This is a genomic window from Serratia sp. BW106 (assembly GCF_002607755.1).
GTDB lineage: Bacteria > Pseudomonadota > Gammaproteobacteria > Enterobacterales > Enterobacteriaceae > Serratia > Serratia proteamaculans.
Map to the genome: position 1 here is coordinate 115,343 of NZ_MCGS01000012.1, position 56,704 is coordinate 172,046.

Below are 56,704 nucleotides of genomic sequence, written 5' to 3' on the forward strand. Positions count from 1 at the left end.
GGCCTGGAGCATCAGTTGACGGCCATAGCCGCTTTTACGATGTTGGTCGCTGACCCAAAGATACTGCACCTCAAGCCCACCCCACCAGGTTCTGGCCACCAGGCCGGCAACAATTTTACCTTCATCGTCGGTCACGGTCAGGAACAGAGGGTGGATATCAACGTGTTCGGTTTTTTCGTTGTGACCCCAAAGGCTGTCAATAACGAACTCTTCGTCTTGCGGATTTGGCTGGTCGGTAATATTTATTTTCATGGATGTAATATAATTCCCTGTGATAATAATTAGTTCGCACAATCAAATTGATGCATGCCAACGGGTTTAACTATCACTTTTCGTAATGTATTACAAGGGTGGTTTTCACCCGTTCCCGTCAGGGGGCCAAGCGTTTATATTAACTGTGACGAGGCTGGAAAATAGCGTAATACGCGGTAATAAATAGCGGTCAGCCTTGCTCAGTCAATATCTTCCTATTGTGCCTCACCAGGGCCTCATCCAGGAAATACTTTAGTCCTTCAGGCTCCACCGGTAGAGCAAGCTAACTTGCCAAAGGGGAGCCGCCACGTTCAGCCTTCTGATGGATCCGTGCACAAATCTGCCCATGGGCATCGTCGGCCGTCGGCCGAAAAAGTGCTGGGTTTTACCGGCAGCTTGTCAGAGGGGAGCAGGGGAGACAGGTGTTATTCATTTGCTTTAATGCGGGGTGAAGACCAACGGCTAAATGCTACTCACCGTATTTCAAAATAACCTGCACGGTTTTATCCATCAGGGCCTGAACGGTCTGTGATTTAATCCTTTGATTTTCCCGCCACGCCCTCCAGCTTAAAATTCATATCTGTAGTCATGATACGCAACCTATTATTAATAATGGAAGGGTTTGGGGCTTATTAGTAATAGAACCTGCTTTGGATTAATGCAAAAAAATAGCAGTGCACTATCGTGAATTAAGACTAATCTTAATTCCAGGCCTTCAGCCGGTCTCATTTGAGACCAGGGGGGAATGCCAGAAAACGCTAGCCCCGCCAGCGCTTGGCCTGGGAAGGGGAAGTATCACCAACCCTGCGTGACTTGCTGCAATAGATATCCTTTATTCTCTGGCTTAGGGGAATAATCATTAAGAGCCCCATCTTGCACTCATTCGGTTAATGCGATAGAACCCTAGTCAGATGCATTATCCCACTTTTTAACCGCGTTCATTAACTGGCTGCCTAAAGGCGCATTATATGAAGATTATTAAGCCTCTGCGTCTGAGCGTATTAAATCGACCTTTCCGCTTACAGGGTAAAAATTATCTTGGCGTTTCCGTGATGGCATTGCTGGATATGGGCGCAACGCCCCAGTTGCGCCCGGAAGTCGAGCTATGGCAACTGGCGGCGGCTGAATTGCAAACCAGCGGCGGCGTCATCGATGTGGCGATACCGAAAGTCCGGGCCGAATTTCTGGCGACGGGTAATGCTTATACTCATCACCAGAAGGAAAAGAACAGCTGCGCAGTACGTATCAACGTGGGAAACCTCAGTAAGACCCTGCTGGCTTTTGGCGATCGCATCTGGTCTGGTTCACATCCTACCCCGCCGCGCAATTTTGAATCGATGCGCCTCGACTGGAGCCGTGCTTTTGGTGGCACAGGATACGAAGAGAACCCTCATGGTATCGGTGCAGCGGAGGAGCAGCATAAGGAGGGGGGTTACCGTCGCCTGCCGAATATCGAATCGCAGCATCTGCGCATGACTTCACCGCGTCAGCAGCCCGAACCGGCAAGTTTTGGGCCGCTGGACATGACCTGGCCACGTCGTTTTAAGCGCATGGGCAAAGCCTATGATGCCAACTGGTTGAAGAATGACTTTCCTGGTCTTGCCCGCGATGCCGACTGGCGTGTATTTAACGCGGCCAGCCCGGATCAGTGGTGGCCGGAACAGGATGAGTTGCCGCCCGAAGCCGAGTGGCATATCTGGAATATGCATCCGGAGAAACCATTACAGTCGGGCAGGCTACCGCCGTGGCGGGCGCGCTGCTTTATCAATCGTCAGCGTGGTGATGAAACGTTGTTTGAAGAAATTGCGCTGTGTGCCACCACGGTCTGGTTCTTCCCGCATCTGGAACAGATGATATTGATCTGGCAGGGAAGTTGCCGCATCAACGAGGATGATGCGGCGGACGTGCTGCAGCTTATGCCGGCGCTGGAAAAAAACGCTGCCACTCGTTCGGTCAATCACTATCGCAAGGTGCTGGCCCAGCGTCTGGATAAAGGCAAGGGTGCGCTGTTTTCCTTCCGGGAAAAAGATTTGTTGCCGGAAGAGATTATCGGTCCCTGGATTGACAGCGAAATGCAGCAAACAGCTAGCCCGATGCAAAACAATATGCAAAACCGGGTAAGTCAAATGCGGGAACAGCACCGCGCCAGGCTGGAAGCCGAGGGGACGGACGTTGACGAGTTACTGGCGAATACTGCGCCGCCAGAGATGCCCCGGCTTGATGAACTGCCGGAGTTTGTCGAGCGGTTGGAGCGTCAGGCTGAAGAGATGAAAGCGCAGGCTGAGGCTCGCCAGGCCGAGGTAGAAGCCCGGCAGGGGGCCAAACAAGACCATCGCCCACGTGGTCCGGAATCGATGCACCGTATGCAGGAGATGCTGCAACAGCACGCGGACAGCATGACGGAGAAGAAACTGGCGCAGAGCCGCGAATCGCTGCACCAGATGTATCTGATGGCAGTTCAGCATCAACCGCCGGCGAAACGCATGACGGGGGATATCGCCAGGATTATTCGTCAGCGCGCCTCGAACACTATGGCGTGCGGAGGGGATTTCAGCGAGTTGGATTTCACCGGCGCGGACCTTTCCGGCATGGATTTACGCGGTGCTAATTTCCGTAAGGCGTTGCTGGAAAGCGTCGATCTCAGCGGTTGTCAGTTGGACGGCGCTGATTTCACTGAGGCGATGCTGGCGCGGTCCGATTTGAGCAATAGCTCGCTGCGTGAATGCAATCTGACCCAGGCTAGCCTGGCGCTGGCACAGTGCCGGCAGACCGATTTCAGCGGTGCCAATCTGACGGAAACCCAGCTGGAAGATGCCCTGTTTGAAGGGTGCGATTTCAGCCATGCCACACTAAAAACGCTGTTGCTACGACAGGTGGGGATCAGCCGCTGCCGTTTCCACCGTGCCGCGCTGGAGGAGTGCATCGTGATGAACTTAACGCTGCCGCAGCTCGATTTCAGCCACGCCAGGCTGCATAAAACCGTGTTCCAACAGTGTGAGTTGCAGGCCGTTATCTTCAACGGCGCGTGGCTTGAAAGCTGTAACTGGGTGGAGAGCAAACTGCCGCAAGCCCAGTTTAAAGCGGCTACGCTGTTGACCTGCGCCGCCGTAATGGCAAGCGATTTAAGCGGCGCGGACTTTAGCGAGGCGACGCTGAAGGAGAGCAACCTGCGCCAGGTTTTACTGACGCAGGCCAACTTTAGGCTGGCAAAGCTGGAGAACAGCGATCTCAGCGAGGCGGATTGCCAGAGGGCGGATTTCACCCGCGCCAACCTGATGGGAAGCCTGTTGATCCGCACCGATTTCCGTCAGGTCAATTTCACCGGTGCTAACCTTATGGGGGCACTGTTGCAGAAAGCCCAACTGGGCGGCGCGGACTTTACCGGCGCCAACCTGTTCCGCGCCGATTTGTCACAATCTTTTATCAATATGGAGACGCGGCTGGACAATGCCTATACCAGTCGGGTGAAAACGCTGCCGAAACGTGATGAGGAACTGTCATGACGACGCTGAGCGCGACAGAGCTACAGCAGAAAATTAAAAATGGCGAGATGATTAACGCGTGCAACCTGGATGGCCTGGATCTGCAAGGGTGCGACCTGTCCGGCGGTATCTTTCAGGATGTCTCACTGAATGGGGCGAACCTCCAGGCGGCTAATTTACATGAGACGGTGTTCAATGAGTGTCCGTTGAATGGGGCAAGGCTGAGCGGTGCAAGCATGCAGCAGAGCGTGTTTAACGACTGTGAGATGAAGGCCATCAGTGCCAGCGACACGTTAATGACGCAGTGCATCTTTAATCATTGTGATCTTGGCAACAGCGATTTTTCCCGCAGCAGATTTGACGCTACCCAATTTATGCGCAGCCCGCTTTCCGGCAGCAGCTTCAACCAGTCCACACTGGAACGTACCACCTTCTTCGAAAGCTCGTTGGATGAAGCGCAACTGGAGCAGTGCCAGTGCCTGCTGACGACCTTTTTCAATCTCGATTTGCGTACTACCCGTCTGGGCAACAGCCAATTCGACCGGGCGGTGTTTTTCAACTGCGATCAACGCGGAAAAAACTATGCCCGGCAGCGCTTTAGTGGCTGTCAGTTTACTGATAATCAGCTCGATGCGGTGGATTTTAGCGGGGCGCAGCTGACGCAATGCAATTTCAAAGGCGCTTCGCTAAAAAATGCCCAACTCACGAAGGTGAACGCCAGTCAGGCGCTGTTTATGAGTGCGGATCTCACCGGTGCCGCTTGCCAGGGCAGTTTGTTTGATCAGGCGCTGTTCATCGGCGCCACGTTACACCAGGCCGACTTTAGTCACAGTCGCCTGTTCCAGAGCATTCTGCAGCAGGTGAAGGCTGAAGGTAGCCGTTTTGCCATGAGCGACCTGACTTACAGCGATTTCACCGGTGCCGATCTGAGCGGGGCCGATTTCCGAAGTGCCACATTTTCCCGTACCCGGTTTCACCGGGCGCGGCAGGAGGGGGCCCATTTTTCCGATCGTCGGGGCATCCTTGAATATGATGAAGAGTTACTGGCCGCTGAGGCCTGGAGCCTCCAGCATCAGAGCCGTCGTTAAGGAGAGAAGATGAACAATATCAATCACAGGCTGGCACAGGCAGTGGTACCGCCGTTACAGAGCGCGGGGATTGTCACCCACTGTTTTTCCAACGGGAGCCTGAGCGTGGAGAGTGAAGGGCGCGGTTGGCACTGTCAGCGTGCCGCCAGCTGTGTTATTGCCCCGCAGACCGGGGATCTGGTGCTCATCACCAGCGTGGATAATCAGGTGTGGCTACTGGCGGTGCTGGAACGTGCCAACCCGGAAATGGCCGAACTGAGCGTACCGGGCGATTTGCATATCCGCAGCCGCGGCGAAATCAGCCTCAGCAGTGAGGCATTGCGCGTCAGCGCCAGACAAGGCGACTGCCATATCAGCGAAATGCAGTACAGCGGCGACAAACTTTCCGCCTGGGTAAGCCTTTCGCGCATGGTGGGCAAGCATGCGGAGTCAGTCTGGCAAACCGTGACTCAGGTGAGCCATAACCTGCTGCGTACTACGCGTCAGACAGAGCAAGTGCGTGCCGGGCAACTGGACATGCAGGCCGAAGATTATGCGCGTCTGCATGCGCAAAATACCGTTATTACCTCGAAGGCAATCACCAAAGTGGATGCCGAACAGATCCATATGGGCTGAGGAGGCCGCGATGTTTGCCAACTGTCAACTGATGGGCACCGATTTGGCCTTTCCCGATGTCTGCATGACGCCGATGCCGACGCCAACCCCGATACCTTATCCGGATATCGCTCTTGGGCCAACGGCGGTCCCCAATGCGCTGAATATTCTGTTTATGGGCATGCCTGCCCATAACATGGCAACGGTGACGCCGCTGACCAACGGGGATAACCCCGGCGTCGCTACCGGCGTGGCGTCAGGTACCGTGATGGGGCCGTCGCGTCATCTCACCGGTTCCTTTACCGTACTGCTGAAAGGCACGCCGGCGACTCGCCTGACCAGCGTCAGCCTGCAGAATTCAACCAATGCCGTGGGGATACGCGCGGTACCCAGTCAATTCAAAGTCCTGATGCTGGCGCCATGAGTGGCAGAGCGGCATAACGCTGTCTTAGTTATAGGGGTAAGAAGCTATGTTTGACCGTATCACGGCAACAACGCCTGCGGGCGAGGGAACGCTGAAGTTCTGGAAACTTAACGGTGAGGAAGTCGTTTCTCGTTCATTTGAATTGAACGTGACGTTACTCAGCACCCATGCCCGCCTCGACCGCAGGGCCATGCTGGGTCAGTCGATTACCCTGACTATCCCTACTCAGGGGCTGCTCGCCGCACCACGCTATCTCAACGGTAAAATCACCCGGGTCAACGTGCATAGCGCGGATATAAATGGTGAACGTTACGTGGTTTACACGCTGACCATGGAGTCGGACCTGTGGCCGCTGAAGCGGGATCGCAACCAGCGAATATTCCAGAACCAGCGCGTGCCGGATATCATCAAAACGGTACTTGATGAGTACGGCGTGCAGATGGAGAACCAGCTCACCGGTAATTACCGCAATTGGGAATATTGCGTGCAGTACCAGGAGAGCAGCTACGACTTTATTTCGCGCCTGATGGAGCTTGAGGGGATCTATTTCTTTTTCCGCCATGAGGCGGATAAACATACGATGGTACTGTACGACGCCCCTCAGCAGCATCAGCCGTTTAGCGGCTATGAAGCCATTCCTTACCACGCCACACCTTCCGGTGGCAGCACCGGCGAAGAGGGGATCGGCCAGTGGGCGATATCCGAGCGGGTGACGCCGGGGATCTACAGCATCGACGACTACGACTTCCGCAAGCCCAACGCATGGCTGTTCCAGGCACGACAGAACCCAACCTCACCTTCACCGGGCCAGATTGACTACTACGACTGGCCGGGGCACTTCGTGGAACACAGCCACGGCGAAACCTACGCCCGCGTGCGTCAGGAAGAGTGGCAGGCGGAGCATCAGCGCATCGACGCAACGGCTACCGCGCTGGGTATTGTGCCGGGTTGTACCTTTGCCCTGCTCAATCCGCCATTTGCCAGCGACGGCGGAGAGTATCTGGTACTGAGCGCGCGTTACGATCTTGAAGAGAACAGCTACGCCAGCGGGGGGGAAGAGGCGGTACATCGCACTGATTTTGTGGTGATCCCGGTTAGCACGCCATTCCGCTCCGCACAGCGTACCCCGTGGCCGCGTACCCATGGCCCGCAAACAGCACGGGTAGTGGGGCCACAAGGGGAGTCGATCTGGACCGATAAATACGGCCGGGTGAAGGTGAAGTTCCACTGGGATCGTCTGGCGAAAGGGGATGAAAGCAGTTCCTGCTGGGTACGAGTTTCCAGCGCCTGGGCGGGACAGGGCTTCGGCGGTGTGCAAATCCCACGAGTGGGGGATGAGGTGGTGATTGATTTTATCAATGGCGATCCGGACCGCCCAATGGTCACCGGCCGAGTGTATAACGAAGCCTGTATGCCTCCGTGGACGCTGCCCGCCGGCGCTACCATGATGGGCTTTATGACGCGCTCTAAAGACGGCCACAGTGATAATTCCAGCCATCTGTTCTTTGAAGATAAAGCGGGCTCGGAGATGGTGCAGCTGCATGCCGAAAAAGATATGAATATTTCGGTAGAGAACGATAAAACGGTGGCCGTAGACGGTAACCGCACCACGACCATCCAAAAAGACCAGAAGGATGAGGTGTTCGGCAACGCTATCTTCCAATTCCACGGCACACGTACCACGACGGTCGACAAACCGGAAACCAAAACCTTTAAAGACGGCGAAAAGGTCACGATCACCAATGGCCGGACGTCGGATATTACCAGCGGCGGGGAAACGCTAACCATTAAAGGAAAGCGGAGCGTCGACACCGATGGCATAGAAGATCAACATGTTACCGGTAAGGTGACCCGCACCTATGACGACGGCATGGACTCCTTCCTCAAGGGGGATCGCTATGACAAAGTCACGGGGAAACGCCATAATATCGTCACCCAGGACGTCACGGACGAGATCTTGGGGGGACGGGTACAGACCATCACCAAGGATGCCAAGACGGACATCCTGGGAAGCTGGACGCAGACGGTACAAGGGGGGGTATCCATCACCTCACCGAAAATGATCACCATCGACAGTGCGGAAAAGGTGAGCATCAAGACGCCACATGCTTTTGAATACAAAGATCATAAAGAGTCTGCCTCCATGTTTTCCTTTGATTTCACGGCGGTGAAAGTGGTAACTGAAGGCTCTTCTTTCAGCGTCACCGGGGCCACTAAGGTTGGGATGACCAATATGAAATTTGATAAGACGCTTTTTGATCTTGCGACCAGCGAGGGGCGAGCATCCTTTGCTGGTGCGTTGGCGCAGTATGGCCAAATGATGGCCTCGGTTTACGGTATGACAATGTTTATGTGAGGGACGCGTCAATGAAGTTTGCGATTATTATTTCCGTAATTATCATTGTGGGCAGCATTGCCTATATTGCCTATCTTTTTAACCGCGACCATAAAATTCGGGAGCAGGGGCGAGATATTCAGGCTCTGGTAGAAGAAGTCCATTACATCAGTTCAAATGAGAACGGGACCACCAACATAAAATACCGCCTTTCATGGCATGAAGGTGATGTGACCAAACAGGTTGAAGGCAAGGAGACTATTCCTGCCTTCTATTCATCGAAGGTCCAGCAAGGCTGTGAGGTTGAGATCAAGTATCTGGACGATGACCATATTATGTTTGTTTTCGACAAAAGCAGATAACAGGGCTCTGCCGTAAACAGCAACCCGGGTTTAGGGTCAGATTAACGGCATCCAGTTATTCAGTTGTCTGTTGCGATCTCATTCAATGCCGGCTCGATGGCGGCACTGAACATACCCCCGTGATCCAGACCCGGCCATTCACGAAAATCCACGGCAAGCCCGTTTAGCGTCGCCAGCCGTTCGGCCAGGCGCTGAGCCGCGTCGGTGGGTAGCGGTTGCTGCTTGATATTGGGCGGTGCACTGCGCATTTTCTCGGCACCGCCGGTCCACAGCCACAGATGGGCGGAGATGGCCGGATGCTGAGCCATAACCCGTTGAGCTTCCTGCAGGATAAAGCCATTGCCCCACCACAGGGAAGGTTCGACGGCGACATAATTTTGGAATGCGGCGGGTTGGGTTAACAGGGTGTGCAGAACGAACAGGCCACCATAAGAGTGCCCCCACAGTGTTTGCTGTTGCGGATCGACAGTAACCCTGGCCGCCACTGCCGGTTTAACCTGGCCTTCGATCAGTTTCAGGAAGGCATCAGCCCCGCCATTGGCCCGCATCTCGCCGGTCTGCAGGGGAGCCGGCGTGTAATCGTAGCTGCGACCGTTGGCATCAATACGTAAATCGTTGTCGTAGCTGAGCAGCACCAATATCGGCGGCTTTTTTTGCGCCGCAAGCTGAGCCAATAATTTGGCATTCAACTCCATCAGCACCGCATTGCCATCCAGAAAGTAGACCACCGGATAGCCGGTTGGCGGCGGGGCAATACGTGGTTGCGCTATACGAATGCGGTAATGGCGTTGGCTATCGGCTGAATTGAACCGCAAATCGCTGAACTGGTAATCAGGTGATTGGCTATCGGCGACGGTTACGCCAATTTTACGCTCCAGATCGGGCCTGGCCTGCGCCAGCATAGGCGAGCCCACGCCAAGAACCAGCGTAAGAACAAGGGTAAGACAGCGACGATAAGAAGATGGCATGCAGAGCCTATTCACCTGAAAAACGTCGATATTAACATCTCATCGGCAATTAGGTGGCATGACTATCGGGATCGGAAGGCGAGTTTTTGTTCCTGGGGCAGGGGGCACTCGTTGAATGCCACCCTGTAAATATCCCCCGTGGTTAAAAGCTTAAAAGTAGTCGACCAACATCGTGGCACCACTGGTAAAGTCGCCGTCTTTCAAGGCAAGCGCGGAGCTTTTAACCGGCACGGCGTCCAGGGTTGGGGGATTGGTGTAATCAATGCTCAACGGCGTATTGATATTGAATACCTTGCCATTCGCCAGCAGTTTTATGCCCAATCCGTTAATGTTGCTGTTTAACACATTGGCATCAAAAGCCGCCCCACTGCCCATAATTTTCATCTTGAGTTGTCTGGTGTTGTCCAGAAACTCGCAGTTGATGCTGTAGTCCACTCGTTGCATATAGCGAGTGCCGTCAATTCTGTTCACCCCGACCTTACCGAAGTCGACATCGATAGTCCGCCCCTCGTTGATCACACAAGGGGGAGGGGCTACCACGGTCGCCGTGATGTTTACCCTGGTCCCCTGATCTGCGGCCGATGCCGCGAAGCTGATAATCGACAGGGCTAAAATAAGGCGATAAAGGTGCCTTTTTTTCATGGTGATCATATCTGCCTCAAGGTGCGCTGAAAATAAGCGTGGCTGAACCTGATAATGGCCCGGTGGCAATACTGTTATAAGGGACATTGTTTTTCACCGGAACAAAGGTGATGGTGTCGCTTCCCATGCCATTAACGATGCGCGTTCTAAAGCTGTTGTTGGGTTTCACCACCGCATTTTTATAAACCATGGCAACACCGACGTTTGGGTTGCTGGTTTTAATAAAATCGCTCGAAAATCCGGTGGCGTCGCTGACCATACGGATCAGAATATCTTGGGTGGCGCTTTGGTCATCACATTGATAAGTCAGCGCCTTGTCCTGTTTTATTTGTGCGTCGCTGACGTTTTGCGTCAGGTAATCCTGCCTGATTTGATCAAAGGCGACGTTAATTTGTTGCCCATTGTTGATGGTGCAACTGGTCGTCACAAAATAGGCGTCGTTGTCGGCAATCAACCGCCAGCGATAAGGGCCGCATTGTGGACAGCCTGATTGGTCGTTCGTCTGACGAAAGTTGATTTGACCGATGACGTCACCTTTATTGACCTTGATATCTGGCGTAGGGAAACGGTTCAATACGATAAACACCCTGATAGCGACACTGCTGGTCTGCAGGCCAGTCAAATTCAATACGCTGATATTAGAAGACACCGGGGAGTTATAATCCGCCCCATTAATAGTCATACCGCTGCCAATGGCCCCAAAAATGCCGGTATTCATTGTCAGTGCCGGAGCATCGGTTTTTAAGTAATCCCACCAGCTGGCAACGTCGTTTTTACAGGTTACCTGACTCACGTTAACAATTTCATTTTTCCCGTAAGACAGCTGCGGGCCGATTCGCACCCTGACATCAACCGGTGTGTTGGAGCCTCCCGGAGGGATTATTCCGCCATCTGAGGTTCTGCAGGTAAATGCGTTGGCATTGCCGACCAGTAAAAAGAAGGAGGCGGCCAAACAGCAACGTAATAATAAAACGGATGTCTTTCTCACTATAATATTCCAATAATCGATGGCTAACGATTTTGCTAAACGCTTGATGTTCTATAGATGAAAATAGCCCGCCCGCTACGGAATGTTTTATTTTTCATTTTTATAAACATAAGGTTAGCGGCGATTTAAACCGTGACACCATGGCCGGAGAAAATGGCCGCCGGGTACCATCTAAGGGAGTTTTTTATCGAGCCAGAGGAGACCACAACTTCACCTTTAGCGACCATTTCCAGCAGTAGGTTTCTGGCCCGATAAACCCCTACATCGATGATGTCTGCCAGTTGCCTGGTTGACAGCCATTCGTGCTGAGGCGGTACCCCTTTGAAAGGGCTGGGTTGAGGGGACTGCGTTAATAATGCTTGTAGCAGCGCTTGCTGCAGCTGCCGGACTTCCTTTTGTTTCGGGGATAACGCTTCCATAGCACTTCCTCTGTATTTCTATTGCTGTTTATTTTGAAAAAACAAACTTTCTCTATTCGTAGACCTGCTTTAATTCCTATAGAAAGCAAACGCCTATCTGTTTTTTTAGGCTGAAAAATAGATTGCTTGCTATCCATTTTTCGCCGGGCGGTATAACGGGGGGATGTCATACTTAAACCCAATAATTTGGTTTATTATATTCATAAAAAGCCAGTTTGCGATCTCATTGGTTGGCAGATTATAAAAAACAGGATTTTATTCCAAGAAAGAATATTTTACGATCTATGAGGCTAAAAATAACAATAAATTAACCTGATACAGGGAATAAATGGCGAATATTAAAGGTGCTCAAGAAAACCCTTTGTTTAATGGGAGGCTTTTGCAAGAATATTAATCGCCAACCAAGAGAGGGAGTTTAGGGTTTTGCGGTTTTAATATTCAATGCGTTTGCTTATTTGTTATATGTTAATTCATTGGTTTTTTTAAACCCCATCACCTGGCTAGAACCGGTGATTATATTGCTGTTCGCCCCTGAGTACGGTGGCTTAATTACTCTCAAGATGCTAAAGAATTAGAGCGTTAAATTTGCGCGTGTTCGGCACGTGGATGCTCTGTTCTTTATTGGGATATGCATTTTTTCTTATAAGGAATATAGGTTCTATGAAACTTAACAAAATCATGATGGCTGCAGTGATTGCATTTGGCGCAACTTCTTTTGCACACGCAGCCGATCAGGGACACGGTAAAGTCACTTTCACGGGTTCAATCATTGATGCGCCATGCTCGATTGCCCCTGAGTCCATTGACCAGACTGTAGACCTGGGTCAGGTTTCCAACGTGGCACTGAATGGCGGCGGTAAATCTAACCCTCGTCCATTCGAAATTAAGCTGGAGCAGTGCGACATCACTACTCTGAAAACGGTCAAGACCACTTTCAGCGGCGTAGCTTCTGCCACCAACAAAGATCTGTTGGGTATCGCAGGGACGGCCAGCGGCGCGGGTGTAGCCATCTCTTACAATGGTCAGCCAATCAAGTTGGGTGAAGCGACAACGGCTCAGACTCTGAACACCGGCAACAACACCCTGCACTTTGCTGCTTATCTCCAGGGTGAAGGGGCTTCTGCCGCTGTCGTCCCAGGTGATTTTACTTCTGTAGCCGATTTCACCCTGGCTTATCAGTAAGTAACTCCGCAGGTTTAATAAACCAGGCATGTGAGTCATCGCATGCCTGGTTGATCCCCCTGTCAAAGGAATGTCGCGATGTTTTCACAAGGGAATCAGGCCGGTTTAATACTGTTGATATTACTGTCTGGATTGGCCGCCGGATCCAGTTATGCATCCCAAACCCTGCAGGGATGGGGCCGGGTCAATATGCACGGCGCTATTATTGATACCGCCTGCGCCATTGCGGCCGGCAGTCGGGACCAAACCATAGATATGGAAACTATTCCTTTAGGACAAATCATCCGTGACGGTCAGGGGATGACTAAACCTTTCAGTATCGAATTGGTGAACTGCATCCTGGAACGACCGGGGAATAAATCAGACTGGAAATTTTTTCAGGTTACTTTTGACGGTTCTGCAGAAGGAACACTGTTTGGCGTACAAGGCGATGCCCGCGGTGTTGCACTGAAAATTAATGACAGTAACGGGAATGCTGTTATTCCTGGTGAGCCATTGCCCATGGAAGAAATAATTCCTGGAAATAGAACGCTGAATTACTCCATGACGCTGATAGCCAATCATCAGCCGTTGAAAGCGGGAGCGTATTTTTCCACAGTGCGTTTTAAGCTGGATTATTTTTGAATTATCTCGTGCTGACGGTTAATTCGTTTTTGAAAGGACTTTTATTATGCTTTCACCGGCAGGGAAGTTATTTCGTCTTCAGGTACTGGGACTCTGTGTAGCGCTTTCGCTGGGTAACCCAGTCGCGTTGGTTTACGCCGCCGCCGAAATCCAGTTCAACACGGATGTATTAGATATTAACGATCGTAAGAATATCGATCTGAGTCAGTTTACGCGTAGCGGCTACATTATGCCGGGCGTCTATACCATGGTGGTGCACGTCAATAAAAACGATCTGCCGGAGCAGACGGTGACCTTTTTAGCCCCACCCAAGGATCCTAAAGGCAGCGAAGCCTGCCTGTCGCCGGCATTGGTCAAGCAATTAGGGTTCAAAGAAAAACTGCAAAACTCCCTGAGCTGGACGCATGACGGCCAATGTCTTGATCTGCAGCATCTGGCCGGAATGGAGGCGCGTGGCGATCTGAGCACTTCATCCCTGTATCTCAATATTCCTCAGGCCTATCTCGAATACAGCTCAGAAAGCTGGGATCCCCCTTCACGTTGGGATGAAGGTATTCCGGGCTTGCTGTTCGATTACAACGTCAACGCCCAAACGCAAAAGAATCTGAAAGGGGGCGGCAGCAGCTACAACCTGAGCGGTAATGGCACCAGCGGAGCCAATCTGGGTGCCTGGCGCCTGCGTGCTGACTGGCAAGCCAATCTCAACCACCAGACAGGGGCTGACCAGCCGACCGATAAACAGTTCGATTGGAGCCGCTATTACGCCTACCGGGCTATTCCGGCTCTGCGCTCCCGGCTGACGATGGGCGAAGACTATTTGAATTCCGATATCTTCGACAGCCTGCGTTTCTCCGGCGCCAGCCTGCGCTCGGATGACAGCATGCTGCCGCCTAACCTGCGCGGTTATGCGCCTGAAGTGAGCGGCGTGGCAAAAACCAACGCCAAGGTGGTGGTCAGTCAGCAGGGGCGGGTGCTGTATGAAACCCAGGTTGCTGCCGGGCCATTCCGTATTCAGGACATCAACGATGCGGTCTCTGGCGAGCTTGATGTGCGCGTTGAAGAGCAGGATGGCAGCGTGCAGGAGTTCAAGATGAACACCGCCAGTATTCCTTACCTGACACGTCCAGGCACCGTTCGCTACAAGCTGGCAGCGGGCAAACCATCCGAATGGGGCCACCACCTGCGCGGGCCATTGTTTGGCACCGGGGAGTTTTCATGGGGTATCAGTAATGGTTGGTCACTGTATGGCGGCGCCATCAGCGGCGGTGACTACAACGCACTCTCGGTGGGGTTGGGGCGTGATCTGTTGGCGCTTGGCGCGTTGTCGTTCGATGCCACGCAGTCACGCGCAAAATTGCCGGAAGACGGCGTACTGACCGGCGGTTCCTACCGTTTGAGTTATTCGAAAAACTTTGACGACTATGACAGCCAGGTCACCTTCGCGGGTTATCGCTTCTCCCAGGAAGATTTTATGAGCATGGGGGAGTACCTCGATTCGCGTTATGAGGGCGGACGCAGCGGCAAGAGCAAGGAGATGTACACCATCACCTTCAACAAACAGTTCCGTGAACTGGGGTTGAGCACTTATCTCAACTACAGCCACCAAACCTACTGGGACCGCGCTGCCAACGATCGCTACAACCTGATGGTATCGCGTTATTTCGATATCGGTACCTTCAAGAATGTCAGCGCGTCGCTGTCTGCTTATCGCAACCGTTACAACGAGCGTAACGACGACGGGATGTACCTGTCCTTGTCGATCCCCTGGGGCAATACGGGGACGCTTAGCTACAACATGACGGTCAATCGTGATGATAACGCGCACCGCGTGGGTTACTACGACCGGATTGATGAACACAACAACTATCAGATCACTGCGGGTGCCGCTCGCAGCGGCGCGACAACCAGTGGCTATTACAGCCATGAAGGCGATATGGCCCAGATTAACGCCAACGCCAGCTACCAGTCTGGCCGTTACAGCGCCATTGGCTTGGGGGCACAAGGTGGGGTGACGTTGGCACAGGAAGGCGTGGTGCTGCACCGGATCAATACGCCGGGCGGAACCCGATTGTTGCTTGATACCGACGGCGTTGCCGATGTGCCAGTACGGGGTTACGGCAGCACGGTGCTGACCAACCGATATGGCAAGGCGGTGGTAACCGATGTGAACAGCTACTACCGCAACAAGGCCAGCATCGATCTCAACCGCCTTGGGGATAACGTTGAGGCGACCCGTTCGGTGGTGCAAGCGACCTTGACGGAAGGGGCGATTGGTTATCGCAAGTTTGATGTGATTGCCGGTGAGAAAGCGATGGCGATCATCAAACTGGCCGATGGCAGTGAGCCGCCGTTTGGCGCGACGGTAATGAACCGACGCAAGCAGGACACGGGGATCGTCAATGACGGTGGCAGTGTCTACCTGTCGGGGATTAATCCGGGTGAAGTGATGACGGTGCATTGGAACAGCGGTCCGCAATGCGAGATCCAGCTACCGGCATTGCTGCCTGATGAGGTGTTGATGAACACGTTGTTGCTGCCTTGTCACCCTTTGGGCACCCGTAAACCGCCTTCGTCACCTGAAGGCATTAAGGCTGCGCAGGTTACGCCTGTTACCTGACCATATTCAGGGTGAGGCCCGCCTCACCGTTTAACCGCCGGTCAGCCAGCTGCACTGGGGCTGGCTGATAATTGCGAAGAAAATGATGAATCAGATGATGACCAAACAAAAAATCTCACTTTTGAGCACGTTCGCCACCGTTGCCGTTCTGTCAGCCGGCACGGTTGTCATGCCCGCTGATGCGGCCATTGCCCTGGATCGCACTCGTGTGATCTTTGACGGTGATCTTAAGACCATGAGCCTCAACATCAGCAACCAGAACAAGCAATTGCCTTATCTGGCGCAGGGCTGGATTGAGGATGAACAGGGCAACAAGATCCAAAGTCCGTTCACCGTGCTGCCACCGGTACAGCGACTGGAACCCGGTAAACCGAGCCAGGTGAAAATCCAGGCCTTGCCTGCCGCGCGCCAGCTGCCGCAGGACCGGGAAACGCTTTATTACTTCAACCTGCGTGAAATACCGCCGCGTAGCGATAAGCCAAACACCTTGCAGATAGCGTTACAGACACGCATCAAGATGTTTTATCGGCCGGGCTCAATAGCACCGCAAAAGAATCAGGCCCCCTGGCAGGAAAAACTGACGTTGACCCGACAGGGTGACAAGTACGCGGTGAATAACCCGACGCCTTATTACGTCACGATTGTTGAGGCCAATGCCCGTAAGGATGGGAAGGGGATCGCCGCTTTTGAGCCAATGATGGTGGCGCCGAAAGCCAGCGCATCGTTGAACCTGTCTACCGCGGTGTTAGGGGACAGCCCGGTGCTGACTTACATCAACGATTACGGCGGCCGACCGCAATTGACGTTCCGCTGCACCGGCAGTACCTGTCAGGTTGTGCCGGCCAAAAAATAACCGAAAAACCGCGGTGACTACGGCAAGCAAGGAAGAAACGGTTTTAAAGACAGCGGAGTGAAATAAACCATGCAAGGAAAGAGCCCAATGTTGTCAGGAAAGGCCTATGACCGCTACCAACGCCGCACTATTGGCCTGACGGTACTCGCCGCGCTGATGATCCCGCTGACTGCGGGAATGATTTTAATGCTGATACCCCAGGCGGGTGCAGTGGATAACTGGGACGTGGAGGGGGCCAACGGCACTTTGCACGTCTATGGATCGCTGACCGAGAGCGCCTGCAGTCTGGAGATGGCTACCGCTCGGCAGGAGGTGTGGCTGGGCGAAACCGGAACGGCGCAGTTTCAGCATCCTGGCGATCGCGGCACGCCGGTGGCGTTTGAACTGAGATTGAAAGACTGCCTGCGGGCACCGGCGAGCAACCGGGATGCCTGGACCGGCGCTTTAGCCTGGAGCGGCAGTCAGCCTGCGGTGTCGCTGGCCTTTATGGCACCTGCCGACAGTAACGCGCCGCGCCTGATCAAGGTCGCTGGCGTAACGGGATTGGGGTTGCAGTTGGCGGATGCAACCGGGTTGCCGGTACGGCTCGGAGCCCGTAACAAACCCGTCCTGCTGACGCCGGGACAAAACACCCTGACGTACACCGTGACGCCAGTGCGCACCCCGGCAACGCTGGGGGCTGGGGCCTATCGCGCGGTGATCGATTTTCGCCTGTATTACGACTAAACGTTTGAAAACTGTGTGGCTAAAGGGCAAGCGCAACACCGATAAAAGGGAGTGTCATCATGGGCGTGAAAGAAAGGTACTGGCGCAGGGCCGTTAGGCTGGGGGTTGCAGGGGCGATGTTGGCGGGGGTTATCGGCCAACCGGCGGCCGCAGAAGAAAATATGCGTTTTCACGGCACCCTGGTGGCGGAACCCTGCGTGATCCCGCCGGGCGAAGAGGAAATACAGCTAGATTTCGGCACCATTGTCGATAAATACCTGTATCTGAATACCCGTACCCATAGCCAACCTTTTGCTCTGCATCTGGCCGAATGCGATCTCAGCCTGGGCAATACGGTTTCGATCACCTTTAGCGGTACGGAAAACGCCAAGCTGCCCGGCTTGTTGGCGCTGGACGGCGGCAGTAGTGCATCGGGGGTGGGGATCGGGCTGGAAACTCAAGAGGGCAAAGCGTTGCCGCTCAACAGTGCCAGCGAAAAATTCCGGCTGTCAGCGGGGAGCAACATGATCAACCTGCAGGCCTATGTGAAGGGGGAGCCTGAGGCGATCCAAAACAAGTCCATCGGGCGCGGGACATTCAGTGCGGTAACGACGTTTACCCTGGAATACGAATAGCGATACCGGCGGGTTTTCATTGGTTTTTAGGGTGTGGTTGACGTGTTGCGAAGAAATAAAGGATTAGTCGCCTGTTTCATCGGCTTGCCGATAGTGTCGTGGTGTTACTTCCCCAATATGGGCGGTGTTGGGTTGAACCTGCCTTTTAATCCGCTGGTTTATGCCGCCATGGCCGTGATGGTGCTGTTGATTTGGTGGGGCAAGCCACGTCGTCGCGGCATCGTTTTCACGCCGACCGCCAGGTGTTTAACGATGGGCGTGGTTCTGTTAGCGGTGCCGCTGGCCTATGGGCCGGCTGCGGGGTTTTCCTCCGCGGCGTGGCGTGTTGCGGCTCTGCTGGCCGGCTGGATTTTTTATTGCAGCGGGTTGCAGGTGCGCCTGCCTTTTCGTTTGCGTCAGCCGTTGCTGGTGCTGCTGCTGGCCATCGTTGCCGGTCAGGCCGTTATTGCTGTATTGCAGCTGTTTTTGCCAGCCTGGAACTGGGTGCCGCTGCGAGGGGCCAGGGTTTACGGCATCTTTCAGCAACCCAACGTGTTAGGCAGTTTTATCGCCACCGGGCTGGCTTTGACGTTGATGCAATGGTTGTTGCCGGGCTATGCCCTGGTTGCTTCACGGCGGGAGGGCGTTCGCCGAGTCGCTCTTTCCTTGCTGTTGGTGCTGTTCTCTGCGGTGCTGGTCTGGATACAGTCGCGCGCAGCCTGGCTGGCAACTCTGCTGGTGGTGCTGGGTTTTTGGGGGTGTTTCCGCCATCACTTTGCCCGCGGATTACTGAGCGCATCTGTGCTGATATTGCTGGGTACGGCGCTGGGCGGCGTTGTCATGCTGTGGCCGGAGAGCGCAGGTGGCGTGCGTTACATCTCCCACGAAATGTCCAATCAGGCCCGTTTGGCGATGCTGCAGGACACGCTGAAGATGATCGCTGTGCATCCTTTGTCCGGCTGGGGATACGGTAGTTTTGAATACGCCTTTCAGCATTTCCGCATCGAACAGGTGCCACCCACGCAGGTGCTGGAAATTGCGCGTCATCCGCACAATGAGATCCTGTACTGGTGGGTAGAAGGGGGGTTGGTCTCGTTGCTGGGTATCAGCTTGCTGATCCTGGGCGGCGGACGATTGCTTTTACAGGTGTTCAGGCATGACCGCCGTGTTTTTTCGACCGGGGCCGCTAATGCCGGTGAGACCAGCGCGCTATGCCTGGCTCTGTTGCCCATGTTGGTACATACCCAACTTGAATACCCTTTCTATCTGTCGGCCATGCACTGGATGGTTTTTTTACTGTTGCTGGCGATGGCAGACCGTCTTTCTTGCCGGAAAGTTGGCGTCATTATTCTCCCCGCGAGGGGACGGTTGCCGCTGCGCTGTGGCATTGGCGGGCTGTGCATGGCGACGCTTGTGATGATGGTGGCGATTTTCCGCGGGGGTCTTTCGCTGACGCAGGCCGAGCGCAATGGGCTGCGCGATATTCAGATCCTGGACTCGATGTCGCCGATTGCGCGATGGGGGCTGCAGGATCGAGTCAATTTTGATGCACAGACGCATCGCTTACTGACCTACAACACCCGGCGAGACGACAGTGAACTTTCGCGCTATGCCGTCTGGGCTCGTCATTATCTGACGAGGCGAGTTGACGCCAATGTGTACGCCAGTTTGATTGCCATATTGCGTTATCAGCAGCAAACGGCCGAGGCCGAAAAGTATGGTTTTGACGCTGCGTTGTTGTTTCCCGCCGACCCGCGTTTTCGCCGGTCAACGGCAACAACGGGCGAGTAGTCACGGCTGGCTATGGCCGTGCTGGACAGGAATACATCTAAAAAAGGAAGCCGGAAAGATGATGGTGAAGCATATAAATCTTAGTGTCCGAGTGGGGATCTTGTGTCTGGTGGTGATGGGAGCCACGGCATGCCAAAACCCGAAGTCGACTAAACCCCTGGCCGCCGGAAAGACCAGCGCCACCAGTGAGATATCGGAGGAAAGCTTACGTAAACAGCGTGAGGCTGAGCGGCTACAGCAGTGCCAGGAGCAACTGGGCGCACTGCGTAATATCAATGCCAAACAGTTTCAACAGTATAAGCAGGCTTTCGACAGTTTGATGAGTGGCGCTTCGCAGTACGCCGGGGTGCGAACCAAGGTTAATGGCGATACCCAGGAGACCGTGGATGCGCTGTATCGCTATAAAGTGAATTTCCTGTGTGCCGGGGTGAATCAGGCGGTGCTGACGGGCCTGGCCGAACGCGGGGAGCTGGTTAAATGATGCGGGTGTCCCGGCTGGCTTTTTTGGGGTTTGCGGCACTCATGGTCGTGAGTCAGGCACAGGCAGATGAGGGCGTGCCCGCTCTGCTGCAATTTGCCGAACAATACCAACGTCAGAATGTTAAGCCGGAGACGCCAGCGAGCGATAAAGCGCGCAATAGCGAGAAAACGGCTGCGCCGAAAAAGAAAGACGACAGTCCCCGCCAGATAACCAGGCAGGCAGAACACCCGAAAGCCGCTGCTTCGACCGCCTTTACGCTACGCCGGTCGCTGGTGGAAAGTGAACAACAACTGACCCGCCAACAGGCAGAGCTGGATGCGCTACGCCAGGAAATTACCGCGTTGCGTGCCGAGAAACCGCCCGTTAGTGCTTCACCGGTGCCGCCCGACATCTCGCTCTTGCAGCAGTGGTTGGCGGGGCTGAGTCAGGCCTGGCGGGGTTCGCCGGATGCGCAACGAACGGCCTCTTTACTGCAGCAAGCCCAACGGGATACGCAGCAGGCCAGAGAAGCGCAGGTACGGGCCGAGAGTCAATTAGCTGGCCTGACGGCGAAATTGTCCGCTACAGAACAAACCAATCAGGACTATGAGCAGAAGCTAGCGGGGCAGCAGCAACGGCTGGTGCAAGCGCAGATCGAGGCGACGGAATTAGGCAAACGCCAGCAGTGGGAAGTTACGGCTGAGCAGTTAAAGGATGAAAAGAATCGCCTGTCCTACGCGGCTGGCAGTGCGCTTGGGCGGGATATTGATGGGTTAATGGCTGAACGCCAGAGCTGGGGCGTGCCGGTAGACCGCAATAGCCTGCTGGCCGGCGTGCTGGATGCGGTTTCCGGTCATTTACTGTTACCCCCGGCAGAGCTTGCCAGGCTGATGGAGAAGGCGGATAGCGCCGCCGGCGCCGCACGAGAAAAACGGGTCAAGGCCCAGGTGCAACAGGATCAGGATTATCTGGCCCGTTTCAGTAAACAAAAGGGTGTTAAACAATCGGCGATGGGCTTTTGGTACCGGGTGGATTACGCCGGTGACCATGAGTTGGCAAAGGATGCGGTGATTGATGTGGTGGTCAAGGAAAGGCTGACCGATGGCACTGTCATCCAGGATATGGAGCTCAGCGGTAAAGTCCTCTCGCAACCGCTCTCTGCGTATCCGCCTTTATTCCGGGAAGCGATTGGTCATCTTCGCAATCACGGTTCACTGACCATGGTGGTGCCACCGGAGTTTGCCTATGGCGAGGCGGGCTATCCGCCAAAAGTACCGCCGAATGCCACCATGGTTTACGAGTTGCGTATCGACAATAGCCAGACACCCTAAGGGCGAATACAGCAGTAGTTTGGCTTAATAAAGGCAGGAGAGCCGGCATGAGTTCCATAATGACAATAGCCTTATCTGATAAGAACATTTTTTTCATCAAGGGATTACAGGATGTTTTAGTACAGCATTTCAATTCATGCGGTGTGCTGGTGCGTATCGTGGATATTGAGCAGGCCAATGAGGCAGATTTGGTGTTTCGCTATTTCTCCCCGGGCAATTTGAGCTGTTTTTGTCAATATGCGTTACCGTCCCCGGGGCGGAAACCCCTGTATTTTGCACTGCGTCAACCGGATAAGCGGCACTCTGCGGTTGCCAGCGCCAGGTGCGTGCTTGAGTCTGGGGTTATCCATCATGATATGCCTGTTTCAGCGGTACTACAGGTGGTTATCGCTGGACTGGAGCGACAAAGGGTGTGGCCATTGGACAACCGTAGCCATAAACGCCCTTGCGCCTGCCAAAGGATCCTGACGCTGCGAGAACAAGAGATCATGAGATGTATGAAGTGGGAGTTGGGCGTCACACAAATTGCCCACATGCTGGAGATCAGCGTGAAAACGGTCAGTAATCACAAGATGAGCGTGATGCGAAAAATGGGGTTCCGGCGCAATGCCGAGCTTTATGGCTGGCTGCGAAACAGTGCCCGACCTCGGGCCGAATAATCGAACTTGTTCGATGTAGAGTCCTATCCCTGAAATGCAAAAACCCAGCCATAGGCTGGGTTCTTTAAATATGGTGCCCGGACTCGGAATCGAACCAAGGACACGGGGATTTTCAATCCCCTGCTCTACCGACTGAGCTATCCGGGCAACGGGGCGCATTTAACCCTATTGGCCGGAAATCGTCAATCGCTTTCTGTCACAAAGCCGATCGGTTGCTCTATTTTCATGCAATGGCAGGTGGGGCTGGCGGGATACTGGAACCTGGTATGGCAATAAATATGCAAAAAATCCGTCTATTTATACCGTTTTGATTTTTCTGGTATTTATTTTTAATTGATATTTAACAATGAGTTATGTGTTATCCTTTCATCATTAAATCAGCATAATTGTTACTTGAACCTCATAAAAAAACATGCAATCATTGCGCAAATTTTAGCAAGCTACGTCCCCTAACGGCGTTGGTGCTCATTTAAGTCAGAGGGTTGCAGGCATGACTGGTTTTGTTACTCAAGCGTCACTGCGCACCAGACATCAAATGATGCCGTCACTCCGCCGTTACCTTTCCCGAACGCAGTCCGTCAAAAACACCCAGCCTGCCATGCGGTAAGGCTACCTGATGCTCGCTGTTAGGCATTATTAAAAATAGAGCGGCGGCTCTGCTTTTACTGATGTCTATCGGACGCTGCTGATACCAGTCCCCGATAGTTACCTGATAATCTTAGGAGAGTCAGCCGGTCACGTTTGCGCTTTATACTGCAACGCCGGGCATCAATTTGCCGGGGTAACCTTTGTTATCTCATCACCGTGCCCCATGGCACACCCTCATCCTTAACCGTTTGAGAGTTAGCACAATGAAAGAATTGAAAATAGCCACCAGCGCCAGTTTGGTAGCCACCATTGAAACGCTGCGCCAAATCGTTCGCGTAGAGCAAACGGACTATACCGATGTGGCTGCGTTAGTGGTGTCGGTCGACGACGTTAACGCAGGTATCCTGGCGCAACTCAAAGCGACCGGGTTCGAGATCCCGACCTTTGTGGCGGTGGCGGGGGACGAGCATCTCTCCCCGGACTACCTGCCCTTGATCAGCGGCGTTTTTGCACTGGAAGGGGCCAGCAAGGCGTTCTATATGGCGCAGTTGGAAGCCGCCGCCGATGCCTACGAGCAGGCGCTGCTGCCGCCGTTTTTCAAAACGCTGAAAACCTATGTGGAAATGGAAAACTCAACCTTTGCCTGCCCGGGCCACCAGGGTGGGGAGTTCTTCCGCAAGCATCCGGCCGGCAGGAAGTTTTTTGAGTTCTACGGTGAAACGCTTTTTCGTTCTGACATGTGCAACGCCGACGTTAAGCTGGGCGATTTGTTGATCCACGAAGGCTCGGCCAAGGATGCGCAAAAGCACGCGGCACGGGTATTTAACGCCGATAAAACCTATTTCGTGCTCAACGGCACCTCGGCCGCCAATAAGGTGGTGACCAACGCGCTGCTGACTCGTGGTGACCTGGTGTTGTTCGATCGCAACAACCATAAGTCCAACCACCACGGTGCGCTGATCCAGGCCGGGGCGACCCCGGTGTATCTGGAAACCGCGCGTAACCCGTTTGGTTTTATCGGCGGCATTGATTCGCGCTGTTTTGATGAGCGTTACCTGCGCGAACAAATCCGTGAAGTGGCACCGGAGAGAGCCGATGCGGCCCGTCCGTTCCGCCTGGCGATCATTCAGCTGGGTACTTACGACGGCACCATCTATAACGCCCGCCAGGTGATCGACACCATCGGCCACCTGTGTGACTACATCCTGTTTGACTCGGCCTGGGTGGGTTATGAAGGTTTTATCCCGATGCTGAAAGAGTGCTCGCCGCTGTTGCTGGAACTGGATGAACTGGATCCGGGTATCTTTGTTACCCAGTCGGTACACAAGCAGCAGGCCGGTTTCTCGCAGACCTCGCAGATCCACAAGAAAGACGATCACATCAAGGGCCAGAAGCGCCACTGCAACCACAAGCACCTCAACAATGCTTTCATGCTGCATGCCTCGACCAGCCCGTTCTACCCGTTGTTTGCCGCGCTGGACGTTAACGCCAAGATGCATGCCGGGGCCGCCGGTCGCCGCATGTGGATGGACTGCGTGAAGTTGGGTATCGAGACGCGCAAGCAACTGCTGGAACGCTGCTCGCAGCTCAGGCCGTTTGTTCCGCTGCAGGTGGCAGGGAAAAACTGGCAGGATTACGACACCGATCTGATCGCCAACGACGCGCGCTTCTTCGATTGTGTGCCGGAGGAGAAATGGCACGGCTTTGAAGGCTACGCGCAAGGCCAGTATCTGGTCGATCCGTGCAAGCTGCTGCTGACCACCCCGGGCATAGACGCGGCCACCGGCCAGTACACCGAGTTTGGCGTGCCGGCCACCATTCTGGCCAACTTCCTGCGTGAGAACGGCATCGTGCCGGAGAAATGCGACCTTAACTCGATCCTGTTCCTGCTGACCCCAGCGGAAAACCCGGCCAAGATGGAACAGTTGGTGGAAATGCTGGTGCAGTTCGAGCGCTATGTGGAAGAAGACGCGCCGTTGAGCGTAGTGCTGCCAACGGTGTATCGCAAGAATGAGCAACGCTATCGTGGCTATACCCTGCGCCAGCTTTGCCAGGAAATGCACGATCTGTACGTCAGCTTTGACGTCAAACAGCTGCAGAAAGAGATGTTCCGTCAGCGTCATTTCCCGCAGGTGATGATGAACCCACAGGACGCCAACGTGGAGTTTATTCGCGACAACGTCGAACTGGTGCCGATTGGTCAGGCGGAAGGGCGCATTGCGGCAGAAGGTGCATTGCCATACCCACCAGGCGTGCTGTGCGTGGTACCGGGAGAAGTGTGGGGCGGGGCGGTGCAGCGCTACTTCCTGGCGCTGGAGGACGGTATCAACCGGCTGCCGGGGTTCTCACCGGAGCTGCAGGGTGTGTATATCGAGAAAAAAGATCACGGCTGGAAGCGCATCTTCGGCTATATGATCAAGCAATAGATTTGAGCGGCCCACAGGGGCCGCCTTTAAATCATCCCGACCCAGGATGACAAAGCTGTGTGGTGGCACTACCTTTTAGGTAAAAGCCACGGGGCCGGAATAAGATGATGAAAGAAGAGGGTAATCTCGAGTGGGTCGGCCGAGAGAAAAGACGTTCAACGCTGCGGAATTTTAACTGGTTCTTATTGGTTAATGTGCTGCTGGCGCTCTATCTGCTGCTTCAGCGTGCTCAAACCTTCAGTGAGCGCTCTCTGAGTTCCCTGTTACGTGGTGCACCGGCGATCTGCGGTGTGGTATTGCTGTCGGCCCTGTCTTTTGTCGCGATCCGCCAGTTGGCTGCCAGGGGGAAGTTGGCGTCCTGGCGTGGTGCGGTGGTTTGCACTGCGTTGTTGGCACTGTGCTGGTGCGGCGTTTTTCACCATCTGATCGTCAGCGACAGTATTAATCTGCTTTACCCGTTAACACTCGGCCTGCTGTTTTCTTCTCTGATCGCCTTTTATCTGTCTCCACGGCTGTTTTTCCTGTTCAGCATTCCGGTGCTGCTGGTGGCGATTGCCGAAAATATTTTTATCCACAGCGCTTTTTCGCTGGTGAACCTGATCTCCTATGCGCTGATGCTGTTTCTGATTTATTCGGCACAGAGCCGGCTGGAGCAATGGTTCCAACTGGCGATTGAGCGCGAGCAGGAAAACAAACGGCTGATTGAGCGCCTGAGCAAGCTGGCACATCGCGATCCGCTGACCGGCATCGCCAACCGGCGTTACTTCGACACCTACTTTGATGCGGTTCTGCTGCGGGAATCGACCCTGCAGGCGCCGTTTTCCCTGATCCTGCTGGACGTCGATTTTTTCAAAAAGTACAACGACCACTATGGTCATCAGCAGGGGGATGAGTGCCTGATCCGCCTGGCGGCCTGTCTGGAGAGCGCTACCCGGCGTTCGCAGGATCTGGTAGCCCGCTATGGCGGTGAGGAATTTATTATCCTGCTGCCAAAATCTGAAGCGCGTGAAGCGGCACAGGTGGCGAAGAGGATAGAAGGGTTGCTCGCCGGTCTGGCGATGCCGCATGCGGATTCTGAAGTGGCGCAATGGGTGACGGTAAGTCAGGGGGTTGCGCAATGGCAACCGGGACAGAACCGTGAACAACTGCTGGCAGCTGCCGATCAGGCTCTGTACCGCGCCAAGGCGCTGGGGCGTAATGGCTACAGCATTGCTTCGTGATGCTGGTGGTCAGGGCGACGGGAGAGACCGCCCTGACCAGGGGGATTAACGGCGTCGATAACTCTTCTGCGCGTTGTTCACCTTCACCAGATAGCGGCGCGATTCACCGGCCGGATGCTTGGTGGTCAACGTCTGGTAGACGTCGCCCGGCTGCATGCCGTTGATAATGCCGACCGCACGGGTTCGGTCACTGGAGAACACTCGCAGCACGCTGCCCGCCCCGCCGTTATAGGCGGTGATCACCGCGTAGCGACGTGAGGTTGGGTTCTGAATACCCCCCAAATAGTTGTTCTGCAAAATGGCCAGATAGGCGGTGCCGGTGTCGATATTGTTCTCCGGATCGAACAGGTAACTGCGGCTTGGTTTGCCCCATTTCCCGCGCATCTGGAACACGTCTTTACCGGCGGTGTGCTGTACCACCTGCATCAGGCCCAGCGCATCCGAACCGCTCACCGCATACGGGTTAAAACTCGATTCGGTCTGCATGATCGCCAGGATCAGCGACTCTTCCACCCCGTACTTCTCCGACGCCTTGCGGACCATCGGCAGGTATTTATGCGCACGTTGGTCCAGGTGGTTCGGCACCAGTTGAATGGTGACTGAGTAAATCACGTGCAGACCGGAGGTGCGCTTTTGCAGTTTGCTCTGCACCAGATAGTCGGCAAAGTGCGCCGCACGCCATTCCCAGCGGATCGGCGCGCCTTTGTTATCCAGCACCTGGCCGTACAGGAACGGCTCTTTACTGATCTGGATATCGTTGACGTCGGAATAGAGATCGATAGAACCCGGATCGTCCCCCATCAGCAAGGTGCTGATAATCGCCTGACGCAGGTGGGCGGCAGGATCGGTGGTAGCGATGGTCTCAATGGTGATGGCACCAGAATCAAAGTTGATATGGCTACGGGTTTGATACTGGTCGGTGTATTTAACGTAATCTTTTGGCCCGGCGATCAGAACTTCGTTCAGACCCCAGATATTCTCGATGTTGTGGGCGAATTGGCCCATCAGGATCTCAAAGCCGTTGGTGTCTTTGACCAGGGCTTCGTTGACTTCGGTACTTTTTTTGCCGGAACATGAAATCAGTAAAGGCGCTATTACTAGCAAAGCTAAAATTTTCTTCATCTTAAAGCCGTATACGAGAAGTATTGAAGAGGGCCAGCGCCTGGCCCCAACAGCGTTATTCGCTCGGTGGCGTATAGCCTTCGATGTGCACGTCGTGCCCTTCGAACAGGAACTTGATCATTTCCGCTTCCAGCAGTTTGCGGTCATCCACGTTCATCATGTTCAGTTTTTTCTCGTTGATCAGCATGGTTTGTTTTTTCATCCATTCTGCCCAGGCTTCCTTCGAGATCTCGTTATAGATGCGTTTGCCGACTTCCCCTGGATAAAGCTGGAAATCCTGCCCTTCAGCGTCGCGCTGCAGGAAGGTACAAAAAATGGTTCTGCTCATGCTAATTCCTCATCAATGGCGCTATCGCCAAATAAACCCTGCTGGCGTGGGGACTGTTTTGCCAACTGTTGCAACAGGCGATCAACCGGCGCTGCCAGCCCGACAGAGGGCGGCTGCGCTAAGTTATACCAGAGACCGACGCCCTCATCCATGCTGGCGCCTGCCTCGTTCATTTCCAGCCAGACAGGCACGATATCCAGATGGAAATGACTGAAAGTATGACGAAATGCGGTCAACTGCTGCTGGCGATTGTTTTTCAGACCGCGTTGTTGCAGCCAGAGTTCCATCTCTTCACGTTCGCTAAACTGCGGGAAGCAGAATAATCCGCCCCACAAGCCGACGGCCGGCCGCTGTTCCAGCCAGGCTCGTTCGCCCTGTTGCAGCAATAAAAAGTAAGCGGTTTTTTCCGGCAGCGTCTGCTTGGGCTTTTTACCGGGGTATTTCGCCCAGCTGTGATGGGCGTAGGCGATGCAGCCGAGGTTGAGTGGACACAGCTCGCACTTGGGTTTGGAACGGGTGCAGACCATCGCCCCCAGATCCATCATCGCCTGATTGAACTGGCCGACGCCCTGTGCTGGGGTGACGTCTTCACTGATCTGCCACAGCCGGTTTTCGACGTCTTTTTTACCTGGCCAGCCTTCGACCGCATAGCAGCGGGCCAACACGCGTTTCACGTTACCGTCGAGGATGGGGTAATGCTGGCCGAGCGCCAATGACAGCACCGCCCCGGCCGTTGAGCGGCCAATACCGGGCAGGGCGTGGATTTCTTCAAAGGTTGTCGGGAACTCGCCGCCGTGCTGTGCGACAATGGTCTGCGCCGCCTTGTGCAGGTTGCGGGCACGGGCGTAGTAGCCCAGGCCGGTCCACAGGTGCAGCACTTCGTCCAGCGGTGCTTCTGCCAGCGCACGCACGTTGGGAAAACGTGCCATAAAGCGCTGAAAATACGGGATCACGGTGGCAACCTGCGTTTGTTGCAACATGACCTCAGAGAGCCATACTTGATAGGCGGTCTTATCAAGCTGCCACGGCAGGGTTTTACGGCCATAACGCTGGTACCAGTCAAGCACCACCTGTGCGAACTGTTGTGCTTGCATCATAATAAGCAGCTTCGATATCCGGCAGAAAATGAAGCGCGATTGCAGCATAGAGTCATGATGCTGTAAACCGGAACTTTCCGACGTCGCACGGCAGGTACATCAGATGAACACTTGCTAAACCAATGTATCTTTGCATAATGCGCGTTTCCCTAATTAGCAGCCAAACAGACAGAAAGCACTATGATTAATGACGTCATCTCCCCAGAATTTGATGAGAACGGCCGTGCGATGCGCCGTATCCGCAGTTTTGTCCGCCGCCAGGGGCGGTTGACCAAAGGCCAGCAGCACGCGCTGGACAACTATTGGCCGGTGATGGGCGTGGAGTATCAGGCTGAACCTGTCGATATCACCGCACTGTTTGGGCGCGATGCGCCGACCGTGCTGGAGATCGGTTTTGGCATGGGTGCCTCGCTGGTGACCATGGCGGGCCATAACCCGCAGCAGAATTTCTTGGGGATTGAAGTACATTCGCCGGGCGTGGGTGCCTGTCTGGCCGACGCTACCGAAGCGGAGCTGAGCAACCTGCGCGTGATGTGTCACGACGCGGTTGAGGTGTTGGAGAATATGATCCCGGACGGGTCGCTGGACATGGTGCAGCTGTTCTTCCCCGATCCGTGGCACAAAGCTCGCCACAATAAACGTCGCATCGTACAGACGCCGTTTGTTGAACTGGTGCAGCGCAAATTGAAAGTCGGCGGCGTATTCCATATGGCCACCGACTGGCAGCCTTACGCAGAACATATGTTAGAGGTTATGAACGGGATCTCAGGCTATCGTAATCTTTCCAGCGATAATGATTACGTGCCGCGTCCGGATTCACGCCCACTGACAAAATTTGAATTACGCGGCCAGCGTCTGGGACATGGCGTTTGGGATTTGATGTTTGAGAGGAAAGAATAATGGCTAAGAACCGCAGTCGTCGTTTACGTAAAAAGTTACACATTGAAGAGTTTCAGGAGCTGGGTTTCTCCGTAGCATGGCGTTTTGCCGAAGGCACCGCGGTTGAAGATATCGACAGCACGCTGGACGCTTTCATCGACGAAGTGATCGAGCCGAACGGTATGGCGTTTGACGGCAGTGGCTATCTGCAGTGGGAAGGTTTGATCTGCCTGCAGACTATCGGTCATTGCACCGACGAACAGCGCGAACTGGTCAAAAAATGGCTGGAAGCGCGTAAACTGACCGATGTTAAGGTCAGCGATCTGTTCGATATCTGGTGGGACTGATTTCCCCAGCACGATCGGCGCGGCCCGGAGCCGCGCCAGCTTATTGATTTTAAGGTGCCTTAACGGCACCTTTGTTTTGTCCGGAGTGTGAGCGCGGTGGTAACGACATTGGATAACGCGTTGCTGGAAGAGATCCTGCAACAGGTGCGCCCGCTGATTGGCCAGGGCAAGGTGGCGGACTATATACCGGCACTGGCGGAAGTGGCGGCCGATCGTCTGGCGATCGCCGTTTGTACCGTCGACGGCGAAATGTTCCAGGCCGGGAACGCCACCGAGCGCTTCTCTATTCAGTCGATCTCCAAGGTGCTGAGCCTGACGCTGGCACTGGCCCGTTATCAGGAGCACGAGATCTGGCAACGGGTCGGCAAGGAGCCTTCCGGTCTGCCGTTCAACTCGTTGCTGCAGTTGGAGATGGAGCAGGGCAAACCGCGCAATCCGTTTATCAACCCCGGTGCGCTGGTGGTGTGTGACATGCTGCAAACGCGGCTCAGCGCTCCCAAGCAACGCATGCTGGAAGTGGTGCGCCAACTGGCCGGTGAAGAAGACCTGGCCTACGACTCGCGGGTTGCCCGTTCCGAGTTTGAACACTCCGATCGCAATGCGGCGATAGCCTATCTGATGAAGTCGTTCGGCAACTTTGAAAACGACGTGCTCACCGTGCTGCAAACCTATTTCCACTACTGCGCGTTGCGGATGAGCTGCCAGGAGCTGGCACGTAGCTTTGTTTATCTGGCCAATCACGGGCGTGATCTTAGCGGGCGCGAAGTGATCAGCCCACTGCAGGCGCGCCAGATCAATGCGCTGATGATGACCAGTGGCATGTACGACGGCGCGGGAGAATTTGCCTACCGCGTAGGTATGCCGGGCAAGTCGGGTGTCGGCGGCGGCATTGTCGCCATCGTCCCCGATGAGCTGTCGATCGCCGTCTGGTCGCCGGAGCTGGATGCCTCCGGTAACTCACTGGCGGGAACTGCGGCGCTGGAACTGTTGTCTCAACGGATTAGCCGTTCGATTTTTTAATCCCACCACGGAAGGGAGTCAGGAGAAAATATGTTAAAGAAAACCGGGTTAGCCTTACTGCTGTTGACTGCTTCACAGGCGCATGCCGAGTATCAGTGCAGCGTTAAACCCCAGGACGACGTGATTATCAGCCCGCAGAACGTGCAGGTGACAGGCGCCAGCGGCAACCTGCAGATTTCAGCGGATGGCGATGTGACCCGCAACGGCCAGGCGTTGAGCCTGAATGACAGCCAGCGTCAAAAGGCCTTCAGCTACCAGAGCGCATTGCGTAAAGAGCTGCCGTGGATTGACAATGGTGCACAACAACACCTGGAAAAAGCGCGTGTGGCACTGGATAAGGTGATCGTTAAAGAGCTGGGCAGCGACAGCAACGTGCGCAACCGCCTGACTACGCTCAATGGCCAGCTCAAGCAGCAGATGAACCGTATTATTGAACACCGCAGCGACGGCCTGACCTTCCATCACAAGGCGATTGATCAGGTTGAGCAGGATGGCCGTAATCTGGTGCAGCAGAGCATGGGCGGCGTATTGCAGGACAGTCTGAATGAGATGGGCGTCAAGCAGGCGGCCAACAGCGGCGGCAATCCGCTGCAGGCGATCATGGGCAATCTGGGTGGCCTGCAGAAGGCGATTCAGAACGAATGGAACAACCAGGAGCAGGACTTCCAGAACTTTGGTCACGATGTCTGTAACCGCGTTACCGGCCTGGAAACCCAACGTAAAGACCTGCTTAATGCTTTGAAGTAACGCGAAATTACCGTGGGTAGCGTGTTTTTTGACCTCCTGATGGTTATCTGACAGACTGGTTGAACTATGTACAGATTCATGGGTGTTTACGGAGAACGCTATGAGCCATACTCGCTACGAAACTGATGTTGTCGCCTGGGCAAATGAACAGGCAGCTCTTTTGCGCTCCGGAAAATTGTCTGAGATCGATGTTGAAAAGATCGCCGAGGAGATTGAGGACGTGGGAAAGAGCGAGCAAAGGGAACTTGCAAGCCGTATGACAGTGCTGATCGCGCATCTGCTGAAATGGAAATATCAGCCGGCGCGTCGTGGCACCAGTTGGGAAAGAACCATTAAAGCCCAGCGCAAAGAGGTGCTTTACAGTCTGAAGGAGTCGCCGAGTTTAAAAGTCAAGCTTAGCGACGCTGACTGGCTGGATGTCATTTGGTCCAAGGCGATAGCGCTGGCGACGACCGAAGCCGGGTTGGACGTTTATCCGGAAAACGGTATTTGGGATATCCAGCAGGTGCTTTCCCACGAGTTCTATCCAGATTAAAACCAAAAAAAGCGCTGATAATTCAGCGCTTTTTGCTATTCGTCTGCCAGAAATAGCTCCAGCAGCGAGTTAAGGAACAGTTTGCCTTTCTCGGTGATCTGCCAATATTCCGGCGTCTCTTCCAGATAGCCTTTCGCCAGTGCTTCGTCCAACTGTGCACGGATAGTGCTTTCATCCAGCCCGGTGTAGTTGACGAACTCGGCACGCGGCGCCGCCTCCAGCAGGCGGAAGCGGTTCATAAAGAACTCGAACGGCCGATCTGCTGCCGTCACCTCATGCTGCTTGTCCATATACTTGCCCTGCATAAAACCGCGCGGATGCTTGGTTTTCGCGGTGCGCAGAATGCGGCCGTCGCTGAATGTCAGTTTGCCGTGTGCGCCACAGCCAATCCCCAGATAGTCGCCAAAACGCCAGTAGTTGAGGTTGTGTTGGCACTGGTAACCCGGCTTGGCATAGGCCGAGGTTTCATATTGCTGATAGCCGGCAGCGCTCAGTAACTCATGGCCCCGTTCGAAAATATCCCACAGCGCGTCGTCGTCCGGCAGGACCGGCGGACGTGAACTGAACAGGGTATTGGGTTCGATGGTCAGCTGATACCACGACAGGTGCGGCGGATTAAGGGCAATCGCCTGGCGCAAATCGTCCAGCGCCTCTTCCAGCGACTGGTCCGGCAGGCCATGCATCAGATCGAGGTTAAAACTGCGCAGGCCAAGACCGGTGGCCAGGTGCGCTGCACGTTTGGCCTCTTCCGGGCCGTGTATGCGCCCCAGGCGAGTTAACTTCTCGGCGCTGAAGCTCTGCACTCCGATAGAGATGCGGTTCACTCCGGCGCGCTGGTAGCCGCTGAAGCGATCGGCCTCCACGGTACCGGGATTGGCCTCCATGGTGATCTCGGCACCGTCAACCACGTGGATGCGTGCTCGCACGCCGTCCAGCAGCGATTGCATCGCCTCGGCACTCAGCAGGCTGGGGGTGCCGCCGCCGATAAAAATAGTACTGATTTCACGGCCGGCTACCAGCGGCAGATCGGCATCCAGATCCGCCAGCAGGTGATCGACATATTCCTGATGCGGGACTTCGCCCTTCAACGCATGCGAGTTGAAGTCGCAGTACGGGCATTTCTGCACGCACCACGGGATATGAATGTACAAACTTAATGGAGGCAACTTAAGCATTGCGCATCGCTTCCAGCATCAGTTTCAGTGCTTTACCACGGTGTGACACTGCGCGTTTCTCGTCGCGACTCAGCTCGGCGGCGGTGCGACCCAGTTCCGGGACGTAGAAGATCGGATCGTAACCGAAACCGCCTTCACCTGCCGCGGCGTGGGTGATTTCACCGGCCCAGCTGCCGTGGAACACCAGTGGCGTTGGATCTTCTGCGTGGCGCATATACACCAGCACGCAGTGGAACTGCGCACCGCGGCTGCCCTGCGGCACGTCTTTCAGCGCCACCAGCAGTTTGTCGAGGTTTTGCTGGTCGGAGGCGTCAACGCCCGCGTAACGCGCAGAATAGATGCCCGGTGCGCCGCCCAATGCGTCTACCGCCAGGCCCGAGTCGTCGGCAATCGCCGGCAGGCCGGTGATTTGCGCCGCGTGACGGGCTTTCAGGATGGCGTTTTCAATAAACGTCAGGCCGGTTTCCTCAGCGGACTCCACGCCCAGCTCGGTTTGTGCGACCACATTCAGCCCGAAATCGGCCAGCAGGTCGGCGAGTTCGCGCACTTTGCCCGGGTTACCGGTGGCAAGAACGACTTTTTGCATGATGACTACCTTGAAATTTATTCGATTAGCGCCGCGACCACGGCGGGGATCTGTTGCGGATTAACGATGCGTAACTGTTTATGCCGCCCCAGTTCGCCTTTCTCGATGGTGACGTTGCTTTTCGCCACCTTGAACTGCTTGGCGAGAAACTTGATCAGATGAGCGTTGGCCTGGCCGTCTACCGGCGGGGCGGTAATGGCGACTTTAAGTTCGTCGCCATGCAAACCGACAATCTGGTCGCGGCTGGCTTTCGGCTGAATATATAGCCTGATCGCCAGCCCGTCCAGTACCGGGGTCACTGCACTCACAGCAGGAACCAGATCTCACCGAACAGATCCATGCCCAGGTAGTTGATCAGATACAGGATCAGGATCACCACCATCGCTGAAAAATCAATGCCGCCCATTGCCGGTAAGATACGGCGGATCGGGGACATCAAAGGTTCGGTCAGTTGATACATCAATTGATCAATCGGGCTGCGGCCCTGGCTGATCCAGCTCATCAGCGCGCGGATAATCATCACCCAGAAGATCAGGTAACCGGCCGACTTCACTAGCGAGATCAGCCCAAACAACAGATTATACGGACTGAGTGACATCGCACCGCCCTGGATCAGCAGCAGCAGCGGATACTTGATGGTCATCAGCAGGAACGCCAGCAGCAGCGATGCGCTGTCGATCGGCCCGAGGGACGGAATGACACGGCGCAGCGGGCCGATCACCGGTTGGGTGATCTTCACGATAAACTGTGCGAATGGGTTGTAAAAGTCAGCGCGCGTCCACTGCATCCAGATGCGCAGCAGCAGTACCATGACGTACAGATCAACAACGGTTTTGACCAAAAAAGTCAGCGTTAGCATGTAGTAGCCCTTCTCCTTAACTCTCGATTATTTAAAATGATTTTTCCATTTCCTGCGCACGGGAAACTGCCGCCTGCATGGCTTTGGCCACGGTTGCCGGCAGCTGTTGTTCGTTGAAGACCCGCAGCGCTTCGGCGGTGGTGCCGCCTTTAGAGGTCACTTGCTCACGCAGGGTCGACAATGGTGTATCCGGGTTGGCTTCCACCAGCGCGGCAGCGCCGGAGGCCGCCTGCTGCACCAGATTACGGGCGGTCTGGCTGTCGAAGCCCATACGTTCGGCTTCTTGCTGCATGGCTTCCATAAACAGGAAGAAATAAGCCGGTGCGCTACCGGCAGCGGCGATGACGCCGTTAATGCCGTTTTCGGCATCCACCCAGCACACCTTGCCGACTGACGCCATCAAATCGCTGCTGTAGTCGCGGTCCTGTTGGCTGACCTGTTGCGGTGCATACAGGCCGCTCATGCCTTTACCTACCAGTGAGGGGGTATTGGGCATGATGCGCACGATGTTCAGGTGGTCGCCCAGCAGTTGGTAAAAACGGCTGACCTGGATACCGGCGGCGATCGACAGAACCAGCTTGCCGCTGAAATCGACCCGTTCACGCAATGGCTGACAGACATCGGCCATCATCTGCGGTTTTACCGCCAGCACCACGACATCGGCCGCTTGAGCACAGGCCAGGTTGTCACTGCTACTGATGATGCCGTAGTCCGCCGCCAGTGCATCACGGTTTTTAGCCGAAGGTGCACAGACGCTAATGGATTTGGCCGGATAACCGCCAGCTACCAGGCCGGCGATGATAGCGCGTGCCATGTTACCGGCACCAATAAAGGTAATCTTACGATGCTGCATCAAAATCCCTCGTTAATGTGTCAGGCCTGTGAATAATCACGGGCGCCAAAAATGGCGGTGCCGATGCGCACCAGGGTGCTGCCTGCGGCAATCGCTGCCGTCATGTCGTCGGTCATGCCCATCGACAGCGTGTCCACCTGCGGATATTGCTGTTGCAGAGCCAGGAAGGCGTCGCGCATCTGACCGAACACCGCCAACTGGCTCTGGTAATTCTCTTGCGGAGCCGGAATGGCCATCAGCCCGCGCAGCCTGACGTTTGGCAGCGCGGCAACCGCTTCTGCCAGCGCCGGCAATTCAGCCAGTACAATGCCAGATTTACTCTGTTCATCGCTGATGTTTATTTGGATCAGAACGTTAAGCGGTGGCATCTCTGCCGGGCGCTGGTCGCTCAAACGCAGGGCAATACGCAGCCGATCAACGGTGTGGCACCAGGCGAAGTTCTCTGCCACCAGTCGGCTCTTGTTGGATTGCAAAGGGCCGATAAAGTGCCAATCCAATGTTGCACCTTCCGGCAGCGCGGCGAAATGCTGAACCTTATCCACGCCTTCCTGAACATAGTTCTCGCCGAAGGCGCGCTGGCCTGCCGCGATGGCTTCTGCGATCGCCGCCACAGGTTTGGTTTTGCTTACGGCAAGCAGCGTAACTTCTTCTGGAGCGCGATCGCAGCCTTGAGCGGCCGCGGCAATGCGGTTTCTGACATCCTGCAGATTCTGTTGGATAGTGCTCATTATTGACCCAGGAGATTGATATGGATATCGATGAATTCGTGGCCCTTAGTGTAAAGCATAATGCTTCCGATCTGCACCTTTGTACCGGACATCGGCCGATGTTGCGCATTGATGGTGAACTGCAGCCGCTGGCAGGGGCAGAAATTCTGACCGCAGCGAGAATGCAGCTGTTGTGCAACACCCTGCTGCAACCGTTGCAGCGGCAGCAGTTACAGCAGTTGGGGCAGCTGGATCTGGCGCTTTCACTGGCGGGTGAGATCCGTCTGCGTGCCAATTTCTTTCTGCAAAGCCAGGGAGTCTCGATTGCTTTGCGGTTGATTGCCGGCCATTGCCCAACCTTGGCCGCGTTGGCCGCGCCAGACATTATTCCGGCTCTGGTTCGGCGCGAAGATGGCCTGATCCTGGTGACCGGTGCGACTGGCAGCGGAAAATCCACCACCCTGGCGGCGATGATTGACGAGATCAATCAGCACCAGCGGCGCCATATCCTTACGCTGGAAGACCCGATCGAATTTATCCACTGCAGCCGGCAGTGTTTGATCCAGCAACGGGAGCTGGGTCGCGACAGCCATAGCTTTGACGATGCGCTGCGGGCTGCTCTGCGTGAGGATCCGGATGTGATCCTGCTGGGGGAGCTGCGCGATACCACCACGATCCGTCTGGCACTGACCGCGGCGGAAACCGGCCATCTGGTGCTGGCCACATTGCATACCCGCAGTGCGCCGCAGGCGGTGGATCGGCTGGTGGATGTTTTTCCGGCGGAAGAAAAACCTTATGTACGTGCCCAATTGGCTGGCAGCTTACAGGCGGTGATTGCACAAAAATTGTTGAGTCGGCCCGGCGGTGGCAGGGTGGCAATTTTTGAGGTACTGACGGCAACGGCGGCGGTCAGCAGCATGATCCGTGAGGGCAAAACCCATCAATTGGCTAACGTGCTGCAAACCGGCGGGCAGTCCGGTATGCAGACCTTTGAACAGGGGCTGCAGCAGCGGGTTGCGCAAGGAATATTATAATGCCACAATCGCTAAAATAGCCGTTGTGAGATGATAAAACCCATCGGTCATTCTGTAATAACCCATTAAAAATATTAACTCATGCCCTTTATTAACTATTTAATGAAGCGTTTGAGCGTATTTCCTGAATGCTGTCTTTTGGATAAGGATATCCTTATGAACACCTGGTTGATTATTGACGATCATCCGGCAATTTGCTTTGCGGTTAAGACAATTCTTGCTCCATTAGGAAATAACTTAATTATAACCGCCACCAATGGAATGGCGGCATTGGCAAAAATAAAACAGGTTCAGCCCCAGTTGGTCATTCTGGACATTATGCTGAACAAAATGGACGGTTTGCAGATCCTGCAACACATTCGTCAAATAGATAGTTCAATGAAAGTGGTGGTCTATAGCAGCCTGCCGGCGGAGATCTATGCCGAGCGTGTCTGGCGTGCCGGTGCCTGCGGTTTTTTCAGTAAAGAGCTGGATGTTGGCCAACTGGCGCCGCTGTGCCAACTGGTGTTGCAAGGCTATCTTTGTTTTCCTCAGGGAACCTTTAGCTCGTTGCTGAATACACCAGCGAAAAATGAAGATGTCATGACGCGCCTTTCCGATCGTGAATTGACCGTGCTGCGTTATTTGAGCGAAGGATTAAGCAATAAAGAGATTGCCGATCGCTTGCTGTTAAGTAATAAAACCATCAGCACTTACAAGGCACGTCTGATGGATAAACTAAAGGTCCATCGCGTCGAGGATTTGGCGAGTTTTCTTCATCATCAAAATAGTCGCAATGATGATGAATAAATTATTTTTAATATTGCTGTTGTTTTGCAGCAGCGTCATCGCAGAGGTTACCCCGACCTTTCGGGAAATAAACCTGGATAGCCGTAGCCAGGTTCAATTGCCCGAGCCGGGGCTTAAAGGCAGCGACTGGCAATGGTTGCGCCAAAAACGCATGCTGATCTACGGCACGGCAGCGCCCAATTATCCTCCTTATGACATCACCACCGGGTTGCATGACTATGGGGGGATTAATGCCGATTATCTGGGCATCATCGGCTACAACCTCAATATCCAGGTACGAGTCCGCTACTACGAAAGCTATGAGTTGCTGCTACAGGCCCTGGCCAGAGGGGAAGTGGACCTTATCGCTAATGCCAGCGACGAGGATAAGCAGAAACATGGCCTGTTGCTCAGTCATCCTTATCTGGTCGCCAGTCCGGCACTGGTCGAGAGAACCGACAGCCTGCTGCACAGTAAACCGATCCGGCGGGTCGGCATTGAAAGTTTGTACCGCAACCGTAAAGCTTTGATCCGGCGCTTTCCGGCTGGCAGCACTCAAATCTACGACTCCTCGCGACGTGCACTGGAGGCCCTTTCTTTTAATAATCTCGATGCGTTTATCGGTGACGCTATCTCCGCCCGCTATCTGATCAATCAGGCAAACCTGAATAATCTGCGTCTACAACTGTTGCCGCAGGAAGATGCCAACGGTTTTGCTTTTGCCGTAGCGAGTAGCAATGGCCGTCTGCAAAGGATATTGAACCGGGTATTGGAGACGATCCCCGACAGTGCGGTGGTGGCGATCCAGAGTCGCTGGAGCGGCGGGGCGCCGATGGCGTCTGCCGGAAAGCACCTGCTGTTTACCTCGCTGGAGCGCAAATGGATTGAAGATAATCCCAGGGTTCGAGTGGTGGTTAACGATGATTTTGCGCCGCTGAATTTCTTCGATGAACAGGGTTATTTTCATGGACTGACGGCGGATGTGCTTGAGGCGATCTCTACCCGCACCGGGTTGAGGTTCGATGTCATTCGGGCCACATCATTGCAGCAGTCGCTGGAGGAGATGAAAAGCGGCAAAGCCGACGTGGTCGCCGGCGTTACTCTGGATGCGGTGTGGCCCAACGGGCTGTTAACCACCCGTTCCTATCTGTTTAATTCCTGGGTACTGGTGGGGCATGAGGCACAAAAAGCCGATTTGCAGCCGCAGCGTATTGCATTGGTCCGGGGTCATCCGCTTGATGCGTTCTTGCGACAGCACTACCCGCAGAGCCGCATCATCCCAGTAGCGACGCCTTACGCCGGGATAGAGGCCTTGACCGACGGGCGTGCCGATGTACTGGTGTTGCCGATGATCAGCGCAGATTTTCTGCTTTCCCATGGTTCTCAACCCGGTTTGCAGATCCTTCGTGGGCTGGATTCAGAACCGGCGCGTTTTGTCATGGGCGTTTCCGGCAGTGAATATCCGCTGGCGACCATTCTGGATAAGGCATTACTGAGTATTCCGCCGGAGGATATTCATGCCATGACCCGTAACTGGTACAACAATGCTTATCTAATGAACAGCGAGAGCGTTGAAGGGGCTTCCATGGCCCGGTATTACCGCCCGGCGTTACTGGCACTGGCTGCAATATTGCTGTGCTTTCTGGCGATATTTATTTTTTATCGTCGGCAACATCAGCACCGCCTGGAAGCCTTGCGTAATGAGATGGCCCTGCATCAGCAAATGTTGCTGGATGCCGTGCCGATACCCATTTATCTCACCGATTTAAAAGAAAAAATAATCTTGGCCAATGCACGCTTTTATCAAGCGCTGGGTCTGGCTCCGACGGAGGCTGTAGGCAATAGCCTGGAAAGCTTTCAGCTCAGTCTGTCTGGCGCTGAAGATATTGCTCTGAGTTCAAATGAACAGGATCCCCATGCGTTGTTACTCACCCGACAGCTGACCTTTGGCGGGCACCCCCATATTTTGGAGCAGTGGAGCACCTTGCTGATGGCGCAGCAGGGGCAGTGTGACAGCAAGGTGGGCGGCTGGTTTGACATCACCGAGCGCGAGCAGCTGATTGTGCAATTGCAGCAAGCCAAGGAACGGGCCGATAGCGCCAACCGGGCGAAAACCACCTTTCTTGCCACCATGAGCCATGAGATCCGTACCCCACTGAATGCCATTATTGGCATGCTGGAACTGGTGTTGCGGCAGCGGCAACGCGGCGGGGAAGCAGATGTCGATTTATTGAATATCGCCCAGGGTTCGGCCCATTCACTGTTGGCGCTGATTGGCGACATTCTGGATATCTCGCGTATTGAGTCCGAACGTTTGGTGCTGCACCCGGAGCGCGCTGATTTAAGGCAGTTGATTGAGTCGGTGGCCATCCTGTTTGACGGAGTCGCTCGCCAGAAGGGGCTGGGCTTTAAGTTGGATATTGATGCCGAGATTGCCAGTGATGTGATGATCGACCCGGTGCGATTTAAACAGGTGATCTCAAACCTGGTCAGCAATGCAATTAAGTTCACCGGGCAGGGCACGGTCACCCTCAGTGCGCTGGTGGATGCCGTCGACGATGAGCGTCTGGAGATGCGAATCAGGGTTATCGATACCGGCAAGGGCATTGATACCGCAACCCAGTCCGCACTGTTCCAGCCGTTCTCTCAGGGGAAAAATATGGCAGGCAGCCATGGTGCCGGGCTGGGGCTTTATATTTGCCGCACCCTGATCGCCATGATGAGAGGCAGCATTGCCCTGGTCAGTGAACCGGAAATCGGTACCGAGGTGACGGTTTCACTGTCGATACCGCGCCTGCTGGCAATAGTGCCGCCGCCGACGGCATCTCCGGTGGAAGCTCCCGAACGGGCTGGCTTACGGATCCTGGTGGTGGAAGATCACCGTGCCGGACGCTTGTTGCTGACGCAGCAGTTGCGCTTCCTTGGTCATCATCCGCTCCCGGTTGAAGACGGCATACAGGCCCTGAAGGCGCTGGAGCAGCAAAGGGTCGATTTGGTGATCACCGATTGCCATATGCCGAATATGGACGGCTATGACTTCACCCGTCGGTTGAGGGTGAAAGAGCGCGAACAGGGCTTACCGGCGGTGGCGCTCTGGGGGCTGACGGCGGATGCCCAGGGCAGCGCCCGGGAAGCCTGCCTGCAGGCCGGGATGAATGATTGCCTGTTCAAGCCGGTGAATCTGCAAATTCTTACCGAAAAACTTCGCACCTTGTCAGTTGAACCCGGTGATGCGGGCAGCGACCTGCGGATTTTTGATCCCGCAGCCTTACCCGCAGAATTGCGTGTTGCTGGGGTATTCAATGAGTTTGTTGCAACGCTGATCGAAAGCCTGGACGAAGACTGCGCGGAGTTAAACGCACTGCGGGATCACCGGTTGCCAGATAACGGCCAGATTGCTGAAGTCGCCCATAAGCTGTTGGGTGCCGCCCGTTTAGTGCATGCCGATCTGCTGGCGGAGGCTTGTCGACGTCTGGCGGCGAGCGGTGATATCGATGATATGGATGCCGTGGTGCAGGCGGCTACCGATTTGATCGGGGTACTGCAACAGAGTCTTTCGTTGGCCGATACACGGACTACAGAGGGGTAGTCCGTTCCTACAGAGCAATGAAGCCATCTGTCGATATTAACGTCATCTGCATAAATCTATTATCTGTCCGACAAGATGGAGGGGGCCATCCCCACTTATTTATCGTTGAAAAGGGACATGATAATGAAAAAAATGACTAAATTAATCGCACTGCCACTGGTTCTGGCGTTGGGTGCAGGTTTTGCTTCAGTGGCTACTGCGGCAGGTAACGATTGCAATGCCAAGCGTGGCGCAATTGAAAACCAGATCAGAGAAGCGCAGAAATACGGCAACAGCAACAAAGTGGCTGGGCTGCAGAAAGCCTTGAACGAGTTGCAAGCCAATTGTACCGACAGTGGTCTGGCCGCCAAGAACCAGAAAAAAATCGACAAGCTGGAGCGCAAGCTGGTTGAGAAGCAAAATAACGTGAATCAGGTACAGGCTGATTTAGGTGAAGCACAGGCACGAGGCGATGCCAAGAAAGTCGCTAAGTATCAGAAAAAGCTTCAGGAAAAACAGTCCGACGTGAATGAAATCACCGCTGACCTGCGTCAGGCTCGTGCTGAGCTGGCCGCCCTGCAAGGCTAAGCTTTTTGGCTCAAGACCAAAGGCGCGTAAAGCGCCTTTTTTATTGGGTTAAAAAGCCGATATCAACATTCCATGATCTTCTCTCTGCGCATTTCGCTGCTGCTGACGGCACTGGTGGCTCCTGCCTGTCTGGCAGAGAGCAACAAAATTTACGTCATTGTGAATAATACCTACCATGGGCGTATCGGGTTCGACCAGACCCCCAGTGGAGAGGTTTGCATTACTGCCCCCCTGCTCAGGGAATGGGGAATGCGCTATCCGGACGTCGCCGCCATGTATTTCTCGGTCGAGGGCTGCGTGATGCCGACGGCTTTGACCCAGCGTAATATCAAAAAGTTTTTTGACCCCGATGCGCAGTTGTTAACCCTGGTGATCCCGGAGCCACTTATCACCAATAAGGAAAATGGCGTGGTCACCAGCCGTTGGGATGACGGCATTAACGCCGCCTTTGTCGATTATCGGCTCAATTACAGTCACTACCAGGGTGAAAAATACCGTAATACCGATCGTCGTCGTCGGATGAATGCGGATATTAACAGTGGCGTTAATCTTGGTGCCTGGCGTTTGCGTTACGAGCCGGTTTATCAGGAAGAAACCTGGGGTAAACCCGCATGGTATACCGAGCGGGCGTTCGCCTTTCGCGATATCCGGGCCTGGCGCTCTCAGTTGACCCTGGGCGATAACAACACGCCCTCTACGTTGTTCAAAAGTGTGAAGTATCGCGGTATCAGCCTGGTGTCGGACGACAGGATGTTACCGGATGGCCTGCGCGCTTTTTCACCCTGGCTACGTGGCTATGCGCGTAGCAACGCGCAGGTGAAGATCCGTCAGAACGGCGTGGTGATTTATCAGACTTTTGTTTCGCCCGGTACTTTTATTCTGAAGGATGTTTATCCACCGGCCCCTGATGGTGATATTGAAGTGATCATCAAGGAAAGTGACGGTACCGAAACCGAACGAAGGATCCCGTATTCATCGATGCCCAATCTGGTGCACCGTTACCATTGGAAGTACGACGCCACCGTGGGGAAATATCAGCCTTACCACGGTGTTGAACAAGCGCAGCCGGTATTTGGCGAAATGTCGCTCAGCAGCGGCCTAGCCTATAAGATGACGCTGTACGGCGGTTTTCTCACCTCAGATCTTTATCGCAGTGCCGCCGTGGGCGTGGGCAAAAGTCTGGATCAGTGGGGGGCCTTGTCAATTGACTACAGCCATTCATCTGCGCTTGAGCCGCGGCGGCAACAGCCGGATAACGGCGGCATGGCCCGCTTGCGTTATGCCAAGGCGATACCTCAGTGGGAGTCCTCGTTTAGCCTGTTGGCGCAGTATTATCCCCCCAGACAAAGTTATCGCACTTTCAATGAGGCGATAGCCCAGCAGAAGACCTATTGGTGGGATTGGGAGGACGGTATTTTTACCGGTGATTTTGACGCTGAAAAAAAATACCGCCTCGAGGCAAGCTATAACCAATTCATTACGGATTCGGACAGTGCCTATTTGACGCTGGTAAAAGAGACCCTACGCGGGCAGGAGAAAGGCGAGACCAGTCTTGAGTTGGGGGTGAGCAGCAGTTGGGGTGAGCTGGACGTTTCCCTGCATGCTGAATATAACCAACGGTCTTACGGTAAAGATCAGGCCCAGGTCGGCCTGTCGTTCTCCATCCCCATGAGCGCGGTATTGTTGCCGCGGGTGAGGCTTAACTACGACCATACGCTGGTGAAGAATGGTGAAGATAGCCGCCGCCTGGGCATCAGTGGCACGGCACTGAAGGATTACAGCCTCAACTATGCGGCCAGCGCCACGCAGAGCCAGAAAAAAGGCGGCAGTCAGGATCTCAGTGCCGGTTATCAATACAATGCCGGTCAACTGCGAGTAGGGTATTCGCGTGGCCTGGGTTATCAGCAGAAGAATGCCGAACTTTCAGGCAGCCTGATTGCATCCCAACAGGGGGTGACGCTCGGACAGACTTTGGGCGAAACCATGGCGCTGGTCAGCGTGCCTGACTCGCCCGGCATTGGCGTGGATAACCAATATGGCGTGACCACCGACTGGCGCGGCTATGCGATTGTGGGGTCATTGACCTCGTATCGGGTCAATCGGCTGTCGTTGGATACTTACGGGCTGCGGGAGGGCTGGACGTTACCGGAGGACGAGATTGAAGTGGTACCGACGGCGGGTGCCATCATGTTCAGCCGGTTTGCACCGGCTGAAAAAGTTAGCCCAGCTGCCGCTCAAACCAGCTTTCCAGAATAACCACTGCCGAGGCCGAGTCTACGCTGCCCTTGTCCAGCGCGCGGAAACCGCCACGATCGAACAGGTTGGCGCGGGCTTCGACGGTGCTGAGGCGCTCGTCATGCAGTGCGATCTGGACGCCAAAGCGGCCGTGCAGGCGGTTGGCGAACTTGCGAGCTTGCTCGGTCACCAACTGTTCGGTGCCGTCCATGTTCAGCGGCAGGCCGACCACCACCAGATCCGGCTGCCATTCTTTCAGCAGTTTCTCGATCTTTTGCCAGTCCGGTGAACCATTCTGAGCTTTGAAGGCCGCCAGCGCGCGGGCGCTGCCCGTGAGTTCCTGCCCGATGGCGGCACCAATGCTTTTGGTGCCGAAGTCGAAGGCGATAATGGTGCGGTTAGTCATCAGGCATGTCCTGCGTGGTTGGCAATGCTGCAGATGTCGATACCCAGACGGTTGGCAGCCGCGCGCCAGCGGTTGGCGATCGGCGTATGGAACAGAATGTCGGTGTCGGCTTCAATGGTCAGCCAGGCGTTTTCCAGCACTTCCTGTTCCAACTGGCCTTTTTCCCAACCGGCATAGCCGAGCGCGACCAGCACGTCATCCGGTTGCTCCGGGGTGCCCAGCGTTTCCAGCACGTCTTTCGAGGTGGTGATCATGGTATCCGGCGAGATCTGAATGCTGGAGCCAAAGCCTTTGCGCGGCGTATGCAGAATAAAACCGCGATCGTCCGCCAGCGGGCCGCCGGCAAATACCGGTTTGTCCAGGCTGATGGCCGGATCGCGCGCCTGCGCTATGATCTTCAGTTTGCTCAACACTGTTTCCACCGTGAACTGTTCCACCGGTTTATTGATCACCAGGCCCATGGCGCCGTCTTCATTGTGCTCGCAGACATAAATCACCGAGCGTTTGAAGCGAGGATCCTGAAGTGATGGCATAGCGATAAGAAAATGGTGCTGTAAATTCATGGTGTTATTTTAGACAGTTGATGGGTGATAAGTTAAACAGCCGCCAGTATGCGGCCATCCCCGTCGCCTTTCAAGTTGCAGCGTGAGCCGAGAGCCTCGATCCAGGAAGCCAGGATTGCGGGCGACATCGCCGCCCGCACTGCGGATTACTTCGCTGCCAGACGCTTTTCGATCGCGTCCATCAACATGCCGGTGATCGACACCGGGAAGGCCGCTTCGATTTCGCGCGCGCAGGTTGGGCTGGTGACGTTGATTTCGGTCAGTCGATCGCCAATCACGTCCAGGCCAACGAAGATCAGCCCTTTTTCTTTCAGCGTCGGGGCTACCGCACGTGCAATTTTCCAGTCGCTTTCGCTCAGCGGACGCGCCTCACCCCGGCCACCGGCCGCCAGGTTACCGCGGGTTTCGCCCTGCGCCGGAATACGTGCCAGGCAGTAAGGTACCGGCTCACCGTCCACCACCAGAATGCGTTTATCGCCTTCCTTGATCGCCGGAATGAAGTTCTGCGCCATACAGAAACGGCTGCCGTGTTCGGTCAGGGTTTCGATAATCACCGACAGATTTGGATCATCCTGTTTCACGCGGAAGATTGACGCGCCGCCCATGCCGTCCAGCGGCTTGAGGATGATGTCGCCATGCTGCTGGTGGAATTTGCGGATGTGCGCTGCGCTGCGGCTGACCAGGGTGTCCGGCGTCAGTTCCGGGAACCAGGCGGTGAACAGCTTTTCGTTGCAGTCACGCAGGCTCTGCGGCTTGTTGACCACCAGCGTGCCCTTGACCTCTGCGCGCTCGAGAATATAGGTCGCGTAGATGTATTCGGTATCGAATGGCGGATCTTTACGCATCAGGATCACGTCCAGATCATGCAGCGCCAGATCCTGCTCGCTACCAAAGCTGAACCAGCTCTCTTTATCTTCTTTCACGTTCAGCAGGCGGGTACGGGCGCGGCCGTCACCGGCGTGCAGATAGAGATCGTCCATCTCCATATAGTGCAGTTCCCAGCCACGGCGCTGCGCTTCGAGCAGCATGGCGAAGCTGGTGTCTTTCTTGATATTGATGGAGGCGATAGGGTCCATCACGATGCCGAGCTTAATCATCTTTTCTCCTTTAACCCAGATCGCCGAAACGTACCTGCAAAGCGGTAATCGCGGTGAGCGCTGTGGTTTCTGTACGCAGAACGCGTGGCCCAAGCAGGATATCAGTAAATCCGTGGCCTGTGGTCATCGCAATTTCGTCGGCGGATAAACCGCCTTCCGGCCCAATCAGCAAGCGGACATGTTCCACCGGCAGGGGAAGGGTATTGATGCTGTGGCTGGCGCGTGGATGCAGGTTGAGCTTCAGGCTGCCATCCTGCTCGGCACACCAGGCTTCCAGTTGCATTGCCTCGCGGATTTCCGGGATGCGGTTACGGCCACACTGTTCGCAGGCGGCGATGGCAATCTTCTGCCACTGTTGAATTTTTTTCGCCAGGCGTTCGCCGTCCAGCTTTACGCCGCAGCGCTCGGAAAACAGCGGGGTGATGACGTTAACCCCCAGTTCGATGGATTTCTGAATGGTGAATTCCATCTTTTCACCGCGAGAAATCACCTGGCCCAGATGCAGATTGAGCGGTGATTCACGGTCTTCCCGTTGCCCGGCGCTGAGCTGCACCTGCACGCTTTTCTTGTCGACATGGGTGATCTCGGCGTCGAACACCTGATTGCTGCCGTCGAATAACTGCAGCGCCTGGCCAGCATTCATGCGCAGTACACGCCCGATATGGTTGGCGGCGTCTTCGCTTAAGAAGATTTCCGCATTGTCGATCAACGGCTGCGGGTGATAAATACGGGGTATACGCATTGAATATTCGATCCTGACTCATGTGCAGTCATCAGTGCTGCAGCTTGAAAAAAAAGAGTATATACCCAAAGTAATTGAAGCTGCAGCAAGGCGGCAAGTGAGTGCATCCCGATGAGCTTACTTAAGTAAGTGATTCGGGGGCGCTCACGCAGTCAACACCGCTGCAGTTTTAAGTACGAAGGGGATTTAGCCCTTTAGTTGCTGGCAAGCCTGCTGAATATAAGGATTATGGTTGCCCTGAACCTTAGCGATGCGTGCTTCGCGCAGACATTCCCACTGGTTGACCGGATACTGGCGGTTCCACACCTCGAAAAGCTGGGTCTGCTGGCGTGAAAGCCGCAGTTGGTAGCGGTCGCGCATATAGAAGTAGGTGCGGGCGATCGCGCCACGGGCGCGGACCGGCGGTTCGGCCTGCTTATTTTTGAAGTCCACTTTCATCGGGCACTGGCCATACTGGCCTTCGCCGCCTTTCCACTGGCTGTACATAAAGTTATTACGATCGCCATTCACTTCACCTATCGCCGGCTGCAGGTTGTGCAAATCGGTTTCGATTTGGCGGTAGCCGGCGTCTTTATTGCAGTTTTTGCGGCCGCCCTGTTGCCAGCACTGCAATTGGTGGCCGAACTGCCAGGCCGGAACCACGTGTTCCCATTCGATACGTTGCGCGCGTTGGGCATTTTTACGCGACTGATAGCCACAACTGTTCAGATTGGGAATGCCTTTCTTGCCCTGCCAGTCGATCCGGCAGCCGCAGTAGAAGGAGCCGGGCGCGTCCTGATTGATTTTGGCCGCTGCCGCCTTGGCCTGAGAAAAGTTATTGATGCCGTGCGCCTGTGCGGCACCGGCAGAGAGAACCACCAAAAATAAAATTTTGCGAAGCATATTCCAAAACAGCTCAAAATTGGAAAAGCAGGCAGGGTAGCGGAAGTTGACAGTCGTAGCAAACGACGATACTGGCTTGTTTTAACGTATAAATCGTTTCGCTAAATGGGTTCACCGGCAAAAAATTTCAGCTTGTCGCCACACTGGCGGCAGCGATATTCACTTTCTCCGCGCATCACCCGATTGTGGCGGCGCACGGTGAGCTGGTGCCGTTGGCAACTGCAGCGGTAGGGGTAGGTTTTGCTCTGCACCGAGGCAATCTCAAACTGGTGGGTACGGCTGGCCGGTACCTGCAACACGCTTTCCATCATCCAGCGCCATTCCCGGCCGTGCGGCGGTACGCGGCCAAACTGACGGAATACCAGCAGGTGCGCCAGTTCATGCGGCACCACCTCATCGATAAACGGCTGTTGGTTTTCCATCAGCAGCACCGGATTCAGCCGGATTTCCCAGGCCTGTAGCCAGGCGGTGCCCGCGCTGGTGCCACGTTGCTGGTAAACGACTTTGGGCTCGGGGAACTCGACGGAAAAGTGCTGACGGGCCAGCTGCAGTTTTTCTCGCAGACAGCGCATCGCCGCCTGTTGCAGCGCAATGGGGATTCTTACTTTGTTCATTGCGGCTAGCTTAAGCAATGGCGAACCGGCTGGCAATAAGACGCAAAACTAATTTGCTGACCGTCCGCCAGACAGGTTTTTCACCGCATTGATAACCCGATCGATGCTGATGGATTGTAATCATTGTGTTAACTGCGGGATAATAAAGGGTACATGCTGAGACTGTACCTGTAGGGGATGAATATATTCGTCCCGATTAACACGGGCGCAGTATACAGCGCCCCTACAAACCAGCAGGTTATTATGCGATTTAGCGCAATAACCGACTGATTAAAAATACGTAAGGTGTGGGGAGTTTTCTGACGCGGCCTGCCCCGAGCTGGCTGAGTAAGTGTGAATTTAACGCAGCTGATGTTGCAAGTGAGAGATCAATGTCGAATAAACCGTTCCATTATCAAGATCCGTTCCCGCTGAAGAAAGATGACACCGAATACTATCTGTTGAGCCGCGATCACGTTTCCGTGAGCGAGTTTGAAGGCCAGGAAGTGCTGAAAGTGGCCCCCGAAGCGTTAACCCTCCTTGCTCAGCACGCGTTCCATGACGCCTCATTCATGCTGCGTCCGGCACACCAGCAGCAGGTGGCCGATATCCTCAAGGATCCGGACGCCAGCGAAAACGACAAGTACGTTGCGCTGCAATTTTTACGTAACTCAGAAATCGCCGCCAAGGGTATTTTACCGACCTGCCAGGATACCGGCACCGCCATCATCGTCGGCAAAAAGGGCCAGCGCGTCTGGACCGGTGGCGGTGACGAAGCGGCATTGTCACGTGGGGTGTACAACACCTTTATCGAAGACAACCTGCGTTATTCGCAAAACGCCGCGCTGGATATGTACAACGAGGTCAACACCGGCAGCAACTTGCCTGCGCAGATCGATCTGTACAGCGTCGACGGTGAAGAATACAAATTCCTGTGCATCGCCAAAGGCGGTGGTTCAGCCAATAAAACCTATCTCTACCAGGAAACCAAGGCGCTGCTGTCCCCGGGCAAGCTGAAGGATTATCTGGTCGAGAAAATGCGCACGCTGGGTACCGCAGCCTGTCCGCCTTACCACGTGGCGTTTGTTATCGGCGGGACCTCGGCCGAAGCGACGTTGAAAACCGTCAAGCTGGCCTCGACCAAGTACTACGATGGCCTGCCAACCGAAGGTAACGAACACGGCCAGGCATTCCGCGACGTGGTACTGGAAGAAGAATTACTGAAAGAGGCGCAGAATCTGGGGCTGGGCGCGCAGTTTGGCGGCAAATACTTTGCGCATGACATCCGCGTGGTGCGCCTGCCGCGCCATGGCGCATCCTGTCCGGTGGGCATGGGGGTTTCCTGTTCCGCTGACCGTAACATCAAGGGCAAGATTAACCGTGACGGTATCTGGCTGGAGAAGCTGGAGCACAATCCGGGCAAGTTTATTCCGCAGGAACTGCGTCAGGCTGGGGAAGGCGAGGCCGTCAAGATTGACCTCAACCGCCCAATGGCCGAGATCCTCAAGCAGCTGTCACAATTCCCGGTGTCCACCCGCCTGTCGCTGAGCGGTACCATCATCGTGGGGCGTGACATCGCGCACGCCAAGCTGAAAGAGCGTCTGGACAACGGTGAAGGTCTGCCGCAGTACGTCAAGGATCACCCGATTTATTACGCCGGTCCGGCCAAAACGCCGGACGGTTACGCTTCGGGTTCACTGGGGCCAACCACCGCCGGGCGTATGGACTCTTACGTTGATCTGCTGCAGTCCCACGGCGGCAGCATGATCATGCTGGCCAAGGGTAACCGTAGCCAGCAGGTGACTGACGCCTGCCACAAACACGGTGGCTTCTACCTCGGCAGCATTGGTGGCCCGGCAGCGGTGCTGGCGCAGCAGAGCATCAAGAGCCTGACCTGCGTCGAATACCCTGAGCTGGGGATGGAAGCGATCTGGAAAATTGAAGTGGAAGATTTCCCGGCGTTTATTCTGGTGGATGATAAAGGCAATGACTTCTTCCAGAAGATCCAGGCCGGCCAGTGTTCTCGCTGCGTGAAGTAACTCTCGCAAAGACTTGTCGCCCGTTATCGGGCGGCAAGTTCCCGCCTTGATCAAACCCAGTGTAAAGTCCTGTAGCCCGCTGGACGCCGCGTTTTAACCTGTATACCCTACGTGCGGAGCAGTAATACACGCATAAAGGCATATTTGGCACAGAAGGTTCGGCAAATACATGGAAACGCAGGAAAATCATATCAGGGAACTGCTGGTCTGGATTGAAGACAACCTGACCAACCCGCTATCATTGGATATCGTTTCTGCCAAATCAGGCTACTCGAAATGGTATCTGCAACGAATGTTCAAAACGCAGACCGGCCTGTCGCTGGCTTCCTATATTCGGGCCCGCCGCTTGTATCTCGCCGCTTTTGCTCTGCGCTTTACGCAAAAAACCATTCTTGATATTTCCATTGAATATCAGTTTGATAACCAACAAACCTTTTCCCGTTGCTTCAAGAAGCACTTTGCCGAATCCCCCAGCGTTTATCGCCACGCCCGCAAGCAGGACTTCAGCCATCTGGTTCGTTCGCTGTCAGCCAACCACCCTGGTGACATTCAGGTTGACCGAATCAATGTGGCCAAAGGTCAGTATGCGATCAAAGGGAAAGGTTACGCTTACCATCTCGATATTACCGATTTGGATAAGTCGCATCTGCACATCCGCAGCAAAATCAGAGAGAGATTCTATCACTTGGTGGCCAGCCGACCGGCGTTGACCTATTCGCTTACCCAGCTGATTCCTGATGGGGAACAGGTCCGGGTGGAGTATGCCCTCGGCGTTGCGGCGGATTGCCCGGTCAGTGATGATGCCGGCCTCGAACTATGGCAGGAAATTCACGGCGATTTTTGCCGTTTTTGTTACTCCGGCAAACCGGTGGCCTTGCATGACCATGTGATACAGATTTACACCCAGGTATTGCCGGAATTGGGCCTGGCCCGCAGGGAAGGACCAGACCTGACGATGTTCAACTATTCACTGAACGAGCGGGAGGAGCTGCATCTTGAGCTCCAGCATCTGGTGCCTGTAACTCCCCTTGGTTGACCGATCGAGCGGCGCTAGTGCGGTTTTTCTGCTGCACGATATCCGCCATCACCGCCAACGCGATCTCCGCCGGGGTTTTACTGCCGAGCGGCAGGCCTATCGGGGCATGAATGCGTTCCAGCTCTTGCGGGCTGAATTCGGCAATCTGTTGCAGACGCTGGCGCCGCCGTGCGCTATTGCGCAATGATCCCATGGCACCGATGTAAAATGCCGGGGTGTGGATCGCCTCCATCAGCGTCAGATCGTCCATGCGCGGATCGTGGGTCAGCGCCACAATCGCAGTATTGGCGTGGCAGCCGCCGTCTTCAATAAACTTGGCCGGGAACTGACGCAACAGCGTCACGTTGGATTTAAGCTGTTCGGCGAAATTATCCAGCGCCTCCGGCCGGTTCTCACACACCAACACTTCAAACCCCAATGAACTGGCGAAATCGGCGCAGTACAACGCCACGCTGGACAGCCCGGCGATCAGCAAACGTGGTGCCGCAGCGATATGCAGAGTGACTTGCGGCCCACGACGCTCCACCTGGGTAGCGCTGGCGAAGTCGGTCAACGTCAGGCTGGAACAGGCATCGGGCAGGGTCAGGCGTTTGACCAGCGCATGGTGTCCGTTCAGCGCACCGGCAATTTGGGTCAGATAGGCAATGCTGTCATCACCGGTTGGCAGGGATTCAATCAGCACCTCGAGCACGCCACCGCAGGGCAGCGCCACGTTCGGTTCCAGGCCTCCTTCACCGTAACGGATCACCTGGCTGGCCGCCTGATACTCTCCGGCCGCCACGCGCCGCAGAAAATCTTCTTCTACACAGCCGCCCGACAACGAACCGCAATAATGCCCGTCCTGGGTGGCCACCAGCAGTGCCCCTGGCGATCGCGGCGAGGAGCCATAGGTATTCAGTACGGTGCACAGCCACACCGGTTGTTGCTTCAGCCAGCTTATCGCCTGGTTGACCACGGTGATATCGAGATGTTGCATAGGTGATTTACTCGCTGGCCGGTAGCTGTGACGGAAGATCAATATCCTGCACCACCGTGGGTTGATCAAGAGAAAGCAGGTACACCGACTGCCCTTTAAGCAGTTCACGCGCGCCATTATCACCACGCAATTGGCCAAGTTGTTTGCGCAAAAGGGCGGAAAATCCGACCGGGTGGCCCGGCTGCTGCAGGAAACTGGGGCGGACGATGGCGTGTTGCGATAAGGCGGTAGCCACCTGCTGGAAAACGCCTGGCGTGACGAAGGGCATATCCGCTAAATGTATCAACCAGCCTTGCCAGTGCGGCGTAGCCTTCACCCCGGCGGCGATGGAATCCCCCAGACCCGCGCTGGCCAGCAGCGTGACCGGCACCTGATAGACGGCGCAAACCTGTTGTACCTGAAGGTTATCCGGCCGGGTGACGACCCATACCGGCAGGCCCGAAGCCAGCGCCTGACACAGCGTCTGTTCAAACAGCGAGCGTCGTCGGCCGGACTGATCCGCAAACTCGGCATTCAATTTATTGCCTTCGCCACCGGCCTGAGAGAAGCGTTCCCCACGTCCGGCAGCGGCGATCACTATGCCTGTCGTCATCTTACCCGCCCGAATTTGCGCAACTTATTATTACCTTACTAAAAATATGTGTTTTTGAGATGTGTTTTTCTTGAAAACAGCATGTTAATCATCACATAATTTTGGTTATAAGCATATGCTTATGACGTCTACGGCAAGGTCGTCAGCGTTTGCGCAACACCACCGCTGAACACAAAAATAAAATAAAGAAACAAAGGACTTCTTATGAGCAATTTTAACCCGTCGCGACGCCGCTTTATCAAAGGCGCCGTGATAGCGGGGGTATCCGTATACCTCGCGCCTCTGTACAGCCGTGCCTACGCCGCGCTGTTTGAGCAAAAAATCCTCCAGTCGCCGAACTGGGATGCCCATGAAAAGCGTATTCGCTTTCGCATCGATGGCCGTGCCAAGGTGATGGGGCAGAAGGTGTTCGCCCGCGACATTCGCGCGGTCGATATGCCGCACTGGCCGCAACAACAGGCGCATGCGTTTATTTTACGTGTCACCAAGGCCGACCGGCTGTTCGAGGGCCTCGATCTCTCGTTACTGGGGGACGACCTGCAGCCAGACAGGCTGGTGACGGCAGAGGATTTGGCGCGCGACGGCCTGGCCTTCCCGGCGTTCTACGGCGACGACATGCTGCTGCCGGTGGGCAAAACCCCGGCCTATCTGGGGCAGGCGGTGGCGATCCTGATTTACCACGACTTCGCCCGTTTCCGCTTCGCCAAAGACAAGCTGAAATTCCGTGAAGAAACCCTCAAGTACGGGGCGGAAACCGGCCCGCTGGAGCGGGATCCCTGGGGCACCTTCCGTTATGTGCGGGTGGGTGGCGACAAGCCGTTCGACGACGATCGCTTCTCCAGCCTGAAAGATACGCCGATTTTCCCGGTATCGATGAAGAAACACCTGCCGGTCTGGCCGGAAGGCCGCGAAGGCGGCAAGCTGGATCAGGAAGGGATGTATTACGCCGGGATGATCGCCAATGAGCTGCAGGCGCCGCCGGAAGACTGGCTGGTGATGTCACGCCGTTATACCACGCAGTCGGTCGATACCTCGGCGCTGGAGCCGGATAACGCCAACGGTTGGTACGATGCAACAACGCAGACCCTGCATCTGGTGGTACCGACCCAGTCACCGCAGGAAGTGGCCGACGAAATGCCACGCATGCTGGCCAAGCACAATCCGCCGGTGAAACAGCTGATCCTGCACCCGTGCTACACCGTCGGTTATGGTTCGAAAGATCACTATAACTTCCCGTACTACGGCGCGGTGGCGGCGATGTACGGTGACGGGCACCCGGTACGCCTGGCCAATGACCGTTTCGAACAGTTCCAGACGGCGCTGAAGCGCCACGCTTTTGACATGAATTACCGCATTGCGGTCAACCGTCAAACCGGCGTCTTGCAGTCATTCCACGGCGAGATGAAGGCAGACGGTGGCGGTCGCAGCAATTTTACACCGTCGGTGGTGATGGTGGCGGCGACGGCGGCACAGTCGATTTACTACTTCCCAAAAAGCGATTTGTCTTCGGTAGGGCTGGCTTCACGTGCCATCGATGCCGGATCGGCACGCGGCTACGGCACGCTGCAAAGCATGGCCGCCACCGAGATGATGGTGGATGAACTGGCGGCCGAGCTGAAGATCGACCCGATCGAATTCCGTTTGCGCAACGTACTGAAATCCGGCATGAAAAACACGCAGGGCGCTATTCCGGCCGGGGCTATTCGTGCCGATGAAGTGCTGGAGAAGGCGGCGAAGCATGAAATGTGGCTGCAACGTGCCCAGCGTAAGGCGGAGTTTGAGAGCCAGCACCCGGGCAAACGCTATGGCGTCGGCTTTGGCTGCGTACAAAAAGACTTCGGTACTGGGGCTGAGACCTCGTTCGCCCGCGTCGAGCTGGGGGAAGATGGGCGCATTATGCTGCATCACAGCGGCGCAGAGATGGGAACCGGTATGTCGACCTCGCAGTCGGTGTTGTGCGCGCAGTGGCTGGGTAAACCGGCGGATGAGGCGCACTTCTCGGTGACCGACTGGTCGGTGCTGCCGATGGTTACCAGCGGCGATCCTTACATCATGTCGCAGGCCGAACAGGACCAGTTGCAAGCCAACCCGGCCTGGACGCCAAGCTATTGTTCACCTTCCAGCGCCAGCAACTCGGCGTTTTATTTCTCCCACAGTACGCGTGAAGCGGCGCGGCTGATATTCGATCACGGCCTGTGGCCGGCGGCGATGGCCATTTGGCAATCCGGCATCGGTGGCGGCCAGGCGGCGCCATTGGTGGTGCGCAGAGAAGACGCACGCTGGGTGGAAGGCGGGCTGACCGCGGCCGGGCTGGAAGTGCTGACCCTGGAGCGTCTGGCGAAACAGGCCTACCAGATGGGCGGTATCACCGGGGCCGCGGTACACGTGTTTAACCGCTGGCAGTGGGCGGAAGCGGACTTCACCCTGAGTGGTAATAGCGAACGTCTGCCGATTGACGGGCTGGCGGTGCGCAACGCCAATGGCGAATTCAAAACGCTGCCGCGCAACCAGGCCTATTACCCACCGACCCAACGCAATAACGCGGCGGTGACCTATTACAGCGCCGTCGGTACCCTGGCGGAAGTGGCGGTGGATATCGCTACCGGCCAGGTAGAACTGCTGAACCACCATTCGATCATGGAGTGCGGCAACCTGATTGTACCGGAACTGGTTTCCGGCCAATTGCAGGGCGGCCTGGCGATGGGG

Annotated in this window: 53 protein-coding genes and 1 tRNA gene (2 of these 54 cut by a window edge); 31 read left to right on the forward strand and 23 right to left on the reverse strand. The window is 55.1% G+C overall.

What is annotated here, in order from left to right:
• Positions 1–252, reverse strand: partial view of a GNAT family N-acetyltransferase gene (locus BEI65_RS10890; protein ID WP_099063339.1) — the 5' portion only. Its footprint begins 159 nt before the window's first position; the window shows 252 of its 411 coding nt (coding positions 1–252); the start codon lies at positions 250–252; its stop codon lies off the left edge, out of view.
• A gap of 968 nt (positions 253–1,220) precedes the next feature.
• Between BEI65_RS10890 and BEI65_RS10895 the strand changes: the two genes are divergently transcribed.
• Genes BEI65_RS10895 through BEI65_RS10920 form a run of 6 tightly spaced genes read left to right on the forward strand, consistent with a single transcriptional unit; the run spans position 1,221 to position 8,537 of the window.
• A complete protein-coding gene (locus tag BEI65_RS10895; protein WP_099063340.1) occupies positions 1,221–3,755 on the forward strand; it encodes a DUF2169 domain-containing protein in 2,535 nt (844 codons plus the stop codon).
• The gene (locus tag BEI65_RS10900) at positions 3,752–4,822 is read left to right on the forward strand and encodes a pentapeptide repeat-containing protein (RefSeq protein WP_099063341.1); all 1,071 of its coding nucleotides are present in this window, start codon (positions 3,752–3,754) and stop codon (positions 4,820–4,822) included. The genes BEI65_RS10895 and BEI65_RS10900 overlap by 4 nt, the downstream gene beginning before the upstream one ends.
• Positions 4,823–4,831: 9 nt before the next feature.
• Positions 4,832–5,437, forward strand: coding sequence for a DUF3540 domain-containing protein (locus BEI65_RS10905; protein ID WP_099063342.1), 606 nt, complete (start codon positions 4,832–4,834; stop codon positions 5,435–5,437).
• A 10-nt stretch (positions 5,438–5,447) separates the two neighbouring features.
• On the forward strand, positions 5,448–5,840 hold the full coding sequence (locus BEI65_RS10910; RefSeq protein ID WP_012146887.1) for a DUF4150 domain-containing protein: 393 nt from the start codon (positions 5,448–5,450) through the stop codon (positions 5,838–5,840).
• 46 nt (positions 5,841–5,886) lie between these two features.
• Complete coding sequence (locus tag BEI65_RS10915; RefSeq protein WP_099063343.1) at positions 5,887–8,196, forward strand: type VI secretion system Vgr family protein; 2,310 nt, start codon at positions 5,887–5,889, stop codon at positions 8,194–8,196.
• 11 nt (positions 8,197–8,207) lie between these two features.
• Positions 8,208–8,537 (forward strand): hypothetical protein, encoded by a 330-nt coding sequence (locus BEI65_RS10920; protein ID WP_099063344.1) that lies wholly within the window; start codon positions 8,208–8,210, stop codon positions 8,535–8,537.
• A 59-nt stretch (positions 8,538–8,596) separates the two neighbouring features.
• Here BEI65_RS10920 and BEI65_RS10925 read toward each other — a convergent pair whose 3' ends face one another.
• The 4 genes from BEI65_RS10925 to BEI65_RS10940 form a co-directional block, all read right to left on the reverse strand.
• A complete protein-coding gene (locus tag BEI65_RS10925; protein ID WP_099063345.1) occupies positions 8,597–9,505 on the reverse strand; it encodes an alpha/beta hydrolase in 909 nt (302 codons plus the stop codon).
• A gap of 150 nt (positions 9,506–9,655) precedes the next feature.
• Positions 9,656–10,156 carry a fimbrial protein gene (locus BEI65_RS10930; RefSeq protein WP_099063346.1) on the reverse strand — a complete coding sequence of 167 codons (501 nt, stop codon included), beginning with the start codon at positions 10,154–10,156 and terminating at the stop codon, positions 9,656–9,658.
• A 7-nt stretch (positions 10,157–10,163) separates the two neighbouring features.
• Positions 10,164–11,099: a fimbrial protein gene (locus tag BEI65_RS10935; RefSeq protein ID WP_099063347.1), complete on the reverse strand. Its 936-nt coding sequence runs from the start codon at positions 11,097–11,099 to the stop codon at positions 10,164–10,166.
• Positions 11,100–11,260: 161 nt separating this feature from the next.
• Positions 11,261–11,554, reverse strand: a complete 294-nt coding sequence (locus BEI65_RS10940) for a hypothetical protein (protein ID WP_099063348.1) — start codon at positions 11,552–11,554, stop codon at positions 11,261–11,263.
• Positions 11,555–12,214: 660 nt separating this feature from the next.
• Between BEI65_RS10940 and BEI65_RS10945 the strand changes: the two genes are divergently transcribed.
• The 10 genes from BEI65_RS10945 to BEI65_RS10990 all read left to right on the forward strand — a co-directional run bounded on the left by BEI65_RS10945 (position 12,215) and on the right by BEI65_RS10990 (position 22,390).
• Positions 12,215–12,736, forward strand: a complete 522-nt coding sequence (locus BEI65_RS10945; RefSeq protein WP_017893980.1) for a fimbrial protein — start codon at positions 12,215–12,217, stop codon at positions 12,734–12,736.
• A gap of 78 nt (positions 12,737–12,814) precedes the next feature.
• The gene (locus BEI65_RS10950) at positions 12,815–13,360 is read left to right on the forward strand and encodes a fimbrial protein (RefSeq protein WP_099063349.1); all 546 of its coding nucleotides are present in this window, start codon (positions 12,815–12,817) and stop codon (positions 13,358–13,360) included.
• 46 nt (positions 13,361–13,406) lie between these two features.
• Entirely contained in the window at positions 13,407–15,977 is a 2,571-nt protein-coding gene (locus BEI65_RS10955; protein WP_099063350.1) for an outer membrane usher protein, read from the forward strand.
• 85 nt (positions 15,978–16,062) lie between these two features.
• On the forward strand, positions 16,063–16,830 hold the full coding sequence (locus tag BEI65_RS10960) for a fimbria/pilus periplasmic chaperone (RefSeq protein ID WP_232519076.1): 768 nt from the start codon (positions 16,063–16,065) through the stop codon (positions 16,828–16,830).
• An 87-nt stretch (positions 16,831–16,917) separates the two neighbouring features.
• Positions 16,918–17,556, forward strand: a complete 639-nt coding sequence (locus BEI65_RS10965) for a fimbrial protein (protein WP_099063352.1) — start codon at positions 16,918–16,920, stop codon at positions 17,554–17,556.
• Positions 17,557–17,615: 59 nt separating this feature from the next.
• Positions 17,616–18,170 (forward strand): fimbrial protein, encoded by a 555-nt coding sequence (locus BEI65_RS10970; protein ID WP_099063353.1) that lies wholly within the window; start codon positions 17,616–17,618, stop codon positions 18,168–18,170.
• Between the two features lie 42 nt (positions 18,171–18,212).
• On the forward strand, positions 18,213–19,940 hold the full coding sequence (locus tag BEI65_RS10975) for a Wzy polymerase domain-containing protein (protein ID WP_369804758.1): 1,728 nt from the start codon (positions 18,213–18,215) through the stop codon (positions 19,938–19,940).
• Positions 19,941–19,998: 58 nt separating this feature from the next.
• Positions 19,999–20,421 (forward strand): hypothetical protein, encoded by a 423-nt coding sequence (locus tag BEI65_RS10980; protein ID WP_099063355.1) that lies wholly within the window; start codon positions 19,999–20,001, stop codon positions 20,419–20,421.
• Positions 20,421–21,731 carry an FKBP-type peptidyl-prolyl cis-trans isomerase N-terminal domain-containing protein gene (locus tag BEI65_RS10985; RefSeq protein WP_099063356.1) on the forward strand — a complete coding sequence of 437 codons (1,311 nt, stop codon included), beginning with the start codon at positions 20,421–20,423 and terminating at the stop codon, positions 21,729–21,731. Before BEI65_RS10980 ends, BEI65_RS10985 begins: the two co-directional genes overlap by 1 nt.
• 59 nt (positions 21,732–21,790) lie before the next feature.
• On the forward strand, positions 21,791–22,390 hold the full coding sequence (locus BEI65_RS10990) for a response regulator transcription factor (RefSeq protein ID WP_232519072.1): 600 nt from the start codon (positions 21,791–21,793) through the stop codon (positions 22,388–22,390).
• Between the two features lie 71 nt (positions 22,391–22,461).
• Here BEI65_RS10990 and BEI65_RS10995 read toward each other — a convergent pair.
• Positions 22,462–22,537 (reverse strand) — tRNA-Phe (locus BEI65_RS10995).
• 704 nt (positions 22,538–23,241) lie between these two features.
• On the opposite strand from BEI65_RS10995, the gene speF reads away from it, so the two are divergent.
• Together speF and BEI65_RS11005 are read left to right on the forward strand one after the other, a co-directional pair.
• On the forward strand, positions 23,242–25,404 hold the full coding sequence (gene speF / locus BEI65_RS11000; protein WP_099063358.1) for an ornithine decarboxylase SpeF: 2,163 nt from the start codon (positions 23,242–23,244) through the stop codon (positions 25,402–25,404).
• 104 nt (positions 25,405–25,508) lie between these two features.
• Positions 25,509–26,624 (forward strand): GGDEF domain-containing protein, encoded by a 1,116-nt coding sequence (locus BEI65_RS11005; protein WP_099063359.1) that lies wholly within the window; start codon positions 25,509–25,511, stop codon positions 26,622–26,624.
• A 45-nt stretch (positions 26,625–26,669) separates the two neighbouring features.
• On the opposite strand, the gene mltC is transcribed toward BEI65_RS11005, so the two are convergent.
• The 3 genes from mltC to mutY are packed head-to-tail and all read right to left on the reverse strand — an operon-like array spanning position 26,670 to position 29,219.
• The gene (gene mltC, locus BEI65_RS11010) at positions 26,670–27,746 is read right to left on the reverse strand and encodes a membrane-bound lytic murein transglycosylase MltC (protein WP_099063360.1); all 1,077 of its coding nucleotides are present in this window, start codon (positions 27,744–27,746) and stop codon (positions 26,670–26,672) included.
• A gap of 55 nt (positions 27,747–27,801) precedes the next feature.
• Positions 27,802–28,074 carry an oxidative damage protection protein gene (locus BEI65_RS11015; protein ID WP_020828614.1) on the reverse strand — a complete coding sequence of 91 codons (273 nt, stop codon included), beginning with the start codon at positions 28,072–28,074 and terminating at the stop codon, positions 27,802–27,804.
• A complete protein-coding gene (gene mutY / locus BEI65_RS11020; protein WP_099063361.1) occupies positions 28,071–29,219 on the reverse strand; it encodes an A/G-specific adenine glycosylase in 1,149 nt (382 codons plus the stop codon). The genes BEI65_RS11015 and mutY overlap by 4 nt, the downstream gene beginning before the upstream one ends.
• Before the next feature lie 132 nt (positions 29,220–29,351).
• Between mutY and trmB the strand changes: the two genes are divergently transcribed.
• The 5 genes from trmB to BEI65_RS11045 all read left to right on the forward strand — a co-directional run bounded on the left by trmB (position 29,352) and on the right by BEI65_RS11045 (position 32,699).
• On the forward strand, positions 29,352–30,071 hold the full coding sequence (gene trmB, locus BEI65_RS11025) for a tRNA (guanosine(46)-N7)-methyltransferase TrmB (RefSeq protein ID WP_085118934.1): 720 nt from the start codon (positions 29,352–29,354) through the stop codon (positions 30,069–30,071).
• Positions 30,071–30,397 (forward strand): YggL family protein, encoded by a 327-nt coding sequence (locus tag BEI65_RS11030; protein WP_020828611.1) that lies wholly within the window; start codon positions 30,071–30,073, stop codon positions 30,395–30,397. The genes trmB and BEI65_RS11030 overlap by 1 nt, the downstream gene beginning before the upstream one ends.
• A 96-nt stretch (positions 30,398–30,493) precedes the next feature.
• Positions 30,494–31,417, forward strand: a complete 924-nt coding sequence (gene glsB, locus BEI65_RS11035) for a glutaminase B (protein WP_099063405.1) — start codon at positions 30,494–30,496, stop codon at positions 31,415–31,417.
• Positions 31,418–31,447: 30 nt separating this feature from the next.
• Positions 31,448–32,164 (forward strand): DUF2884 domain-containing protein, encoded by a 717-nt coding sequence (locus BEI65_RS11040; RefSeq protein WP_099063362.1) that lies wholly within the window; start codon positions 31,448–31,450, stop codon positions 32,162–32,164.
• Positions 32,165–32,264: 100 nt separating this feature from the next.
• Entirely contained in the window at positions 32,265–32,699 is a 435-nt protein-coding gene (locus BEI65_RS11045) for a DUF29 domain-containing protein (RefSeq protein WP_099063363.1), read from the forward strand.
• Positions 32,700–32,734: 35 nt separating this feature from the next.
• Here BEI65_RS11045 and hemW read toward each other — a convergent pair whose 3' ends face one another.
• Genes hemW through BEI65_RS11075 form a run of 6 tightly spaced genes read right to left on the reverse strand, consistent with a single transcriptional unit; the run spans position 32,735 to position 36,900 of the window.
• On the reverse strand, positions 32,735–33,874 hold the full coding sequence (gene hemW, locus BEI65_RS11050; RefSeq protein WP_099063364.1) for a radical SAM family heme chaperone HemW: 1,140 nt from the start codon (positions 33,872–33,874) through the stop codon (positions 32,735–32,737).
• Positions 33,867–34,460: an XTP/dITP diphosphatase gene (locus tag BEI65_RS11055; protein WP_099063365.1), complete on the reverse strand. Its 594-nt coding sequence runs from the start codon at positions 34,458–34,460 to the stop codon at positions 33,867–33,869. The genes hemW and BEI65_RS11055 overlap by 8 nt, the downstream gene beginning before the upstream one ends.
• 17 nt (positions 34,461–34,477) lie before the next feature.
• Complete coding sequence (gene yggU / locus BEI65_RS11060) at positions 34,478–34,768, reverse strand: DUF167 family protein YggU (RefSeq protein WP_020828604.1); 291 nt, start codon at positions 34,766–34,768, stop codon at positions 34,478–34,480.
• Positions 34,765–35,319, reverse strand: a complete 555-nt coding sequence (locus tag BEI65_RS11065) for a YggT family protein (RefSeq protein WP_085118923.1) — start codon at positions 35,317–35,319, stop codon at positions 34,765–34,767. Before BEI65_RS11065 ends, yggU begins: the two co-directional genes overlap by 4 nt.
• A gap of 31 nt (positions 35,320–35,350) precedes the next feature.
• Positions 35,351–36,172 (reverse strand): pyrroline-5-carboxylate reductase, encoded by an 822-nt coding sequence (proC, locus tag BEI65_RS11070; protein ID WP_099063366.1) that lies wholly within the window; start codon positions 36,170–36,172, stop codon positions 35,351–35,353.
• Between the two features lie 20 nt (positions 36,173–36,192).
• A complete protein-coding gene (locus BEI65_RS11075) occupies positions 36,193–36,900 on the reverse strand; it encodes a YggS family pyridoxal phosphate-dependent enzyme (RefSeq protein ID WP_099063367.1) in 708 nt (235 codons plus the stop codon).
• 20 nt (positions 36,901–36,920) lie between these two features.
• Here BEI65_RS11075 and BEI65_RS11080 point away from each other — a divergent pair, with 20 nt between their 5' ends.
• From BEI65_RS11080 to BEI65_RS11100, 5 genes are all read left to right on the forward strand, one after another.
• A complete protein-coding gene (locus tag BEI65_RS11080) occupies positions 36,921–37,913 on the forward strand; it encodes a type IV pilus twitching motility protein PilT (protein ID WP_099063368.1) in 993 nt (330 codons plus the stop codon).
• A 156-nt stretch (positions 37,914–38,069) separates the two neighbouring features.
• Positions 38,070–38,702 (forward strand): response regulator transcription factor, encoded by a 633-nt coding sequence (locus BEI65_RS11085; protein ID WP_198404430.1) that lies wholly within the window; start codon positions 38,070–38,072, stop codon positions 38,700–38,702.
• Positions 38,689–42,270, forward strand: coding sequence for a transporter substrate-binding domain-containing protein (locus tag BEI65_RS11090; RefSeq protein WP_099063370.1), 3,582 nt, complete (start codon positions 38,689–38,691; stop codon positions 42,268–42,270). The genes BEI65_RS11085 and BEI65_RS11090 overlap by 14 nt, the downstream gene beginning before the upstream one ends.
• 123 nt (positions 42,271–42,393) lie before the next feature.
• The gene (locus tag BEI65_RS11095) at positions 42,394–42,837 is read left to right on the forward strand and encodes a DUF1090 domain-containing protein (RefSeq protein WP_099063371.1); all 444 of its coding nucleotides are present in this window, start codon (positions 42,394–42,396) and stop codon (positions 42,835–42,837) included.
• Positions 42,838–42,909: 72 nt separating this feature from the next.
• Positions 42,910–45,093, forward strand: a complete 2,184-nt coding sequence (locus tag BEI65_RS11100) for a fimbria/pilus outer membrane usher protein (protein ID WP_099063372.1) — start codon at positions 42,910–42,912, stop codon at positions 45,091–45,093.
• On the opposite strand, the gene ruvX is transcribed toward BEI65_RS11100, so the two are convergent.
• The 6 genes from ruvX to BEI65_RS11130 all read right to left on the reverse strand — a co-directional run bounded on the left by ruvX (position 45,056) and on the right by BEI65_RS11130 (position 49,376).
• Complete coding sequence (ruvX, locus tag BEI65_RS11105) at positions 45,056–45,478, reverse strand: Holliday junction resolvase RuvX (RefSeq protein ID WP_099063373.1); 423 nt, start codon at positions 45,476–45,478, stop codon at positions 45,056–45,058. The genes BEI65_RS11100 and ruvX overlap by 38 nt on opposite strands.
• Positions 45,478–46,041: a YqgE/AlgH family protein gene (locus BEI65_RS11110; protein WP_099063374.1), complete on the reverse strand. Its 564-nt coding sequence runs from the start codon at positions 46,039–46,041 to the stop codon at positions 45,478–45,480. The genes ruvX and BEI65_RS11110 overlap by 1 nt, the downstream gene beginning before the upstream one ends.
• 146 nt (positions 46,042–46,187) lie before the next feature.
• Positions 46,188–47,138: a glutathione synthase gene (gene gshB, locus BEI65_RS11115; protein ID WP_099063375.1), complete on the reverse strand. Its 951-nt coding sequence runs from the start codon at positions 47,136–47,138 to the stop codon at positions 46,188–46,190.
• Positions 47,139–47,148: 10 nt separating this feature from the next.
• Complete coding sequence (rsmE, locus tag BEI65_RS11120; protein ID WP_099063376.1) at positions 47,149–47,880, reverse strand: 16S rRNA (uracil(1498)-N(3))-methyltransferase; 732 nt, start codon at positions 47,878–47,880, stop codon at positions 47,149–47,151.
• 186 nt (positions 47,881–48,066) lie between these two features.
• Entirely contained in the window at positions 48,067–48,762 is a 696-nt protein-coding gene (gene endA / locus BEI65_RS11125; RefSeq protein WP_099063377.1) for a deoxyribonuclease I, read from the reverse strand.
• A gap of 101 nt (positions 48,763–48,863) precedes the next feature.
• Positions 48,864–49,376, reverse strand: coding sequence for a SprT family zinc-dependent metalloprotease (locus BEI65_RS11130; protein WP_099063378.1), 513 nt, complete (start codon positions 49,374–49,376; stop codon positions 48,864–48,866).
• A 371-nt stretch (positions 49,377–49,747) separates the two neighbouring features.
• On the opposite strand from BEI65_RS11130, the gene fumA reads away from it, so the two are divergent.
• Both fumA and BEI65_RS11140 read left to right on the forward strand, forming a co-directional pair.
• On the forward strand, positions 49,748–51,394 hold the full coding sequence (fumA, locus tag BEI65_RS11135) for a class I fumarate hydratase FumA (RefSeq protein WP_099063379.1): 1,647 nt from the start codon (positions 49,748–49,750) through the stop codon (positions 51,392–51,394).
• 169 nt (positions 51,395–51,563) lie between these two features.
• Positions 51,564–52,430 carry a helix-turn-helix domain-containing protein gene (locus BEI65_RS11140; RefSeq protein WP_099063380.1) on the forward strand — a complete coding sequence of 289 codons (867 nt, stop codon included), beginning with the start codon at positions 51,564–51,566 and terminating at the stop codon, positions 52,428–52,430.
• On the opposite strand, the gene BEI65_RS11145 is transcribed toward BEI65_RS11140, so the two are convergent.
• Positions 52,354–53,406 carry an XdhC family protein gene (locus BEI65_RS11145; RefSeq protein ID WP_099063381.1) on the reverse strand — a complete coding sequence of 351 codons (1,053 nt, stop codon included), beginning with the start codon at positions 53,404–53,406 and terminating at the stop codon, positions 52,354–52,356. The genes BEI65_RS11140 and BEI65_RS11145 overlap by 77 nt on opposite strands.
• Before the next feature lie 7 nt (positions 53,407–53,413).
• Positions 53,414–53,998, reverse strand: a complete 585-nt coding sequence (locus BEI65_RS11150) for an NTP transferase domain-containing protein (RefSeq protein ID WP_099063382.1) — start codon at positions 53,996–53,998, stop codon at positions 53,414–53,416.
• 204 nt (positions 53,999–54,202) lie between these two features.
• Here BEI65_RS11150 and BEI65_RS11155 point away from each other — a divergent pair, with 204 nt between their 5' ends.
• A protein-coding gene (locus BEI65_RS11155) for a xanthine dehydrogenase family protein molybdopterin-binding subunit (protein ID WP_099063383.1) crosses the window boundary here: on the forward strand, positions 54,203–56,704 show its 5' portion. 288 nt of this gene lie beyond the right edge of the window; only the first 2,502 of its 2,790 coding nucleotides appear in the window; the start codon lies at positions 54,203–54,205; the stop codon falls past the right edge of the window.

What these genes read in the sequence shown, in the direction of transcription:
- BEI65_RS10920 (WP_099063344.1), top strand. Translation starts at nt 8,208, where the DNA reads ATGAAGTTTGCGATTATTATTTCCGTAATTATCATTGTGGGCAGCATT.
- proC (WP_099063366.1), bottom strand. Translation starts at nt 36,172, where the DNA reads ATGCAGCATCGTAAGATTACCTTTATTGGTGCCGGTAACATGGCACGC.
- BEI65_RS11065 (WP_085118923.1), bottom strand. Translation starts at nt 35,319, where the DNA reads ATGCTAACGCTGACTTTTTTGGTCAAAACCGTTGTTGATCTGTACGTC.
- BEI65_RS11005 (WP_099063359.1), top strand. Translation starts at nt 25,509, where the DNA reads ATGATGAAAGAAGAGGGTAATCTCGAGTGGGTCGGCCGAGAGAAAAGA.
- trmB (WP_085118934.1), top strand. Translation starts at nt 29,352, where the DNA reads ATGATTAATGACGTCATCTCCCCAGAATTTGATGAGAACGGCCGTGCG.
- BEI65_RS11140 (WP_099063380.1), top strand. Translation starts at nt 51,564, where the DNA reads ATGGAAACGCAGGAAAATCATATCAGGGAACTGCTGGTCTGGATTGAA.
- BEI65_RS11030 (WP_020828611.1), top strand. Translation starts at nt 30,071, where the DNA reads ATGGCTAAGAACCGCAGTCGTCGTTTACGTAAAAAGTTACACATTGAA.
- BEI65_RS10910 (WP_012146887.1), top strand. Translation starts at nt 5,448, where the DNA reads ATGTTTGCCAACTGTCAACTGATGGGCACCGATTTGGCCTTTCCCGAT.
- BEI65_RS11055 (WP_099063365.1), bottom strand. Translation starts at nt 34,460, where the DNA reads ATGCAAAAAGTCGTTCTTGCCACCGGTAACCCGGGCAAAGTGCGCGAA.
- endA (WP_099063377.1), bottom strand. Translation starts at nt 48,762, where the DNA reads ATGCTTCGCAAAATTTTATTTTTGGTGGTTCTCTCTGCCGGTGCCGCA.
- BEI65_RS10980 (WP_099063355.1), top strand. Translation starts at nt 19,999, where the DNA reads ATGATGGTGAAGCATATAAATCTTAGTGTCCGAGTGGGGATCTTGTGT.
- hemW (WP_099063364.1), bottom strand. Translation starts at nt 33,874, where the DNA reads ATGCTTAAGTTGCCTCCATTAAGTTTGTACATTCATATCCCGTGGTGC.
- gshB (WP_099063375.1), bottom strand. Translation starts at nt 47,138, where the DNA reads ATGATTAAGCTCGGCATCGTGATGGACCCTATCGCCTCCATCAATATC.
- BEI65_RS11150 (WP_099063382.1), bottom strand. Translation starts at nt 53,998, where the DNA reads ATGACGACAGGCATAGTGATCGCCGCTGCCGGACGTGGGGAACGCTTC.
- BEI65_RS11100 (WP_099063372.1), top strand. Translation starts at nt 42,910, where the DNA reads ATGATCTTCTCTCTGCGCATTTCGCTGCTGCTGACGGCACTGGTGGCT.
- BEI65_RS11040 (WP_099063362.1), top strand. Translation starts at nt 31,448, where the DNA reads ATGTTAAAGAAAACCGGGTTAGCCTTACTGCTGTTGACTGCTTCACAG.
- mltC (WP_099063360.1), bottom strand. Translation starts at nt 27,746, where the DNA reads ATGAAGAAAATTTTAGCTTTGCTAGTAATAGCGCCTTTACTGATTTCA.
- BEI65_RS11075 (WP_099063367.1), bottom strand. Translation starts at nt 36,900, where the DNA reads ATGAGCACTATCCAACAGAATCTGCAGGATGTCAGAAACCGCATTGCC.
- BEI65_RS10930 (WP_099063346.1), bottom strand. Translation starts at nt 10,156, where the DNA reads ATGATCACCATGAAAAAAAGGCACCTTTATCGCCTTATTTTAGCCCTG.
- BEI65_RS10900 (WP_099063341.1), top strand. Translation starts at nt 3,752, where the DNA reads ATGACGACGCTGAGCGCGACAGAGCTACAGCAGAAAATTAAAAATGGC.
- BEI65_RS10965 (WP_099063352.1), top strand. Translation starts at nt 16,918, where the DNA reads ATGTTGTCAGGAAAGGCCTATGACCGCTACCAACGCCGCACTATTGGC.
- BEI65_RS10970 (WP_099063353.1), top strand. Translation starts at nt 17,616, where the DNA reads ATGGGCGTGAAAGAAAGGTACTGGCGCAGGGCCGTTAGGCTGGGGGTT.
- BEI65_RS11015 (WP_020828614.1), bottom strand. Translation starts at nt 28,074, where the DNA reads ATGAGCAGAACCATTTTTTGTACCTTCCTGCAGCGCGACGCTGAAGGG.
- BEI65_RS10955 (WP_099063350.1), top strand. Translation starts at nt 13,407, where the DNA reads ATGCTTTCACCGGCAGGGAAGTTATTTCGTCTTCAGGTACTGGGACTC.
- BEI65_RS11085 (WP_198404430.1), top strand. Translation starts at nt 38,070, where the DNA reads ATGAACACCTGGTTGATTATTGACGATCATCCGGCAATTTGCTTTGCG.
- BEI65_RS11110 (WP_099063374.1), bottom strand. Translation starts at nt 46,041, where the DNA reads ATGAATTTACAGCACCATTTTCTTATCGCTATGCCATCACTTCAGGAT.
- BEI65_RS11090 (WP_099063370.1), top strand. Translation starts at nt 38,689, where the DNA reads ATGATGATGAATAAATTATTTTTAATATTGCTGTTGTTTTGCAGCAGC.
- BEI65_RS10945 (WP_017893980.1), top strand. Translation starts at nt 12,215, where the DNA reads ATGAAACTTAACAAAATCATGATGGCTGCAGTGATTGCATTTGGCGCA.
- mutY (WP_099063361.1), bottom strand. Translation starts at nt 29,219, where the DNA reads ATGCTGCAATCGCGCTTCATTTTCTGCCGGATATCGAAGCTGCTTATT.
- rsmE (WP_099063376.1), bottom strand. Translation starts at nt 47,880, where the DNA reads ATGCGTATACCCCGTATTTATCACCCGCAGCCGTTGATCGACAATGCG.
- speF (WP_099063358.1), top strand. Translation starts at nt 23,242, where the DNA reads ATGAAAGAATTGAAAATAGCCACCAGCGCCAGTTTGGTAGCCACCATT.
- BEI65_RS11130 (WP_099063378.1), bottom strand. Translation starts at nt 49,376, where the DNA reads ATGAACAAAGTAAGAATCCCCATTGCGCTGCAACAGGCGGCGATGCGC.
- BEI65_RS10925 (WP_099063345.1), bottom strand. Translation starts at nt 9,505, where the DNA reads ATGCCATCTTCTTATCGTCGCTGTCTTACCCTTGTTCTTACGCTGGTT.
- BEI65_RS11145 (WP_099063381.1), bottom strand. Translation starts at nt 53,406, where the DNA reads ATGCAACATCTCGATATCACCGTGGTCAACCAGGCGATAAGCTGGCTG.
- BEI65_RS11095 (WP_099063371.1), top strand. Translation starts at nt 42,394, where the DNA reads ATGAAAAAAATGACTAAATTAATCGCACTGCCACTGGTTCTGGCGTTG.
- BEI65_RS10895 (WP_099063340.1), top strand. Translation starts at nt 1,221, where the DNA reads ATGAAGATTATTAAGCCTCTGCGTCTGAGCGTATTAAATCGACCTTTC.
- BEI65_RS10985 (WP_099063356.1), top strand. Translation starts at nt 20,421, where the DNA reads ATGCGGGTGTCCCGGCTGGCTTTTTTGGGGTTTGCGGCACTCATGGTC.
- BEI65_RS10940 (WP_099063348.1), bottom strand. Translation starts at nt 11,554, where the DNA reads ATGGAAGCGTTATCCCCGAAACAAAAGGAAGTCCGGCAGCTGCAGCAA.
- BEI65_RS10960 (WP_232519076.1), top strand. Translation starts at nt 16,063, where the DNA reads ATGAATCAGATGATGACCAAACAAAAAATCTCACTTTTGAGCACGTTC.
- ruvX (WP_099063373.1), bottom strand. Translation starts at nt 45,478, where the DNA reads ATGACTAACCGCACCATTATCGCCTTCGACTTCGGCACCAAAAGCATT.
- fumA (WP_099063379.1), top strand. Translation starts at nt 49,748, where the DNA reads ATGTCGAATAAACCGTTCCATTATCAAGATCCGTTCCCGCTGAAGAAA.
- BEI65_RS11045 (WP_099063363.1), top strand. Translation starts at nt 32,265, where the DNA reads ATGAGCCATACTCGCTACGAAACTGATGTTGTCGCCTGGGCAAATGAA.
- BEI65_RS11080 (WP_099063368.1), top strand. Translation starts at nt 36,921, where the DNA reads ATGGATATCGATGAATTCGTGGCCCTTAGTGTAAAGCATAATGCTTCC.
- BEI65_RS10915 (WP_099063343.1), top strand. Translation starts at nt 5,887, where the DNA reads ATGTTTGACCGTATCACGGCAACAACGCCTGCGGGCGAGGGAACGCTG.
- BEI65_RS10950 (WP_099063349.1), top strand. Translation starts at nt 12,815, where the DNA reads ATGTTTTCACAAGGGAATCAGGCCGGTTTAATACTGTTGATATTACTG.
- BEI65_RS10905 (WP_099063342.1), top strand. Translation starts at nt 4,832, where the DNA reads ATGAACAATATCAATCACAGGCTGGCACAGGCAGTGGTACCGCCGTTA.
- BEI65_RS10990 (WP_232519072.1), top strand. Translation starts at nt 21,791, where the DNA reads ATGACAATAGCCTTATCTGATAAGAACATTTTTTTCATCAAGGGATTA.